General features: G+C 71.5%; 54 protein-coding genes and 1 tRNA gene (1 of these 55 only partly in view). 31 read left to right on the forward strand and 24 right to left on the reverse strand.

Annotated features, from left to right (window positions below):
- Window positions 1–475 precede the first annotated feature (475 nt).
- The 5 genes from LCN96_RS46570 (at window position 476) to LCN96_RS46590 (ending at window position 7,207) form a co-directional block, all read left to right on the forward strand.
- Window positions 476–3,025, forward strand: coding sequence for a hypothetical protein (locus tag LCN96_RS46570; protein ID WP_225268810.1), 2,550 nt, complete (start codon window positions 476–478; stop codon window positions 3,023–3,025).
- A 42-nt stretch (window positions 3,026–3,067) separates the two neighbouring features.
- Entirely contained in the window at window positions 3,068–4,270 is a 1,203-nt protein-coding gene (locus LCN96_RS46575) for a DUF418 domain-containing protein (RefSeq protein ID WP_225268811.1), read from the forward strand.
- Window positions 4,271–4,315: 45 nt separating this feature from the next.
- Window positions 4,316–4,954 carry a GNAT family N-acetyltransferase gene (locus LCN96_RS46580; protein ID WP_225268812.1) on the forward strand — a complete coding sequence of 213 codons (639 nt, stop codon included), beginning with the start codon at window positions 4,316–4,318 and terminating at the stop codon, window positions 4,952–4,954.
- A gap of 74 nt (window positions 4,955–5,028) precedes the next feature.
- Window positions 5,029–5,940 carry an alpha/beta hydrolase gene (locus LCN96_RS46585; protein WP_225268813.1) on the forward strand — a complete coding sequence of 304 codons (912 nt, stop codon included), beginning with the start codon at window positions 5,029–5,031 and terminating at the stop codon, window positions 5,938–5,940.
- Window positions 5,933–7,207 carry an acyltransferase family protein gene (locus tag LCN96_RS46590; RefSeq protein ID WP_225268814.1) on the forward strand — a complete coding sequence of 425 codons (1,275 nt, stop codon included), beginning with the start codon at window positions 5,933–5,935 and terminating at the stop codon, window positions 7,205–7,207. Before LCN96_RS46585 ends, LCN96_RS46590 begins: the two co-directional genes overlap by 8 nt.
- Here LCN96_RS46590 and LCN96_RS46595 read toward each other — a convergent pair.
- From LCN96_RS46595 to LCN96_RS46605, 3 genes are all read right to left on the reverse strand, one after another.
- Window positions 7,179–8,489, reverse strand: a complete 1,311-nt coding sequence (locus LCN96_RS46595) for a GH39 family glycosyl hydrolase (protein WP_225268815.1) — start codon at window positions 8,487–8,489, stop codon at window positions 7,179–7,181. The two genes, LCN96_RS46590 and LCN96_RS46595, sit on opposite strands and share 29 nt — an antisense overlap.
- Before the next feature lie 211 nt (window positions 8,490–8,700).
- On the reverse strand, window positions 8,701–9,453 hold the full coding sequence (locus tag LCN96_RS46600) for an SDR family oxidoreductase (RefSeq protein WP_225268816.1): 753 nt from the start codon (window positions 9,451–9,453) through the stop codon (window positions 8,701–8,703).
- 43 nt (window positions 9,454–9,496) lie between these two features.
- A complete protein-coding gene (locus tag LCN96_RS46605) occupies window positions 9,497–10,522 on the reverse strand; it encodes a phosphotransferase family protein (protein WP_225268817.1) in 1,026 nt (341 codons plus the stop codon).
- A 155-nt stretch (window positions 10,523–10,677) separates the two neighbouring features.
- Between LCN96_RS46605 and LCN96_RS46610 the strand changes: the two genes are divergently transcribed.
- The gene (locus LCN96_RS46610; protein ID WP_225268818.1) at window positions 10,678–11,760 is read left to right on the forward strand and encodes a GNAT family N-acetyltransferase; all 1,083 of its coding nucleotides are present in this window, start codon (window positions 10,678–10,680) and stop codon (window positions 11,758–11,760) included.
- Window positions 11,757–12,881: a DegT/DnrJ/EryC1/StrS family aminotransferase gene (locus LCN96_RS46615; protein ID WP_225268819.1), complete on the forward strand. Its 1,125-nt coding sequence runs from the start codon at window positions 11,757–11,759 to the stop codon at window positions 12,879–12,881. The genes LCN96_RS46610 and LCN96_RS46615 overlap by 4 nt, the downstream gene beginning before the upstream one ends.
- Here LCN96_RS46615 and pdxR read toward each other — a convergent pair.
- Entirely contained in the window at window positions 12,817–14,247 is a 1,431-nt protein-coding gene (gene pdxR / locus LCN96_RS46620; RefSeq protein ID WP_225268820.1) for a MocR-like pyridoxine biosynthesis transcription factor PdxR, read from the reverse strand. The genes LCN96_RS46615 and pdxR overlap by 65 nt on opposite strands.
- 71 nt (window positions 14,248–14,318) lie before the next feature.
- On the opposite strand from pdxR, the gene LCN96_RS46625 reads away from it, so the two are divergent.
- The 8 genes from LCN96_RS46625 (at window position 14,319) to LCN96_RS46660 (ending at window position 23,151) form a co-directional block, all read left to right on the forward strand.
- Window positions 14,319–14,957 (forward strand): pyridoxamine 5'-phosphate oxidase family protein, encoded by a 639-nt coding sequence (locus LCN96_RS46625; RefSeq protein ID WP_225268821.1) that lies wholly within the window; start codon window positions 14,319–14,321, stop codon window positions 14,955–14,957.
- Between the two features lie 86 nt (window positions 14,958–15,043).
- A complete protein-coding gene (locus LCN96_RS46630; protein WP_225268822.1) occupies window positions 15,044–17,635 on the forward strand; it encodes a serine/threonine-protein kinase in 2,592 nt (863 codons plus the stop codon).
- 107 nt (window positions 17,636–17,742) lie between these two features.
- Window positions 17,743–19,374, forward strand: a complete 1,632-nt coding sequence (locus tag LCN96_RS46635) for a serine/threonine-protein kinase (RefSeq protein WP_225268823.1) — start codon at window positions 17,743–17,745, stop codon at window positions 19,372–19,374.
- 22 nt (window positions 19,375–19,396) lie between these two features.
- A complete protein-coding gene (locus tag LCN96_RS46640; RefSeq protein ID WP_225268824.1) occupies window positions 19,397–20,803 on the forward strand; it encodes a protein kinase family protein in 1,407 nt (468 codons plus the stop codon).
- Window positions 20,804–20,853: 50 nt separating this feature from the next.
- Window positions 20,854–21,963 carry a DUF2510 domain-containing protein gene (locus LCN96_RS46645; protein ID WP_225268825.1) on the forward strand — a complete coding sequence of 370 codons (1,110 nt, stop codon included), beginning with the start codon at window positions 20,854–20,856 and terminating at the stop codon, window positions 21,961–21,963.
- A gap of 68 nt (window positions 21,964–22,031) precedes the next feature.
- On the forward strand, window positions 22,032–22,625 hold the full coding sequence (gene orn / locus LCN96_RS46650) for an oligoribonuclease (RefSeq protein WP_225268826.1): 594 nt from the start codon (window positions 22,032–22,034) through the stop codon (window positions 22,623–22,625).
- 68 nt (window positions 22,626–22,693) lie between these two features.
- Window positions 22,694–22,769, forward strand: a tRNA-His gene (locus LCN96_RS46655).
- A gap of 157 nt (window positions 22,770–22,926) precedes the next feature.
- On the forward strand, window positions 22,927–23,151 hold the full coding sequence (locus tag LCN96_RS46660) for a helix-turn-helix domain-containing protein (protein ID WP_080045733.1): 225 nt from the start codon (window positions 22,927–22,929) through the stop codon (window positions 23,149–23,151).
- A gap of 200 nt (window positions 23,152–23,351) precedes the next feature.
- Here the strand turns inward: LCN96_RS46660 and LCN96_RS46665 are convergent, their stop codons facing one another.
- Window positions 23,352–24,014 (reverse strand): helix-turn-helix domain-containing protein, encoded by a 663-nt coding sequence (locus LCN96_RS46665; RefSeq protein WP_225268827.1) that lies wholly within the window; start codon window positions 24,012–24,014, stop codon window positions 23,352–23,354.
- Window positions 24,015–24,164: 150 nt separating this feature from the next.
- On the opposite strand from LCN96_RS46665, the gene LCN96_RS46670 reads away from it, so the two are divergent.
- Window positions 24,165–25,385 carry an NAD(P)/FAD-dependent oxidoreductase gene (locus tag LCN96_RS46670; RefSeq protein WP_225268828.1) on the forward strand — a complete coding sequence of 407 codons (1,221 nt, stop codon included), beginning with the start codon at window positions 24,165–24,167 and terminating at the stop codon, window positions 25,383–25,385.
- A 10-nt stretch (window positions 25,386–25,395) separates the two neighbouring features.
- Here the strand turns inward: LCN96_RS46670 and lat are convergent, their stop codons facing one another.
- The 3 genes from lat to LCN96_RS46685 form a co-directional block, all read right to left on the reverse strand.
- Window positions 25,396–26,664: an L-lysine 6-transaminase gene (lat, locus tag LCN96_RS46675; RefSeq protein WP_225268829.1), complete on the reverse strand. Its 1,269-nt coding sequence runs from the start codon at window positions 26,662–26,664 to the stop codon at window positions 25,396–25,398.
- A gap of 64 nt (window positions 26,665–26,728) precedes the next feature.
- Window positions 26,729–27,271, reverse strand: a complete 543-nt coding sequence (locus tag LCN96_RS46680) for an HdeD family acid-resistance protein (protein ID WP_225268830.1) — start codon at window positions 27,269–27,271, stop codon at window positions 26,729–26,731.
- A gap of 87 nt (window positions 27,272–27,358) precedes the next feature.
- Window positions 27,359–28,708, reverse strand: a complete 1,350-nt coding sequence (locus LCN96_RS46685; protein ID WP_225268831.1) for a serine hydrolase — start codon at window positions 28,706–28,708, stop codon at window positions 27,359–27,361.
- 179 nt (window positions 28,709–28,887) lie between these two features.
- On the opposite strand from LCN96_RS46685, the gene LCN96_RS46690 reads away from it, so the two are divergent.
- Both LCN96_RS46690 and LCN96_RS46695 read left to right on the forward strand, forming a co-directional pair.
- Window positions 28,888–30,621 (forward strand): sensor histidine kinase, encoded by a 1,734-nt coding sequence (locus LCN96_RS46690; RefSeq protein ID WP_225268832.1) that lies wholly within the window; start codon window positions 28,888–28,890, stop codon window positions 30,619–30,621.
- Window positions 30,614–31,297, forward strand: coding sequence for a response regulator transcription factor (locus tag LCN96_RS46695; protein WP_225268833.1), 684 nt, complete (start codon window positions 30,614–30,616; stop codon window positions 31,295–31,297). Before LCN96_RS46690 ends, LCN96_RS46695 begins: the two co-directional genes overlap by 8 nt.
- Here the strand turns inward: LCN96_RS46695 and LCN96_RS46700 are convergent.
- From LCN96_RS46700 to LCN96_RS46715, 4 genes are read right to left on the reverse strand one after another with little or no spacing between them, the layout of a single operon-like run.
- Entirely contained in the window at window positions 31,288–32,445 is a 1,158-nt protein-coding gene (locus LCN96_RS46700; protein ID WP_225268834.1) for a DUF418 domain-containing protein, read from the reverse strand. The genes LCN96_RS46695 and LCN96_RS46700 overlap by 10 nt on opposite strands.
- A 26-nt stretch (window positions 32,446–32,471) precedes the next feature.
- The gene (locus tag LCN96_RS46705; RefSeq protein ID WP_225268835.1) at window positions 32,472–33,110 is read right to left on the reverse strand and encodes a GPP34 family phosphoprotein; all 639 of its coding nucleotides are present in this window, start codon (window positions 33,108–33,110) and stop codon (window positions 32,472–32,474) included.
- Window positions 33,097–33,354 carry a hypothetical protein gene (locus LCN96_RS46710; RefSeq protein WP_225276210.1) on the reverse strand — a complete coding sequence of 86 codons (258 nt, stop codon included), beginning with the start codon at window positions 33,352–33,354 and terminating at the stop codon, window positions 33,097–33,099. Before LCN96_RS46710 ends, LCN96_RS46705 begins: the two co-directional genes overlap by 14 nt.
- Window positions 33,354–34,289, reverse strand: a complete 936-nt coding sequence (locus LCN96_RS46715) for an SPFH domain-containing protein (RefSeq protein ID WP_225268836.1) — start codon at window positions 34,287–34,289, stop codon at window positions 33,354–33,356. Before LCN96_RS46715 ends, LCN96_RS46710 begins: the two co-directional genes overlap by 1 nt.
- Before the next feature lie 169 nt (window positions 34,290–34,458).
- Between LCN96_RS46715 and LCN96_RS46720 the strand changes: the two genes are divergently transcribed.
- On the forward strand, window positions 34,459–35,154 hold the full coding sequence (locus LCN96_RS46720) for a DUF4097 family beta strand repeat-containing protein (protein ID WP_225268837.1): 696 nt from the start codon (window positions 34,459–34,461) through the stop codon (window positions 35,152–35,154).
- Between the two features lie 18 nt (window positions 35,155–35,172).
- Here the strand turns inward: LCN96_RS46720 and trhA are convergent, their stop codons facing one another.
- Entirely contained in the window at window positions 35,173–35,820 is a 648-nt protein-coding gene (gene trhA / locus LCN96_RS46725) for a PAQR family membrane homeostasis protein TrhA (RefSeq protein ID WP_225268838.1), read from the reverse strand.
- A 20-nt stretch (window positions 35,821–35,840) separates the two neighbouring features.
- Window positions 35,841–37,352, reverse strand: coding sequence for a penicillin-binding transpeptidase domain-containing protein (locus tag LCN96_RS46730; RefSeq protein ID WP_225268839.1), 1,512 nt, complete (start codon window positions 37,350–37,352; stop codon window positions 35,841–35,843).
- Between the two features lie 72 nt (window positions 37,353–37,424).
- On the opposite strand from LCN96_RS46730, the gene LCN96_RS46735 reads away from it, so the two are divergent.
- The 3 genes from LCN96_RS46735 to LCN96_RS46745 all read left to right on the forward strand — a co-directional run bounded on the left by LCN96_RS46735 (window position 37,425) and on the right by LCN96_RS46745 (window position 39,471).
- Window positions 37,425–38,246, forward strand: a complete 822-nt coding sequence (locus tag LCN96_RS46735; protein ID WP_225268840.1) for a spermidine synthase — start codon at window positions 37,425–37,427, stop codon at window positions 38,244–38,246.
- Window positions 38,247–38,316: 70 nt separating this feature from the next.
- Complete coding sequence (locus tag LCN96_RS46740) at window positions 38,317–39,285, forward strand: pirin family protein (protein WP_225268841.1); 969 nt, start codon at window positions 38,317–38,319, stop codon at window positions 39,283–39,285.
- Between the two features lie 45 nt (window positions 39,286–39,330).
- A complete protein-coding gene (locus LCN96_RS46745) occupies window positions 39,331–39,471 on the forward strand; it encodes a hypothetical protein (RefSeq protein WP_225268842.1) in 141 nt (46 codons plus the stop codon).
- Between the two features lie 26 nt (window positions 39,472–39,497).
- Here the strand turns inward: LCN96_RS46745 and LCN96_RS46750 are convergent, their stop codons facing one another.
- From LCN96_RS46750 to ngcE, 5 genes are all read right to left on the reverse strand, one after another.
- Window positions 39,498–40,055, reverse strand: coding sequence for a superoxide dismutase family protein (locus LCN96_RS46750; protein WP_225268843.1), 558 nt, complete (start codon window positions 40,053–40,055; stop codon window positions 39,498–39,500).
- An 86-nt stretch (window positions 40,056–40,141) separates the two neighbouring features.
- Window positions 40,142–40,426: a 4a-hydroxytetrahydrobiopterin dehydratase gene (locus LCN96_RS46755; RefSeq protein WP_225268844.1), complete on the reverse strand. Its 285-nt coding sequence runs from the start codon at window positions 40,424–40,426 to the stop codon at window positions 40,142–40,144.
- A gap of 10 nt (window positions 40,427–40,436) precedes the next feature.
- Window positions 40,437–41,285: a carbohydrate ABC transporter permease gene (locus tag LCN96_RS46760; protein WP_225268845.1), complete on the reverse strand. Its 849-nt coding sequence runs from the start codon at window positions 41,283–41,285 to the stop codon at window positions 40,437–40,439.
- Window positions 41,286–41,287: 2 nt separating this feature from the next.
- Window positions 41,288–42,202 carry a carbohydrate ABC transporter permease gene (locus LCN96_RS46765; protein WP_225268846.1) on the reverse strand — a complete coding sequence of 305 codons (915 nt, stop codon included), beginning with the start codon at window positions 42,200–42,202 and terminating at the stop codon, window positions 41,288–41,290.
- A 3-nt stretch (window positions 42,203–42,205) separates the two neighbouring features.
- Window positions 42,206–43,648: an N-acetylglucosamine/diacetylchitobiose ABC transporter substrate-binding protein gene (ngcE, locus tag LCN96_RS46770; protein WP_225268847.1), complete on the reverse strand. Its 1,443-nt coding sequence runs from the start codon at window positions 43,646–43,648 to the stop codon at window positions 42,206–42,208.
- 147 nt (window positions 43,649–43,795) lie between these two features.
- On the opposite strand from ngcE, the gene LCN96_RS46775 reads away from it, so the two are divergent.
- On the forward strand, window positions 43,796–45,028 hold the full coding sequence (locus LCN96_RS46775; protein WP_225268848.1) for an alkyl sulfatase dimerization domain-containing protein: 1,233 nt from the start codon (window positions 43,796–43,798) through the stop codon (window positions 45,026–45,028).
- A 19-nt stretch (window positions 45,029–45,047) separates the two neighbouring features.
- On the opposite strand, the gene LCN96_RS46780 is transcribed toward LCN96_RS46775, so the two are convergent.
- Together LCN96_RS46780 and LCN96_RS46785 are read right to left on the reverse strand one after the other, a co-directional pair.
- Window positions 45,048–46,265: an aminotransferase class III-fold pyridoxal phosphate-dependent enzyme gene (locus tag LCN96_RS46780; protein ID WP_225268849.1), complete on the reverse strand. Its 1,218-nt coding sequence runs from the start codon at window positions 46,263–46,265 to the stop codon at window positions 45,048–45,050.
- Window positions 46,266–46,276: 11 nt separating this feature from the next.
- Window positions 46,277–47,194: a carbohydrate kinase family protein gene (locus LCN96_RS46785; protein ID WP_225268850.1), complete on the reverse strand. Its 918-nt coding sequence runs from the start codon at window positions 47,192–47,194 to the stop codon at window positions 46,277–46,279.
- 46 nt (window positions 47,195–47,240) lie between these two features.
- On the opposite strand from LCN96_RS46785, the gene LCN96_RS46790 reads away from it, so the two are divergent.
- Both LCN96_RS46790 and LCN96_RS46795 read left to right on the forward strand, forming a co-directional pair.
- Entirely contained in the window at window positions 47,241–47,825 is a 585-nt protein-coding gene (locus LCN96_RS46790) for a TetR/AcrR family transcriptional regulator (protein ID WP_225268851.1), read from the forward strand.
- A gap of 34 nt (window positions 47,826–47,859) precedes the next feature.
- Window positions 47,860–48,486: a class II aldolase/adducin family protein gene (locus LCN96_RS46795; RefSeq protein ID WP_225268852.1), complete on the forward strand. Its 627-nt coding sequence runs from the start codon at window positions 47,860–47,862 to the stop codon at window positions 48,484–48,486.
- Between the two features lie 36 nt (window positions 48,487–48,522).
- Here the strand turns inward: LCN96_RS46795 and LCN96_RS46800 are convergent, their stop codons facing one another.
- Window positions 48,523–50,091, reverse strand: a complete 1,569-nt coding sequence (locus LCN96_RS46800) for a DUF885 domain-containing protein (protein ID WP_225268853.1) — start codon at window positions 50,089–50,091, stop codon at window positions 48,523–48,525.
- A gap of 22 nt (window positions 50,092–50,113) precedes the next feature.
- Here LCN96_RS46800 and LCN96_RS46805 point away from each other — a divergent pair, with 22 nt between their 5' ends.
- A complete protein-coding gene (locus LCN96_RS46805) occupies window positions 50,114–51,322 on the forward strand; it encodes a DUF4032 domain-containing protein (RefSeq protein ID WP_225268854.1) in 1,209 nt (402 codons plus the stop codon).
- Here LCN96_RS46805 and LCN96_RS46810 read toward each other — a convergent pair.
- A complete protein-coding gene (locus tag LCN96_RS46810; RefSeq protein WP_225268855.1) occupies window positions 51,316–51,918 on the reverse strand; it encodes an NAD(P)-dependent oxidoreductase in 603 nt (200 codons plus the stop codon). The two genes, LCN96_RS46805 and LCN96_RS46810, sit on opposite strands and share 7 nt — an antisense overlap.
- Before the next feature lie 54 nt (window positions 51,919–51,972).
- Between LCN96_RS46810 and LCN96_RS46815 the strand changes: the two genes are divergently transcribed.
- The 5 genes from LCN96_RS46815 (at window position 51,973) to LCN96_RS46835 (ending at window position 54,411) form a co-directional block, all read left to right on the forward strand.
- Window positions 51,973–52,323, forward strand: a complete 351-nt coding sequence (locus tag LCN96_RS46815; protein WP_080045699.1) for a winged helix-turn-helix transcriptional regulator — start codon at window positions 51,973–51,975, stop codon at window positions 52,321–52,323.
- Between the two features lie 137 nt (window positions 52,324–52,460).
- Window positions 52,461–52,835, forward strand: coding sequence for a roadblock/LC7 domain-containing protein (locus LCN96_RS46820; RefSeq protein WP_225268856.1), 375 nt, complete (start codon window positions 52,461–52,463; stop codon window positions 52,833–52,835).
- Between the two features lie 3 nt (window positions 52,836–52,838).
- On the forward strand, window positions 52,839–53,624 hold the full coding sequence (locus tag LCN96_RS46825; protein WP_225268857.1) for a hypothetical protein: 786 nt from the start codon (window positions 52,839–52,841) through the stop codon (window positions 53,622–53,624).
- A 29-nt stretch (window positions 53,625–53,653) separates the two neighbouring features.
- Complete coding sequence (locus LCN96_RS46830) at window positions 53,654–54,028, forward strand: roadblock/LC7 domain-containing protein (protein WP_225268858.1); 375 nt, start codon at window positions 53,654–53,656, stop codon at window positions 54,026–54,028.
- Window positions 54,029–54,039: 11 nt separating this feature from the next.
- Window positions 54,040–54,411 carry a hypothetical protein gene (locus tag LCN96_RS46835; RefSeq protein ID WP_225268859.1) on the forward strand — a complete coding sequence of 124 codons (372 nt, stop codon included), beginning with the start codon at window positions 54,040–54,042 and terminating at the stop codon, window positions 54,409–54,411.
- A 62-nt stretch (window positions 54,412–54,473) separates the two neighbouring features.
- Here LCN96_RS46835 and LCN96_RS46840 read toward each other — a convergent pair whose 3' ends face one another.
- On the reverse strand, window positions 54,474–54,807 hold the end of the coding sequence (locus tag LCN96_RS46840; protein ID WP_225268860.1) for an alpha/beta fold hydrolase. 512 nt of this gene lie beyond the right edge of the window; only the last 334 of its 846 coding nucleotides appear in the window; its start codon lies off the right edge, out of view — the gene reads right to left on this strand; the stop codon is at window positions 54,474–54,476.

Here is a 54,807-nt window from a genome sequence, read left to right on the forward strand (position 1 = left end):
CGTGCACATCGGGCAGCCGCCCACGGCCGAGGAGGCTGCTGATCTGTCGGCGGCCGGGACGGTGTCCATGCCTGTGCAGCCCGCTTCGGGCGCGCAGCCGTCCTCAGGTGCGCAGCCTGCGAGCGGGCCGCGGCCCGTCAGCGGGCGTCAGCCTGCCGACGGGCCGCAGCCGGTCGGCGGGCAGGGCACTGCCGGCGGTAAGGCGGGGACGGGCGGTGCGACGCCGAGTGCCGCATCCGCCAAGCCTGGTGCGCCTGCCCAGCCAGGTGCCGTGCCCGCGAAGCCGGAGCCCGGTCCCACGGGCGCGAAACCGGAGCCAGGTGCCACGGGCGCGAAGCCGGAGCCCGGTGCCACGGGCGCGAGGCCGGCCGCGGGTGGCCAGCCCGGTAGTGGCCCGCAGCCCGCCGCAGGGCGCCCGGCCTCCGCCGCGCCTGCCAAGGGCACGCCTGCGCAGGCCAGCGCCGGGACGCAGCCCATGAGCACGCATCCCACTGGAGCACCCGCCACCGGCACGCCCGCTTCCGGCACGCCCACCACCGGCGCGCCCACCGTCGGCGCGCCTGGTGCCGGAGGGCCCGGTGCCGGGGCGCGGCCGGTGGCAGGCTCGAAGGGGCTGGCGAATCTCGTGCAGCCGCCTTCGCCCGCCTCCCCCGCGCCGGGCATGCCGCCGCAGGGCCCGTCCGGCCCGCAGGCCGCGCCCGAGCAGCCCCAGCAGGCCGCCTTCCATCAGGCCGCACCTCAGCAGGCACAACAGCAGGCGCCCCAGCAAGCACCGCAGCAGGCGCCGTCCCAGCAGGCGCCGTCCCAGCAGGCACCGCAGCAAGCGCCCCAGCAGGCGCAGCCCGGCCCGGTGCCGCAGCGGGCCCCCGCCAAGCCGCGTACCGGCCGGATCGCCTCGCTGGTGGCCAGCGCCCCCACGTGGCTCCCCGCGCTGCTCGTGGTCGAGGGCCTGATCATGTACGTCCTCGCCCTCAAGGTCCCCCCGGGCCCGCTGCGCGGCGTGAACCCGGCCGACATCGACGGCCTGGGCCTGATCTCGGCGCTGCCGACCACGGCGTTCATCGCCATCCTGATCATGATCGTGTCGTTCTTCATCACGGTCACCCAGAGCACCGACCGCAAGTTCCTGCTGCTGTTCCAGATCGCCGCCATCACGTTCGCGCTGCACGGCGCCGGCGCGCTGGTGGCGGAGGAGCCGCGGTTCCCCACGGCGTACATCCACGCGGGGTTCGTGGAGTTCATCGGCAGGACCGGCGAGACGGCGATCAACATCGACGCCCGCATGGGCTGGCCGGGCTTCTTCGCGTTGTTCGCGTTCGTGACGAAGGCCGCCGGGATCACCGACCTGACGCCGATCCTGCAGTGGACGCCGCTGCTGTCGAACCTGCTCTACCTGCTCCCGTTCGTGCTGATCCTGCGCCAGGTGGTGGCGACCACGCGGGCGCGCTGGTTCGCGGCGCTGCTGTTCGTGCTGGTGCAGTGGATCGGGCAGGACTACTTCTCGCCGCAGGGCTTCACGTTCGCGCTGTATCTGGCGTTCGTGGCGATCCTGCTGAGATGGTTCGGACGGGTGGAGCCGCGCACGAAGCCGATCCCGCCCAAGGGGCTGCGCAAGCTGATCGGCAAGCTGGACGCGATGACGCCGGGCGAGCTGGCCAACACCGGCACGTTCAGGGCCGACAAGCTGCTCATGCTGATGATGATGGTGGCGCTGTTCGTGGCGTCGGTGGCCTCGCACCAGATCACGCCGTTCATGATGCTCGGCGTGGTGACGGCGTTCCTGATCTTCAAGCGGACCACGCTCACCTGGGCGCTGCCGTTCTTCCTCGGCCTGATCGTGCTGGCCTGGATCAGCTACATGACGGTCGGCTTCTGGGCCAGCCAGATCGACACGATCTTCGGCGGTCTGGGCAACATCCTGCAGAACCTGCAGAGCAACACCGGCGACCGCATCGAGGGCGCCGATCCCGCGCACGCGATGGTGCTGCAGGCCCGCCTGGGCATCCTCGCGGTGATCCTGGCCTGCGCGGCGGTGGGCATCTTCCGGCGGTTGCGCCGCGGGGTGTTCGACCGCTCGGCGCTGATCCTGCTGTGCGTGCCGGTGCTGGCGCTGGGGCTGCAGAGCTACGGCGGCGAGATCGGGCTGCGGATCTACATGTTCGCGCTGCCCGGCGCCTGCCTGCTGGCCGCGTACGCGTTCTTCCCGAACCTGCCGTCCGACAGCGCGGACGTGCGCGAGGAGACCGTGCCGCTGCGCAAGCGGAACGTGCGCTTCAACCCCGAGCTGACCAAGCGGATCTCGATCGTGCTGGCGGCGTGCTTCGCGGTCATGTTCGCGTTCGCGTTCCTGCTGGCCAGGTACGGCAACGAGAAGTTCGAGCGGGTCACCACCGGCGAGGTCGCCGCCCTGCACTACATCTACGACCACGACAAGCCCAGCGCCCGGGTGCTCTACCTGGTGCCCAAGCTGGGGCCGGAGGTCACGCCGACGCTGCCGTGGGGCGAGCGGGACGTGGAGAAGGTCAGCTTCAACCTCCAGGCGCTGGTGCACAAGGATCCGGCGAAGGTCACCGACGCCGTGCAGGCGCTGAAGGAGGCGTCGCGGAACTCGTACCTGATGGTGAGCCGCGGCCAGGTCAGCTACCTGCAGCTGAACGAGGGCTATCCGGCCGACTGGGGCGAGAGGTTCCGGGCGGCGCTGGACAAGTCGCCCGACCTGAAGCGGGTCTTCTCCAACGACGACGCGGCGCTCTACACCTGGAAGACGTTCGTCCGGGGCACCGAGATCCCCGAACCGAACCCCTACAAGGGCCGCGGTGACCCCACCTCGCCGTGGACGCCGGTGGGCATCGGCGCGCTCGGTGTGACGTGGGTCGCGCTCTTCGGGTACGAGATCATCCGGCTGAACGGCCCGAACCGGGCGCCGAAGGCCCGCAGACGCCTGTTGTTCCTGGCCATCCCGGCCTTCGCGGTGGCGCTGGCAGTGATCATCGAGCGATTCATCTATATCGCGCAAAATAACTGAATTCACAGGAAACACTCAGCTTGTGCGGGATGATGTCCTCCGATGAGGGCACAGGAGACACATCCCGCCAGGCCGGACGTACGCCTCGCCGCAGCGAGGATCGCCTCCGTGGACGCCTTACGGGGTTTCTCGCTGCTGGGCATCCTCGTCGTGAACATCGCCTTCCTGGCCTCCGGCTACCGGATGGCCGGGCTGGCGGAGCCAGCGTTCGACTCGTCCCTCGACTGGGGCGTGCGGTGGTTCGTGACGCTGTTCCTGGAGAACAAGTTCTACCTGCTGTTCTCGTTCCTGTTCGGCTACAGCTTCACGCTGCAGGTGGACTCGGCCACGCGGCAGGGGCGGCCGTTCGTGCCGATGTTCCTGCGGCGGCTGGCGGGGCTGTTGCTGCTCGGGCTGGCGCACGCGGTGCTGCTGTTCCCCGGCGACATCCTGACCACGTACGCGGCCGTCGGGCTGGCCCTGCTGATCTTCCGCCGGGTCCGGCCGAGGACGGCGGTCGCGCTGGCCGTCGTGCTGACGCTGCTGCTGGCGCTGGCGTTCGTGCTGCTGGCGCTGCTGGCGACCGCGGGCCTGGACCTGTCGGGCCGGGTCGCCGACGGCCAGGCGCAGGCCGCCGCCTCGAACTCGGCGCTCGGCGGGATGTTCTGGCAGATCGTCTCCGAGCACCTCAGGAAGCTGTCGCTGATCATCGTCGCGCGGGTCTTCTTCCAGGGCCCCGCGGTGCTGGCGGCGTGCCTGATCGGGCTGGCGGTGGGCAAGCTGGGCGTGCTGCGCGACCTGCCGGCCCACACGGCGACGCTGCGCCGGCTGCAGTGGATCGGGTTCACGGTCGGGCTGGGCGGCGCGCTCTTCTACACGGTGGCGGCCTGGGCCGGGTCGGTGCACAAGTTCTGGGGCGAGGCGGTCGACCTGGTGACGGCGCCGCTGCTGGCGGCGGCGTACGCGGCCACGTTCCTGCGGGTGCTGCCGCACGTGCCGCGGCTGGCCCGGGCGCTGGCGGCGCCCGGCAGGATGGCGCTGTCCAACTACCTGGCGCAGTCGCTGATCTGCTCGCTCATCTTCACCGGGTACGGCCTGGCGCTCGTCGATCGGGTCAGCCCGCCGCTGGAGGTGCTGATCGCGATCGGCATCTTCGCCTTCCAGGTCGCCTACAGCCGCTGGTGGCTCAAGGGGCACCGGTACGGGCCGGTGGAGTGGCTGCTGCGGTTCATGACGTACTGGCGAAGGCCCTCCGTGAGACGGTGAAAACCCACGTGAGGCGGGCGGCGCGGCTCGGAACAATGGGCAGGTATGCGTAACTGGCCGGTACATGAGCTGAGACTGACCACGCCCCGCCTCACGCTGCGGATGCCCACCCTGGACGACCTCGACGAGCTGGCCGACCGGGCCGTGGAGGGGGTGCACGACCCCGGCCGGATGCCGTTCGGCGTGCCGTGGACCGACGCGCCCGCCGCCGAATTGCCGTCCGCCGTCGTGCTCTACCACCTCGGGGTCATGTCCCGGTGGCGGCCGGAGGCGTGGGCCTGCAACTTCGTCGTCGTCCACGAGGGCCGGGTGGTCGGCGTCCAGGAGCTCAAGGGGGTGGACTTCGCGGTCACCCGCGAGGCGCACACCGGCTCGTGGCTGGGCCGCGCCCACCAGGGCGAGGGGCTCGGCACGGAGATGCGCGCCGCCGTCCTGCACCTGGCCTTCGCCGGGCTGGGCGCCCTGTCGGCCGTCTCCAGCGCCTTCCTGGACAACCCGGCCTCGCTCGCGGTCTCGCGCAAGCTCGGCTACCGGGACGACGGGCTGCTCGTCCAGTCGATCCGGGGGCGCCGGGCCACGCAGCAGCGGGTGCGGCTCGGCCGCGAGGACTTCGTCTGCCCCGTGCCGGTGAAGATCCACGGGCTGGAGGCGTGCCTGCCGCACTTCGGGCTGGAGTCCCCGTAGTACTCCAGAGCTACCTCACAGATCCACTCCCGGGTGGGACGCGGACGACGGGGCGTGATCCATAGGTTCGCCGCATGTTCACCCGTCTGCACCGAACCGTCCCCGTCCGCCTGCGCCGCAAGGTGTTCACCGCCGTGCTCGCCGCAGCCGTGGTGGTGCCGCTGTCCGGCTCTGAGGTCCCGGCTCCCGCGCCGATCCGGCCGTCCGGGGGTCCGGCTGAGGCCCGGTACGCCGCCGTCCGACAGGGCATCCTGGCGGCCGGGCGGATGGCCGCCGAGCGCGGCCAGGCGCGCCGGGCCGCGGCGCTGCGGGCGATGGCGGAGCCGGGGCGGCGGTTCCTGTTCTTCGACGGGCGTGACGGCGGGCGGGCCGCGGAGGTCTTCGGCGACCTGGCCGGGGCCGAGCGGGTCGCGGTGCTGGTGCCCGGCTCCGACACCGGCCTCGACACGTACGGGCGGCTGCGGGCCGGCGCGCTCGCCCTGCACCGGGAGCTGGGCGGCCGGGCCGCGGTCGTCGCCTGGCTCGGGTACCGCACCCCGGGCACCCTCGGCGCCGCCGTGCTCACCACCGGGCGCGCCGACGAGGCCGTCCCCGGGCTGCGGGCGTTCGTGCGCGAGCTGGGCGCCGCCCGGGTGTCCCTGCTGTGCCACTCCTACGGCGCCGTCGTGTGCGGGCGGGCCGCGGCCGGGCTGGGGGACGTGGCGAACATCGTCCTGTACGGCGCGCCCGGCACCGGCACGAGCGGGCCGCTGCGCACGTCCGCGCCCGTGTGGGCCGCCCGTGCGGCCGGGGACTGGATCGCGCACGTGCCCCATGTGCGGCTGCCGTTCCTCGGGCTGGGGCTCGGGGTGGATCCCGTCTCGCCGTCGTCCGGGGCGCGCGTCCTCGCGGCCGGAGACGGAGGGCACAGCGACTACCTGCGGCCGGGGTCCCCGTTCCTGCGCGCCGTCGCCGCCGTCGTGTCGGGGGTGGATCCCGGTGCGTGAGCTGGTCGCACGGGTGGAGGCGGCGACGCCGGCGGGGCGTGATCGCGGGGTGGACGGGCTGCGGGCGGTGGCCATCCTCGGGGTGGTGGCGGGGCACTGGCTGGTGACGGCGCTGGTGGTGGACAGCGGCGCCGTGCGGGCCGCGAGCCCGTTGCGGTCCATGCCGGAGCTGGCGCCCGTGTCCTGGCTGTTCCAGACGCTGGCGGTGTTCTTCCTGGTGGGCGGGATGGTGGCGGCCCGGAGCCGTGCGGGTGCCCGGCTCGCCTACCGGGTGTGGCTCGGGCGGCGGATGGCGCGGCTGTTCCGGCCGGTCGCCGCCGTGGTGCTGGTGTGGGTGGTGATCGCGGTCGCGATGCTGGCCGCCGGGGTCCGGACGGAGACCGTGGGCGCGCTGGCCAGGCTGGTGTGGTCGCCGCTGTGGTTCCTGCTGGTCTTCGCCGTGCTGACGGCGGCGACCCCGCTGGCCGCCAGGCTGCACCCGGCCTGGCCGCTCGCCGTCGTCGCGCTGGTGGATCTCGTCCGGTACGGGCTGGACGGGCCCGCCTGGCTCGGCTGGGTGAACGTGGTGGCGGGCTGGCTGGTGCCCTACAGCCTGGGTGCGTCATGGGGACGCGGGGGCGGTCTCCCTGGCCGGAGCGAGGAGGGCGGGCCGCCGGGCAGGGCCGGAGGGGGCGGGCCGCCGGGCCGGGGCGGGGAGGGCGGCCTGCCGGGACGCCGGGCCGGGTGGGCGCTGCTGCTCGGGGGCGGGGCCGCCACCGCCGGGCTCGTCCTGTGGGCGGGTTATCCGGCGGCCATGGTGGGCGTGCCGGGCGCGGAGGTCTCGAACCTCGACCCGCCCACCCTCGCCGCCGTCACCTTCGGCCTGGCCCAGTGCGGAGCGGCCGTGCTCCTGCTCGGCCCCCTGCGCCGGGCGCTGCGCCGGCCGCTCGCCTGGGCCGCCGTCGCGCCGGCGAATCTCTCCGCGATCACGATCTTCCTCTGGCACCAGACCGCCATGATCGCCGTCACCGCCCTCGGCCTGTTCGCCGGCCAGGCCCTGCCCGGCCTGCACACCGTCCCCGACTCGGCCGGCTGGGTGACGGCCAGGCTGGCCTGGTTGCCCCTGTTCTGCGTCGCGCTCGCCGCCTGCTGCGCGGCCTTCCGCGGCTACGAGCGCCCGGACCGCGCCGACGCGCGCCTGGCCGCGGCCCCCGACGACGGAGCCGCGGCCCCGGACGCCGGAGCCGCGGCTCACGACCTCACGTGCCCCCGCGCCCCGACCACTTGATCTCGTAGGGCCGCAGCGTGACCTGCCGCCCGTCGACGGTCGCGCTGACCTCCTCGTCGGAGGTGTTCACCATCACGACCTGGCTGGCCTGCCCCAGCACCTTCACCTTCGGATCGGAGGTCTGCACCTCCTGCACCTGCACCCCGGCGGGGAACCACTTGGTGAACCCGGACAGCAACCCCGCCATGGGCAGCTCGCCGCCCACCTTGGGCGACCACAGGCACCCGGCGCAATCGCCCTCCTGCTTCAACTGCGGGTTCCAGTAGAGGGCGGTGGTGACCCCGCTCCTGGCGAACTCCATGAGCGCCGCCGCCTGCACGGCCGTGCGCTTCTCCTCGCTCCACTGCGAGTTCTCGGGCTCGACGTACCACTCGGCCCACCACACCGGCAGGTCGTCGCTCTCCTCACGCAACCACGTGGTGATCGCGCTGAACTTGCTCAGGGCGGTGAAGTCGTCGGGAACGTTCCCCTTGTCGTTGGTCATCGAGGCGCCGTCCACGACGACGAAGTCGGCGCCCTTCTTGTGCTCGATCCAGTACTTGACCGCGTCCAGCGCCCGCTGGTCGACCGTGCCCCACGGGCCGCTCAGCTCGGAGGGCGGGCCCTGGTTGCGCATGTTGCTGCCGATCGACACGTACGGGCCGCCGACCTGGATCTCCTTGTCGACCTTCTTCAACGCCGTGTAGACCTTGTTGTACATCTCGGTGTACGCCTCGGCGTCCCACCGGTTGGTGGCCGGGTCCCAGAAGCCCTTGAACTCGTTCCACACCATGTAGTGCTTGACCGTCGGGTACTGCTTGGCCACCCGCGCCGCCAGCTTGGCGAAGTCGTCGAAGTGCTCCCGCTCGGGGGCGACCGTGTGGTTCTTGCTCCAGTCCGTACGCCCGGCCTGCCCGCCCTTCATCCAGTCGGGCGCGCAGCACAGCGTGATCACCGGCACGCCCCGCGAGGAGGAGATGAAGGTCAGCCGCCGGTCGAGGTCGACGAAGTTGAACTGCCCCGGGCTGGGCTCGGGGTTGCCGACGCCCCAGCCCATGATGTGCTGGTTCTGCAGCATGGGGACCCGGCCGAGCACGCCTCTGGCCTGCTCCACCACGTCCTGCGGCTCGTTGTCGGCGCTGTACTGGGTGTGGGTGACGCCCCAGCGCGGCCAGTTCTGCAGCGCGGGCGGCTCGGAGAGCTGAGGCGCGGGCTCGGTGGGCACCTTCGTGGCCACCTCGCTGCCCACGAACACGCTCCGTTCCTTCGTCCGCATCGCGGCGTACACCATGATGCCCGCCACCAGTACGACCGCGAGAATGCCTGCTCCAAGTGCGATCGGCCATGGCGATCGTCGGCGCGCGTGCCGGCCGTCGGTCGGAATCACTGAACGCTCCTCATCCTCGCGAGACGTTAGGGGGCTCCACGAACCTACAAGGTCCGCGAACGTACAAGGGCTGGACAGCAGTCCAGCCCTTATTACGCTAATCGTCCCGCTTGCAAGCCACTTGCGGTCAATCTTGACGCGGTGGCCGCTGCCCTCCCGCCGGGCCGGGGACCCCGGCGTAGCGATAGGGGACGGGCTGCCGGCCCGGCTGCACGATGAGGAGCGTGCCGGGGGTCTCGGCGTAGAAGGCGGACTCGACGGCGGCGGCCACGTCCTCGGCCGTCAGCAGGGGGAAGCCCGCGTTGACGAACATCTCCCGCGCGTCGGCCACCAGCGGCGTGTCGGTGAAGCCGGGGCAGACCGCGCCGATGCGCACGTTCTGCGCGGCCAGCGGCTCGGCCAGCGCCCTGACCAGGCCCACGACGGCGTGCTTGGTCATCGTGTAGACGGGGTCTCCGGAGAAGGCGGCGAGCCCGGCCAGCGAGGAGGTGACGACGATCGCGCCGCCGCCCGAGCGCAGGAGCAGCGGCATGGTGGCCCGTACGCCGAAGACGACGCCGTCCATGTTGACCCCGACGACCTTGCGGTAGCGGGCGAGGTCGAAGTCGGCCAGGTCCACCCGGCCGGAGATGCCGGCGTTGAGATGGACCAGGTCGAGCCGGCCGTACCGCTGCTCGGCCAGCGCGACGGCCTCCAGCGACGCCTCCTCGGTGCTGACGTCGGCGGCCAGCCACACGCCGTCCAGCTCCTTGGCCAGCCGCTCGACCCCCTCGCCGTCCATGTCGACGAGGACGCACTTGACGCCGCCCGTCGACAGGCGCCGGGCCACGGCGGCGCCGATGCCGCTCGCGGCTCCGGTGATCAGTGCAACAGTGCTCATGACGCTCCTTGCGGGGGATGGAGGGGCAGCGAGGTCGAGGTACTCAGTGCTGGTCGAGCATCCGGTGCGCGCGGGAGATCAGGGTGGGCACGGCCGCGCCGATGCGGTCGAAGCCCTCCCCCACGGTCTTACCCTGACGGAAGCGGGCGTGGATACCCTCCACGATGACGGCCAGCTTGAAGTTGCCGAAGGCCACGTAGAACCCGAGGTCGGCGATGTGCCTGCCGGACACCTTGCTGTAGTGGGCGGCGAACTCGGCGGCGTCCATGAACCCGGGCGCCACCGTCACGTCTCCGGCCACCGGGATCCTGGCCCGCTCCTCGTCCCCGCGGTCGTGCCAGTACGTCAGCGTCAGCCCCAGGTCGGCCAGCGGATCGCCGAGCGTGGACATCTCCCAGTCCACCACGGCCGCGATCTCCAGGTCGCCGGTCCGCAGCAGCGTGTTGTCCAGCCGGTAGTCCCCGTGCACCAGCGTGCCGGCCGCCTCGGCGGGCAGCCGCTCCCGCAGCCGCGCCACGAGCCGGTCGTACTCGGGCAGGTCGGCCGTCTTCGACCGCTCCCACTGCTGGCACCACCGGTCGAGCTGCCTGGCCAGGTATCCCTCCGGCCGCCCGAAGTCGCCCAGCCCCACCTCGCGGTAGTCCACCGCGTGGATGCCGGCCAGCACCTCGGCCAGCCGCTCCGACAGCCGCCGCGTCTGCTCGGGCGTCCGGTCGCCGAGCTGCTCGCGGCTGCGTACGGCCTCCCCCTCGACGTACCCCATGAGGTAGAACGGCGCCCCGATCACGTCCTCGTCGTCACAGAACGCGACGGGCTCGGGCACCGGCACGGGCGTCGGCGCGAGCGCCGAGATGACCCGCCACTCGCGCCGCATGTCGTGGGCGGTGGGCAGGACATGGCCCAGGGGCGGCCTGCGCAGCACCAGCCGGCGCTCCCCGGCCTCGACCAGATAGGTCAGGTTCGACCGGCCGCCGGAGATCAGCGAGACGGACAGGGGCTCGCCGGCGTCGGGCACGTTCCGGCCCATCCAGGCGACCAGCTGGGGGTGGTCGATGCCAGGTACGGTCATGGGGACACATTAGAACGTCACTCGGTCCTGAAGACATACTGGGAGTTCTGTAACGTTCCGGACCTGCGGCTTTGGCATCCGGCGAGATCCTTTAATCTGGCAGTACACCCTGGCCCTCAGCTTGCCCAGAGAGTGTGTGCTGACAGTAGGAGCCCATGCACGTCACCCTTGCCCAGCCCCGCGACCTGGGCGAATCCGAAGTGAGCCGCTGGCGTGACCTGCAAGAAGCGGACACCGCCTTCGACAATCCCTTCCTGTCGCCAGAATTCACCCTTACGGTGGGCGAACTCCGAGATGTCGTACGTGTCGCCGTCATCCATGACGGTCCGGAGATCGTGGGGTTCTTCCCGTTCGAGCGACATCCTCTCGGCATCGGCAAACCTGTCGCCGCCGGGCTGACCGACGCGCAGGGGCTCGTGCACGTCAAGGACGCCCGAATCGACCCGCTGTGGCTGCTGAAGGCGTGCGGGCTGGCGGTGTACGAGTTCGACCACCTCGTCTCCGGGCAGCCGCTGCTCGCCGCCCGCCACGAGCGGCACCCGTCACCGATCATCGACCTTCGTGCCGGCTGGGACAACTACACGGAGTCACTTCGCAAGCACTCTGGCAAGACGTACAAGACCACCCTGGCCAAGTCGCGCAAGCTGCAGCGCGAGGCAGGCCCGCTGCGGCACGACTACGCCACCACCGGCCTGGAGCCCCTGCGCACGCTGCTGAGCTGGAAGACCGACCAGTACCGCCGCACCGGCCGCGCCGACCGGTTCGCGCACCCGTGGATCGTGGAGCTGGTGGAGCGGCTGCTGGCCACCCAGTCCGACAGCTTCGCCGGGGTGCTCGACATGGTGTACGTGGACAACCGGCCGATGGCCGGGCACTTCGGGCTGCGCACCCGCACCACGCTGGCCGGCTGGTTCCCCGCCTACGACACCCACTTCGCCAAGTACTCCCCCGGCCTCATCCACCACCTGGCGATGGCCGAGCGGGCCGCCGCGTCCGGCATCGAGGTCATCGACATGGGGCGCGGCCAGAAGGAGTACAAGGACAAGCTGAAGAACGGCGAGCTGGAGGTGGCCGAGGGCCGCGTGGCGCGGCTGGGCCCGGCGGCGGGCGTGCACTGGGTGATGCGGGTGCCGGTGCGCAAGACGCGCGCCACGGTCATGGGGCATCCGCTGCTGCTCAAAACGGCCGACAAAACCTTGAAAACGTACGGAAGACTGCGTACCGTCCTACAACGGTGAAACACATCGCAGAGCGAACGGGCCGTCACTGCCTGTCGCTACCGTCCAACCGGCTGGGGCTCTATCTCGCCTTGCGCCACTGGTGCCTGCCCGGGCAGCGGCTGCTGATGTCCCCCATCTCCGCCGACGAGATCCTCTTCCTCGTGCTCGCGGCCGGGCTGCACCCCGTGATCGCGCCGCTGTCACCGCGCGACGGCAACATCGACGTCTCCCGCGTGGACCTCGACACGGTGGACGCGGTGCTGACCACCAACCTGTACGGCCTGCCCGACGACGCCCCCGCCTTCGCCGGCAAGATCCTCATCGAGGACGTGGCGCACGCCATGGAGAGCGACCTCGACGGCCGGCCGCTCGGCACGTTCGGGCACGCGTCGGTCTTCAGCCTGTCCAAGCACCCGGGCGCGGGCTCAGGCGGCGTGCTCGCCGTCGAGGACGAGTCGGACCTGCGCGCCCTGACCCGCGCCCGCGACGAGCTGCTGACCCGCGGCTCCCTGCGCGCCGACGTGTGGAGCGTGGCCACCTCCATGGCCCGCCAGGCCGCGCTCAAGCTCGACCTCGTCCGCCCCGCGCTCCGGCTCATGCGCCGCCTGGGCATGGAGGAGCCCCGCGAGGGGTACCGCATCGCGGTGCACCCGGACGAGCTGGAGCTGGCGCTCAAGCAGGTGCCCGCGCTGCCGCCCTTCGACCCCTGGGTACGCGCCGACCTGCACCACTACCGCGCCCACCGAGGCCGGCTGGTCCGCTGGTACCAGGCGCGGCGGGTGGCCAGGGTGCCCCGCGACCGGGCGCGCCGGCTGGCCGGCGTGCAGCGTCTGGCCGAGCTGCCCACGGTCGCGCCCGCCGTGCTCGACGACCTGTCACGGCCGCTGTTCCGGGTGCCGCTGCTGGTCCGCGACAGGGACGCGGCCATCGAGGAGCTGGAGCGGCACGGGGTGTCCACCGGTTACCTGTACGACCCCGCCTACGACGACTACGCCCCCGGCTTCACCGAGCACTGCGCCGACCCGGCCCCGGCCCGCTGGTGGGCCGGGCACGTGCTGCCGGTGGACCCCATGTTCACCGCCCGCTCGCTGCCCGTGCTGCGCCGGCTGGAGCCCCCTGCCGCCGGGCCTCACGGATGAGCTCGGCCACGATCTCGCAGCCCCGGCGCACGTCGGGGAGCGAGGCGGAGCCGTACCCGATCACCAGGCCGTGCAGCCGGGTGCGGCCGTGGTGGTGGTGCTCGGTCGAGTCGAGCAGCACCCCGCGCCGTCTGGCCCGCTCGACCACGCCGGGCACCAGCGGCGCGGGCAGCTCGGCCAGGACGTGCAGCCCGGCCGTGTCGCCGCGCAGGCGGCAGGCGGGGCCGAGCAGCTCGACGACGGCGGCGCGGCGGCGCGCGTACTCCAGGCGCATCCTGCGCAGGTGCCGGTCGAGGTCGCCGCGCTCCAGCAGGGTGGCCACGGCCTGCTGGACGGGGCCGCTGGTGCGGTCGGCCAGCGCCCAGCGCAGGCCGGCGATCCTGCTGACCAGCTCCGGCTCGCCCACCAGCCAGCCCACGCCCACGTCGGGGGCCAGGATCTTGGACAGCGTGCCGAGCAGCACCACCCTGGACGGGTCGAGGCCGTAGAGCGCGGGCAGCGGGGCGACGTCGTAGCGGAACTCGGCGTCGTAGTCGTCCTCCACGATCGTCGCGCCCGTGCCGCGCGCCCAGGCCAGCAGCCGCTCCCTGCGCGGGATCGGCAGCCGGCCGCCCAGCGGGAACTGGTGGGCGGGCGTGGTGTAGAGCACACGCAGGCCGGCGGGCAGGTCGTCGACGATCACGCCGTCCTCGTCCACCGGGCACGGCACCACCTCGGCGCCCCTGGCCGCGAACACCGCGCGTGCCACCCGGTAGCCCGGGTCCTCCACCCCCGCCCTGGCCCCTGGGCCGAGCAGGGCCAGCGCGCACAGGTCGAGCCCGTTGCCGGTGCCTCGGGTGACCAGGATGTTCTCCGGGCCGACGGCCATGCCTCTGGCGCGCCTGAGGTGGTCGGCGAGCAGCTCGCGCAGGCGCGGCAGGCCGTACATGTCAGGGGCGTCGCCGGGCGGCAGGTCGGCGGCCCTGCGCCAGGCCCGCTTCCACGCGGCCTCGTCGTAGTCGCGTACCCAGGGGGCGCCGCTCGTGAGGTCGATCAGGCCGGTGGGGGGCGGCGGCGCGGGCACGTACGCGCTCTGCGCCGGTGGCCGCGGCGCGTGCTCCATGTGGGCCCCCATGTCGGCCACGAACGTGCCGGAGCCGTGCCGCCCGTCCAGCCAGCCCTCGGCGTAGAGCTGCTGGTACGCCTCCGTCACCACCGTCCTGCTCACCCCGAGCTGGGCGGCCAGGGCCCGCGTGGACGGCAGCCGCTCGCCGGAGGCCATCGTGCCGTCGAGCATGGCGCCGCGCAGCCACCCGACGAGCTGCGCGGTGAGAGGTTCAGCCGAGTCGCGCGAGAGGGAGACCGGCAGGTCAACATGGGAACGCATAAAAGTGGTCTCTTGAAAGGTGCTGGTAGTGGCCCTACAGGATAGGTCCACTTCGTCGTTACCGTCGAATCATGCTCTCCACCACACCACGCACCACCCTGGGCCGCTCCAAGGAACGCGGCAGCACCGACAGGGACGACCTGTACGAGGTGCTCGACACCGGCCTGATCTGCCATCTGGGCGTGGTCGTGAACGGCCACCCCATGGTCGTGCCCACCGGCTACGGGCGCCTCGGCGACACCCTCTACCTGCACGGCTCCACCGGCGCCCGCTCGCTGCGCACCGGCTCGGAGACCGACGTCTGCGTGACGGTCACGCACCTGGACGGCATCGTGCTGGCCCGCTCGATCTTCCACCACTCCGTCAACTACCGCTCGGCGATGATCTACGGCAGGGCCCGCCTGGTGACGGACGACGACGAGCGCGAGCAGGGGCTGCGCGCCCTGGCCGAGCAGCTCGCCCCCGGCCAGTGGGACTACGTGCGCCGGCCGTCGCGCAAGGAGCTGGCCGCCACGGCCGTGCTGGCGCTGTCGCTGGAGGAGGCGTCGGTCAAGATCAGGCGCGGCGGGCCGGTGGACGAGGAGGAGGACTACGACCTGCCGGTGTGGGCCGGGGTGCTGCCCCTGGTCACGTCGTGGGGCGCACCCGAACCCGATTCGGTGCTCCCAGAAGGTATCGAGGCACCGGTTCACATCCTCCATCGGGAGTAGTTCCATATTTCCGGAACCACCTGGAAAACCTGAGCTCATGATCGCACGTCTCATCAGGTGGGCCGGCTCCTGATGGGAGAGGCAAAATGGAGTGGAGCGCTCCCGGTTATACAGAGATCAAGCAGCTCGGGGCGGGCGCGAGCGGACGCGTCGTGCTCGCCGTGCACGACGAGACCGGCGTCAGGGTCGCGATCAAGTACCTGTCCCAGGAGCTGTTGCGGGATGCCTCCGCCCTGGCCAGGTTCCAGTCGGAGGCCAGGCTGCTGACCACGCTGCGCGACCCGCACATCGCCACGATGTGGGAGTACATCCAGGACGACGGCGGCGCCGCCATCGTGATGGAGCTGGTCAACGGCGTCTCCCTGCGCGCGCTGTTACGCGAGAGCGGCACGACCGAGCCCGAGGCCGCGCTCGTCGTGCTGAAGGGCTCACTGCTCGGCCTCGCCAGGGCGCACGCCATGGGCCTGGTGCACAAGGACTACAAGCCGGAGAACGTGCTCGTCCGCGACGACGGTGACAGCAAGCTCGTCGACTTCGGCATCGCGGTCCGCCAGGGCACCGCCGCCCAGCCCGAGGGCACGCCCGCGTACATGGCGCCGGAGCTGTGGGATGGCCGCCCCGCCTCGCCCGCCACCGACGTGTACGCGGCCACCGCCGTCTTCTTCGAATGCCTGACCGGGCACCGGCCGTACCGGTCCACCGAGCCCAGCGTCCTGGGCTACCAGCACGTGCATGCCCCGGTGCCGTTCCACGACGCGCCGGAGCCCGTACGGGACCTGGTGCGGCGCGGGCTGGCCAAGGAGCCGGAGCGGCGGCCCGACGGCGCGCTGACGTTCGTGGCCGAGCTGGAGGCCGTGGCGGTGGCGGCGTACGGCGAGGACTGGGAGGAGCGGGGCAGGCGGCGGCTGGCCGCGCTGGTCGCCCTGCTGGCCCTGTTGTGGCCGATGCCCGCGACGGCGCCGCCCGAGGCTGCCACGTCGCTGGCCAGGACCGTGTTCGACCGCCTGCGCGGCAGCACCGGGGAGAGCGCGCGGCGCATGGTGCAGGCGAACTCGCGGCGGCTGTGGATGGGCGGCGCGGTGAGCGCGGCGGCGGCCGTGGCGGTGGTGGTCGTCCTGGCCAACAGGCAACCGCCCGAGGAGCCGTTCGGGGCGGCGAGGGCCGTGCCGCCGAGCCGGATCGCGACCGCGCCCGTCGCCGGGACGCCCAGCTCGCAGCCGCCCGTCTCGCCGCCGGAGTCCTCGCCCCCGGAGTCGGAGCCCGTGCCCGACCTCACGCCGCAGGCCGTCCCGCAGACGTCGCCGGAGGCGGACCCGCCCGACGACGGCCCGCCCGACGACGGCCCGCCCGACTCACGGCCCGAGCCGCCGGACGCGACCACCCGGCCCGCGACGAACCAGCCGACCACCGGCGCGCCCACCACCCCACCGACGACCCCGCCGACCACTCCGCCGACGACCCCGACCACCACACCACCCACCACCCCGACCACCACACCACCCACGACTCCGCCCACCACCCCGCCGACGACGCCGCCGACCACGCCGCCCACCACCCCACCGACGACACCTCCCACCACGCCGCCCACCACCCCGCCGACGACGCCACCCACCACTCCGCCCACCACCCCACCGACGACGCCGACCACCGAGAAGCCGGCGCCGGTCACCTCGGTGCTCGCGGTGACCGTGGGCGACATCACGATCGGCGAGAACGGCGTGGCGGCCAGCACCATCGGCCTGCGCACCAGCGGCACCGGCGCCGTCACCGCCATCGCGACCTGGACGGCACCCGGCGAGGAGGGCCGCACCGAGCGCGTCCCGCTCAGCGGCGCGGGCACCTACACCGAGCGGCTGACCTGGTCGCTGGGCGAGCGCGCGTGCGGCAAGACGGTCACCCTGACCGTCACCACCTCCCCCGCGCCCGCCGGCGGCCCCCGCTCGGCCTCCAGGACCCTGCCGGCCTGCCCGACCGAGGTGACCGCGCTGAACGTCACGCTCAGCCTGCCCGCCGCCCCCGCCCGAGCCGCCACCGCGCGGGTCCGGCTCACGGCCGGCGGCACCGGCGAGATCCCGGTCAGCGCCCGGTTCGCCGTCGACGGCGACCCGGTGGCCACCCGATCCGCGACCTGGTCGGGGCGCACCTCGTACAACGACGTCTTCCGGCACGTCTTCCGGTCGCGGCCCTGCGGCTCGACACTGTCGGTGCAGGTGAGCGCGGGCGGCAGGACCGACAGCGCGCGTGTCTCCGTCCCCTGCCCGCCGCGCGTGCGGCAGGTCTCGATCGGCGAGGTCACCACCAAGGGCGGGCTCAGCGCGCCCGTCAGCGTCACCGCGGGCAACACCCAGCCCGTACGGCTGACGGTCAGGTTCAGAGCCGGCGAGTCCACGGACAGCCAGACGGTCACCCTGTCGGGCGACACCTCCTACCGCCGGGTCCTCGGCTACGAGACGCGGCTGCCCTGCGGCACGAGCTGGTCGGTGACGGCCTCCACGGTGCCGGCGGCGGCGAACGGCACCGCCACCCGCAGCGGCACCACGCCGAAGTGCCCCGAGGAAGAGCCCACCAAGGAACCCACGAAGGAGCCCACGAAGGAACCGACCAAGGAGCCGACCAAGGAGCCGACGCAAGAGGCGACCAAGGAGCCGGACCCCGAGTCCCCGGACACCGTTGAGTGATATTTATCCAGTTGTCGTATATCGGTAGCGGGAAAGCGGTTGACTCTGGTTAAGCTACGGACCGTTTGATGAGGGTGGGGGCCCACAGAACTCCAGAGGAGTCCGTTATGTACGGTGATGGGCCATGGGGGGTCCCCGGCTACACCGAGGTGCGTGAGCTAGGCTCCGGCGCGGCCGGCCGGGTGGTCCTGGCCACGCGCGACTACGACGGCGCGGAAGTCGCCATCAAGTACCTCAGCGACGAGCTGAGATCCGACGTCGGGTTCGTCGCCAGGTTCCGGCACGAGGCCCGCTTATTGGCCACGCTGCAGAGCCAGTACCACGCGAGACTGATCGACTACGTCGAGGCCGGGCAGGGCGCGGCCATCGTGATGGAGCTGGTCAACGGCGTCTCGCTGCGCGAGCTCCTCAGGTCCGAAGGGCCCACCGGGCCCGAGGCGGCGCTGACCGTGCTCAAGGGCTCGCTGCTCGGCCTGGCCTCCGCGCACGCGATCGGCGTCGTGCACCGCGACTTCAAGCCCGAGAACGTCATGGTGCGCGGTGACGGCACCAGCAAGCTCGTGGACTTCGGCATCGCCGTCCGGGTCGGCGAGGACGCCGGCGCCGCGGGCACGCCGCCGTACATGGCGCCCGAGCAGTGGTCGGGCGCGCCGGCCGGGCCCGCGACCGACGTGTACGCGGCCACCGTCGTGTTCTTCGAGTGCCTGACCGGCATGCGTCCCTTCCGCGCGCCCAACATGGCGGCGCTGGCCCGCCAGCACCAGAGCGCGCCGCCACCGGTCGAGGAGGTTCCCGGGCCGCTGCAGGGGCTGGTCGAGCGCGGCCTGGCCAAGGACGCGGCGGAGCGCCCGCCCTCGGCGGAGGCGTTCCTGACCGAGCTGGAGGCCGTGGCCGCCGAGGCGTACGGCCCGGACTGGGAGGAGCGCGGCCGGCGCCGCCTGGCCGCCCTGGCGGGCCTGCTGGTGCTGCTGTTCCCCAGCGTGCTGGACGAGCCGGCCGAGACGCGGACCTCGCTCGCCGAGACCCGCTTCACCGAGCCCACGCGGTTCCTGAGCAAGCTGCCCGCCAAGATCGCCATGGGCGCGGTGGGCGCCGGCGTGCTGGTCGCCGCGGTGGTGGTCATCCTGAGCTCCGGGTCGGCCGAGCCGGTGCTGCAGGCGCAGACCAGCACGGTCACGCCGGTCACCACCGAGGCCGCCACGCCCGAGCCCGTGGAGACGACGCCGGAGGAGACCGCCGAGCCCACCCCCGAGGAGACCACTCCCGAGGCCACCCCGGCGGACACGGACACCGCCGCGCCCCCGGTCGTCCAGCCGACCACCACCGTCAAGCCGACCAAGACGGCCACCCCCACGCCGGTGAAGACGCCGGCCAAGACCAGGAAGCCCACCCCCAGCCGCACTCCCACGCCGACCCCGAGCCCCGACCCGCCGATGAGCGGCGAGGCGGGTGACCCGGCGCCGTCCACCACGAGGCCGACCACCGCGAGCGCGACCCCCACCCCGGTCCCGGTCACCTCGACCCCGACGAACTCCTCGCCCCCGGTCACGACGACCCCGACGAACGACGACACCGGGGAGCCGGGCGGTGGCGGCCAGGAGCCCACGGTCACGCCGGAGGATCCGCGAAGGGGCGCCGCCGGCGCACTGCTCGCGCTCGGCCTGGTGACTACGGGCGCACTACCGGTCACACTTGCGGTGAGGCGCCGGATGGCGGGACGCCACAGAAGGAAGCGCTAGACGCGGCCGGGGGGCAACGGCGATGGACAACCCTGGAAACGGTATCGCCGGGTTCCGGCTCACGGAGCACACCTGGATGACCGAGCTCGGCAACTGGATCGACGCCATCTCACCCGACGGGCGCAGAGCCGGCGCCCTGCTGTTCGACCCCAAGCTCATCGGCCTGCCCGGCGTGCGCGAGCGCGTCGTCCAGGCGGTCATGACCGACCAGCGGCTCGTGCTGGCGGGGCTGACCGGGCTGATCCCCGTGGCCGACGTGGTCGCGGCCGGCGACCAGGTGTGGCTGCTGACCGCGCAGGCCGTCAGCCCCACGCTGGCCGACCTGCTCGCCGCCGGGCCCATCGATCCGAACGGGGCGGCGTCCCTGCTGGTGGAGACCGCCCAGACGCTCCTCGCGCTGCACGCCGCCGGAACCACGCACGGCTCTGTGCACCCGGGCACGGTGGTGATCACCGCGGAGGGCGTCTCGCTGCTGTCGGAGCGCGGGCTGTCCGACGCCATCCGCGCCCAGGTCTCGCAGCGCGAGCGGGACGCGGCGGGCTGGGCCTCGCTGGCCCGCGGCCTGGCCGCCTCCTTCGGGCGCGACGTGCCCGAGTCGGCCGAGCTGTTCGAACGCGTCGCGGCCACCGCCCAGACCCTGGGCCTGGGCACCGCGCGCGACCTGCTGGTCAACGAGCGCGGGCGGCTGCCGGGCGGCAGGATCAGCAGGGACGGCCTGGCGCGGGCGGCACGCGGGCGGTCGGCGTTCGCGCAGGCTCCGTCGTACGCCCGGCCGCCCGTCCCGACGCCGCAGGACGAGGGCGACATCGTCACGCTCCTGCGCGTGCCGGGGCCGTCCGCGGGGCCCGTCCGCTCCGGGATCGGCACGCAGCCTCAGGAGCCCCCTGCGGGGCCCGTCCAGTTCGGGCCGGGGGTGAGCACGCAGCCGCAGCAGGCCGAGACGCCGGCCCAGCGGATCTGGCGGGAGGGGCGCGGCGAGGCGGCCACCGTGCACCGCGGCGGCGGGCAGGCGGCCAGGGCGTCGCGGGCGCGGCGGCGGCGCACGATCCTGTCCGCGGCCGTGTTCGCGGTGATCATGGCGGGGGCGATCCTGGCCTGGTTCAGGCTGGGGAACGCGCCGGAGCTGGCGGTGAAGTCGATCAACGTGGTGGCGCCGAAGAAGACGCAGGGCTGCGGCAGCGCCGTCATGGTCACCGCGACCGTCGTGACGAACGGGGCGCCCGGCGAGATCACCTATGAATGGCGTAAGAACCTCGACAAGGAGATCGTCAAGGGAACGCTGCGCACCAAGGCCGACCAGACCTCCTACACCGTGCCCCTGAGGTGGACCTTGCAGGGCAGGAGCAGCGTCAAGGCCACCGCCACGCTGCGCGTCCTCGCCCCGGGGCCGGTGCTCACCGACAAAGCGAGCTTCACGTACAAGTGTTGATCGCTCGCCCGCCAATGCATCTCAAAGCGGTTCTTACTAATCTGGCGCACATGACCACGCAGACCCCCGCGGGCTGGTACCCGGATCCCTATGGAGAGCCCCGGCTCCGCTGGTGGGACGGCAACCAGTGGACGGACGCCACCCATGCGCAGGAGCAGGGCCCGGCGCAGCCCCAGCAGCCGTCCTCCAGGCCCCAGCCCTCGCCCCAGCCCTCGACGCAGCAGTCGCCCCAGCAGCAGTCCGGCCCCGGCTGGTCCGTGACGCCGGCCAACCCCACGGCCCAGTTCGGCCAGCCGACGTACGGGCAGGGCGCCTACGGCGCGCCCACGGCGCCCACCCAGCAACAGCAGCAGCCGCAGTGGGGCGGCGCGCCGCTGCCCGGCCCCGGCTACGGGCCGCCGCCCAAGCAGGGCAACCCGCTGCCCTGGGTGTTCGGCGGGCTGGCGGCACTGCTCGTGATCGCGTTGATCGTGGTCGCCGGGATCTTCTTCATCAACAGCGGCGACTCGGGCAACACGGCGCAGCCGAGGCGGAGCGACACGTTCGAGCCGCAGCAGCCGCCCACGAACGAGCCCCCGTCGCAGCAGCCCCGGCCCAGCCAGGGCGGCGAGTTCCCGCAGCCGGTCGACGGGGTCGTCACCGACCCGCGGGCCGGGGTCTCCTTCCAGGTGCCGGAGGGCTGGGACGTCGCCGTCCCCTCCGACGTCAACAGCGGCAACCCCACCGACCAGCAGTTCAGCGCCGGGGTGAAGGAGGTCTCGCACGAGAACTACCAGGGCGACGGCGACTGGATCGGCAACGTCTACACCGGCGTGCTGAACGAGCTCTACCCCTACACCGGCGTCGCGGGCATGGGCGACACGGTCAAGGCCGTCTTCGTGCACTTCTCCACGGAGTACTACCAGCTCGCGCACGAGAGCAAGGTCGTGGCCGACAAGGCCATGAAGATCGGCGATCGGGACGCGTACGTGCTGCAGTTCGAGCTGGACTTCACCAAGATCTCGGAGGAGAACGGCTACAAGTGGAAGAAGGAGAACGGGGCGATCGTGCTGATGGACCGCGGCCAGGGTCAGAGCCCGGCGATCATCTACGTGTCCGTTCCCGACAATCTCGGCACGGACGTGGTCAGCGAGGTCATCGGCTCGCTCAAGCCCGCCTGACCGGTGGCACTAGGCTGGTGGTGTAACAAGCGGGCGGATCGCTCCGAGCCGCTGGGCGAGGAGATCGTATGAGTGACTTGCTGGTCTGGATCGACTGCGAGATGACCGGGCTCGACCTGAGCCGCGACGCGCTCGTCGAGGTGGCGTGCGTCATCACCGACAGCGAGCTCAATCAGCTGGACGAGGGTGTCGACGTGGTCATCAAGCCGCCACCGGAGTCGCTGGAGCAGATGTCGCAGGTCGTACGCGAGATGCACACCGCCTCGGGGCTGCTGCCCGAGCTGGCGGGCGGCGTGACGCTGTCCGAGGCGGAGTCGCTGGTGCTCGACTACATCCGCCGCCACGTGCCCGAGCCGAAGAAGGCCCCGCTCTGCGGCAACTCGATCGGCACGGACCGCACGTTCATCGCGCGCGACATGCCCGGGGTGGATGCGTATTTGCACTACCGGATGATCGACGTCTCGTCGATCAAGGAGCTGGTACGCCGCTGGTATCCACGGGTCTACTTCGCGGCCCCGGAAAAGCAGGGCGGACACCGTGCTCTGGCGGACATCACGGAGAGCATCAGGGAGCTGCGCTACTACCGCGCGGCCATCTTCGTGGGCCAGCCCGGCCCCGATTCGACCACGGCCAGAGCCCTGGCTGAGCGCGTCAGCGGTTAATCGAGTGGCGTAAAGACTCCCGAATCCCGCTACACTTTTCCTGTGCCGCCTCACCGCGGGTGGCCATGGTGGGTGTAGCTCAGTTGGCAGAGCGCCAGGTTGTGGTCCTGGATGTCGAGGGTTCAAGTCCCTTCACTCACCCCACGGCGAACGGCCGGTCCTTCTGGACCGGCCGTTCGCGTTTTCTTCCGGGTAACCCCCCAAATCATGACAATGCGGGTTATGCTCGCTGTCTAACGCTAACGCCGGCAGCACGGGGGCCATCGGCGATCTTGACCGTCTGCGCGCCCCCGGAGGCCGGATGAGAGTCGACGACGCAGCTTTCGATAGCGTGTTCACGTCCTTGAGCAAGCGTGAAGCCGAGGTCATGGACCTGATCGCCACTGGTCAGTCCAACGGGCAGATCGCGCAGCGACTGTTTCTCAGCGAGAAGACGGTCAAGAATCACGTCAACCGGATCTATGCCAAGTTGGGGGTGGATTCCAGGGTGACGGCGATCGGGTTGTGGCGGTCGCGGCGGCAGTAGCGATCGGCGACTGCTTTCACCGGTGCCCGGGGTGGTCGCGGTGCGCCGCGTTCCTCCGGGCGCGTTGCCCCGCGTCCTCGCCGTGCGCGTCGCGCCGGGCTCCGCCGCACACCGTCGTGCCGGGCTCCGCCGCACACCGTCGCGCCGACGCGGCGCCCGACCGGCCGTGCACGCCGGCCCCGGCGCGCAGACAGGCACTGTCAGCCGGGTTTGATGCGGCGGCCCGTGAGCCGGGTAGGGATGATCTTGAGGTACTGCTGCCGCTCCCCACCCACCCAAGGCTCCACCCCGGTGGCAGCAGCCGCAGCCCGCTCCTCCTCCCGGACATGATGCAACGACCCCTGCGCCAGCACACTCCACCCACCCCGAGTCAACTCCTCGATCCGATCCACCTCGAAGGCGACCTTGTACTCCACATCCCGCATCCCCGTACGCAGATCCTGCTCGGTGCTCCCACCCGGCTCCGTCCGGAAGATGATCGCCCCGTCGCTCAGCCGATAATTCACCGGCAGCACCGTAGGCCCGAAGCGGCCCTCGAAGGCGATGCGGCCGACGCCGCCCGGCTCCAGGAGGCGCAGGCACTCGGGCTCCGACAGGGCGACCAGCGTGGGGTGGGGTGAGGCGGGGCCGGTGCCGGCCGGCGTTTCGGTGACTTCGCCGAGGAGTTCCTCCACGGTGGTCCGCAGGGCGATGGCGAGCTGGCCGAGCGCCTCGCGGATGGAGGGGCCGTCCTCCAGGTAGGCGAGGTAGCCCGCCTCGATGCCCGTACGCCGGGCGAGGTCCTCACGCGTCAGGCCCAGTTCGGCGCGCCGCTGGGCGATGCGGCGGCCGAGGCGTTCGATGGTGGTCACTTGCTGAGACATGCGGCGATCTCCTCCTTCCGGGTCACGGTAACCGCGTCTCGCCGCCGCGAACGGGACCGGACGTTCTGGGCGCTTCCGGCTGCGGCGGGTTTAAGAGAAGCTGGCGGTGCCATTGACATCCATGAGCCCGTTGAGGGGGAAGGAGAGATCATGGTGCAGAGAGCGCGGGTCGTCGTCGTGGGTGCGGGTTTCGCCGGCTTGGCCGCGGCTCGGGAGCTGGCCAGGAGCGGAGCGCTGGTGACGCTGGTCGACCGCAACCCGTACGCGACCTTTCAACCTCTTCTCTACCAGGTGGCCACGGCCGGGATGGGCACGGCGGACGTGTCCTATCCGATCAGGACGTACGCGGCGAAGTGGCCGAACGTGCGGGCGCGCCGGGCGGCGTTGAGCAGGATCCTGCCGGAGAAGCGGCGGGTGGAGCTCGACGACGGCGGCGCGCTCGACTACGACTACCTCGTGCTCGCCACGGGCGTCACCACGAACTGGCTGAACGTGCCGGGCGCCCCGGAGAACGCGTTGCCGATCTACTCGCTGGGCGACGCGGCGGGCCTGCGGCGGCGGCTGCAGCACTACCTGGAGGACACCGCGACGGGGCGGCGCGAGAGCACGCACGTCGTGGTGGTCGGAGCGGGCGCGACCGGGGTGGAGATGGCGGGCACGCTGGCCGAGCTGCGCCGTAACACGCTGCCGCTGACGCATCCCGAGGTGCGGCCGGACCAGACGAGCGTGACGCTGGTGGAGCGCTTCGACTACGTGCTGGCGCCGTACAAGCCGAAGCTGCGCGACTCCGCGGCGCAGGCGCTGCGCAAGCGCGGCGTGCGCCTGCGGCTGGGCGCCACCGTCGCCGGCGTGGAGCCGGACGCGGTGCTGCTGGAGGACGGCACGCGGCTGGACAGCGACGTGACGGTGTGGGCGCTGGGCGTCACCGCGCCGCCCGAGGTGGCATCGTGGGGGCTGGAGCAGGGCAAGGGCGGCCGCATCACGGTCACCGAGGCGCTGAACGTGCCGGGGCACCCCGAGATCTTCGTGGCCGGTGACCTGGCCGGGGCGCCGCACGCGCTGCCGCAGCTCGCGCAGCCGGCGATCCAGATGGGCAAGCACGTGGGCAAGCAGATCGCCGCGATGGTCAAGGGCGGGCAGCCGCGGCCGTTCTCCTACCGCGACCCGGGGATCATGGCGACGGTCGGGAAGGCCGAGGCGGTGCTGCAGCTCGAGAACGGGCTGACGATGCGCGGCCTGCCCGCCTGGCTGGTGTGGATCTTCATCCACGTGGCGTACCTGCTGGGCGGCCGCAACCGCCTCAGCGTGCTGCTCAACTTCTTCTGGCGGTACGCCGGCCCGCACCGGAGCCGGGCCAGCGTCACCCAGTAGCCTCCAGCAGCTACAGAGCCGCCGACAGGGCGGCCAGGCCGTGGTCGAGGTCGGCCTCGGGGATGTTCAGCGCGGGGCGCAGGCGCACGGATCTGGGGCCGCAGGGCAGCACCAGCACCCCGTGCTCCTCGCGCAGCCGCGTCACCAGGGCGTCGCGGGCCGCCGCGTCGGGCAGGTCGAAGGCGCACATCATGCCGCGGCCCCGCACGTTCGACAGCTCCTGCGGGTGCTCGGCCTCCAGCTTCGACAGGCGTTCGAGCAGCACGTTGCCCACGGTGGCGGCGCGGGTGATCAGGTCGTCGCGCTCCATGATCTCCAGGATGCCGCGGCTGCGCACCATGTCCACCAGGCCGCCGCCCCACGTGGAGTTGATCCGGCCGCTCTGCTGGAACACGTTGCCGGGCACCTCGTCCACCCTGCGGCCCGCCATGATCCCGCCGACCTGCACCTTCTTCGCGAACGCCACCACGTCGGGCTCCAGGCCGAGCTGCTGGTACGCCCACGGCGTGCCGGTCGTGCCGCCGCCGGTCTGCACCTCGTCCAGGATGAACAGCGCGTCGTACTGGTGGCACAGGTGCTGCATGGCCTGAAGGAACTCGGGCCGCATGTGGTTGTCGCCGCCCTCCCCCTGGATGGGCTCGGCGATGAAGCACGCGATGTCGTACGGGTGCCGCTCGAACGCCTCGCGCGCCTGCGCCAGCGCCCGCTCCTCGGCGGCCTCGACGTCGCCGAAGTGGATGGCGGGCACGTCGATCCGGGGCCAGTCGAAGGTGGGGAACCGGTCGGTCTTGCCCGGCTCGGTGTTGGTGAGGCTGAGCGTGTAGCCGCTGCGGCCGTGGAAGGCCTTGGTCAGGTGCATGACCTTGGTGCCCAGGTCGCGGGAGCGGCCGGCGGCCTCGTTGCGGCGGCTCTTCCAGTCGAAGGCGGTCTTGAGCGCGTTCTCCACGGCCAGGGCGCCGCCCTCGACGAAGAACAGGTGCGGCAGGCCGGGGTCGCCGAGCACGCGCACGAAGGTGTCGACGAAGTCCGCCAGGTGCTCGGTGTAGATGTCGGGGTTGGCCGGCTTGTTGCGGGCCACCTGCCCGAGCAGCCGGACGTGGTCGGGGTCGAAGGGCGGGTTCACGCCGAGGGGGGCCGAGGCGAAGAAGGTGTAGAAGTCCAGGTAGCGGCGGCCGTCACGGGCGTCGACCAGCCAGGAGCCGTGGCTGAGCTCCAGGTCGAGCACGAGGCGGTAACCGTCGACGAGCAGGTGGCGGGCAAGGCGGGTGTGTACGTCCATGGCACCTCCACAGTGGGCGGGAGCCTGGCATTCCTCTTGAGGAACACGGCTATATATACAAAATTTACGGCACGTCTGCCCTTGGCGTGAAGTTCTTCACGCGCATGGACAATGCGATCATGGCGATGCCGTACAGGATCGCGAAGACGCCGACCAGCCAGACGAGGCTGACCAGGCCCGCTCCCGGCCAGATGAGCAGCAGCACCCCGAAGATCACCGACAGCGCGCCGCCGACGATGAACATCCACTCGTCGTCGATGAGCTTGCGCAGGTGGATCCCGGCCGCGATCTCGGAGACGCCCGAGAAGATCGCCCAGAAGGCGACGACGTAGAGCAGGGCCAGGGAGGTGATCCCCGGCCAGACGAACGCCACGATGCCGGCGAGGATGCCGATGATGCCGGAGACGATGAGCCAGGTCCGCGACCTGGCGCCGTGCCGGAACCCGGCGAACAGCGCGAACAGGCCGCTGACGAGGGCGTACGCACCGAAGAAGATCACCAGGACGAGCAGTGTGATGCCCGGCCAGATGAGCGCCAGGACGCCGAAGAGGACTGCTGCCAGTCCCCTGACGAGCAGCAGCCACCACGATCGAGAGATTTCCCCCATACTGATCTGCTTTCCGGCCTCTGCCCGGAAACAGACCAGCAGCGGGTCAAATGTCGGTGATCCGTGCCGCGCTGGATGACAACGCGATCAGGACGCCTTGGCCAGCGCGAAGGCGCCACGGCTCAGCGCCGTCTGCTCCAGCCAGACGTGCGCGCCGATCGGCGCCTTCGGGTCGATCGCCATCGTGGTCACGACGTACGTCCTGCCCTGCTTCGTGCGGGCCAGGAAGCCGGCGTCGGAGACCCCCGGCTCCGACCCGCCCTTGAACCACACGGTCGGCCACTGGGCCCTGTCCAGGCCGAGGCCGCCGTCGCTGATCGACATGACCTCGCCGACGCGCCGGTCGCCCAGCTTCACCAGGCCCGCGTACGCCCGGCAGATCTGCGCCGGCGAGGCGTACCACTCCAGGGTGTCCAGCTCGCGCGGCGCGCTCCACATCGCGAACTTCGACAGCGGCGTCTTGGCCACCACCTTCTCCAGGTAGGCCCGCTGCCCCGCGTCGTTCAGCGACAGGTACCGCTTGGCGTGGCGCGGGTAGTCCACGCCCTTGAGCACGAACAGGTCCCGCGTCGTCAGGAACGGCACGTTGCGCTGGTCGTTGACGCCCCAGGCGCGCATCGTGCGCTCGACCGCCTTGCGGCCCACCTTGTGGATCAGCAGGTCCGTGGCCGTGTTGTCGCTGATGGAGATCATCAGCTTGGCGGCCTCCAGCACGGTGACCTGGCTGCCGTCGGGGCGGTCCTGCAGCTCGCCCGACGGCAGGCTCTTGAGCTCCGGCGTGATCGTGAGCTTGGTGTCCCAGCCGAACGCGCCGCTCCTGATGCGCTCGGCGACCGCGCCCAGCACGTACAGCTTGAGCATGGAGCCGAGCGGCCGCCGCTCGCCGGCGGCGACGCCGTGCAGGGGCCGGCACCTGCCGTCCGGGGTCAGCTCGGCGGCCAGGAAGCCGGTGCGCGGGGAGAGCGTGCGGAGCCTCTCGTCCACCTCGGCCCAGGTGGTCGGGTCGGGCGCCATGAACCGCAGGCCGCTCATCAGGCCGTCGGCGTCCACGCTGATCACGACGTTGACCGCCGACGCGCCCGCCAGGACCCTGGCCAGCAGCTCCCGCTCGTGCGACTGCTCCACCCGCTCCAGCTTCAGGTTCTCGAAACCGGCCAGCGCCTGGTTGAGCTGCGCGGGCGGGATGTTCTTGAGGAAGTCGGCGGTGAAGTGGCCGGCGAGCTCGTCGTCGGTGATCGGCAGGCGGGTGGAGGCGTCGAGCAGCCAGGCGAGCTGCCGGCCCGCCGGGGTGGCGGGCACCTCGGGGGCGGCGGAGACCGGCGCGGTGACACCCGCGCTCGTGGCCTCGGCGGGGACGGGCCGCCCGGCGCAGGCCGTCATGGCGATCGCCGCCGTGGCCGCCGCGAGGATCCGGACGGGCTTCGACGGAGTGTGCATGAGAAGGGCTCCTTCGCGAAGATCGGCAGCCGAGATCGGCTTCGTCGCCTCAGCACATCGCGGCGCGCGGGCTTGCCACCACCGGGTGAGCCACCGTCCCTGCCGGTGCGGCTGGCCGCCGGAAATATGCGGATAACCTCATAGACGTCCCCCCTGACCGTTCAGCACGATGGGGCCCTATGAGTTCCAGGGTGGTGGCCGGGTCACTGGCCCTGATCGCCGCCGGCGGGCTGGTGGCCGGTCCCCTGCTGGAGAGCGGCCTGCCCGCGCCGCCGCAGCAGTGGGCCTTCATCGTGCTCGCCCTGCCGCTGCCCGTGCTGGGCCGGCTGCTGGCCGTCCGGCGGCCCGAGCTGCGTTACGGCTGGCTGCTGCTGGCGGCCTCCCTCGCACTCGGGCTCAGCGTGCTCGGCATCGGCCTGTCGGCACGTACGGGCGGCCACGCGCTCTACACCGCCCTCGGCTCGCTGAGCCCCGTCTTCTACGGGCTCACCTGGATCTTCGTGCCCCTGCTGTTCCCGGACGGGCGGCTGCCCTCCCCCCGGTGGCGCCCCGTCGCGTGGATCTCCGGTGGCGCGATCGCCCTGCACACCGCGGGGAACCTGGCCTACGGCCACGACCCGTACCATCCGCCCAGCGGCCCGCTGTCGGCCACGCAGTGGGCCGGCGTGTGGGCCTCGGCGGCCGGGCAGCTCACCACGTGGGTCATGGCGGTGGTCGTCATCTGCGGCCTGGTGCTCCGGTGGCGGCGCAGCGCTCGGGCGGAGCGCGGCCAGTACGCCTGGATGGTCGGCGGCATGGCGGCGACCGCCGCGGGCGCGGTGCTGGTGTCGTCGTTCCACTTCGGCGGGTCCGCGTACGGCATCGCCGGGCTGATCGGGGTCCTGGCCGTGGTGGGCTCGTTGCCCGCCGCCATCGGGGTGGCGCTGGTGCGGCACCGGCTGCTCGACGTCCGGATCGGGCTGCGCGGCTCGCGCCTGCACCTGGTGTTCGACCTGCGGCCGACGGTGGACGAGGTGCTGTCCGACCTCGGCACGGCGCTGCAGGAGACGCCCGAGCCGGTGGAGCAGCTCGGCCGGCTGGCGGCGGCGGTGCGTACGGGGCTGGACCTGCGCTGGGCCGCCGTGACGCTGGCGGACGGCACCCGGATGGTCTCCGGCACGCAGGAGGGCGCGGCGACGCTGGAGCTGCCGGTACGCGGCGGCCGCATCGAGTGCGGCCCCCGGCAGGCGGGCCCCCTGACCCGGGTGGACAGGCGGCTCCTGGAGGCGCTGGCCGTGCCCGCCGGGCTGGCGATCCAGAGCGCCGGCCTGGTCACGCGGCTGGTGAACGCGCAGGAGGCCGAGCGCCGCCGCATCGAGCGCAACATCCACGACGGTGTGCAGCAGCAGCTCGTCGCCCTCATCGCCGGTCTGGAGCTGGCCAGGGCGACCGGCGCGGGCCCCGACATGCTGGCGAACCTGCGGGAGCAGGCCCGCCAGACCCTCGCCGACCTGCGCGAGCTGGCCGCCGGCATCCACCCGTCCGCGCTCAGCCAGGGCGGCCTGGTGGAGGCCGTGGAGGAGCGCTGCTCGCGCCTGCCCGTGCGGACCACGGTGACCTCCGCTCCGTCGCTGCGGGCCAGGCGCTTCGCCGACGAGGTCGAGGGCGCGATGTACTTCACGGTGAGCGAGGCCGTGGCGAACGCGCTCAAGCACGCGGGCGCGGCCACCATGGAGGTGCGCCTGACGCTGGAGGGCGGCCGGCTGCACGCCACCGTGAGCGACGACGGCAAGGGCTTCGACCCCGGCACGCGCGCCCGCCGGGGGCTGGCCACGCTGGAGGACCGGCTCGACGCGCTCGGTGGGAGCCTGACGGTGGACAGCGAGCAGGGGAAGGGGACACGGGTGCACGCGTGGGTGCCGGTCGATGGGTGAGCTGATCCGTACGGTGGTGGCGGACGACCACTACCTGGTGCGCGAGGGCACCAGGCAGCTGCTGGAGATGTCGGGCGAGGTGGCGGTCGTCGGCGCGGTGGGCGACGCCGACGAGCTGCTCGACGCCGTCCGCCGGCTCGGCCCGGACGTGGTGATCACCGACATCCGGATGCCCGGAGGCGCATGGCGGCAGGGCTTCGAGGGCATCGACGCCGCCCACCGCATCCGCTCCGCGCATCCGAAGGTGGGGGTGGTGGTGCTGTCGCAGTTCTCGGACGCGCTGTTCGCGTTCGAGCTGTTCAAGCACGGCACCGAGGGCTACGCGTACCTGCTCAAGGACCGGGTCGGCGACCTCGACGAGCTGCTCGGCGCGATCAGGGCGGTCGCCGCCGGCGGCTCGGTCATCGACCCCAAGGTGGTCGAGGGCCTGCTGGCCAGGCGCGACGTGCGCGGCCAGCAGGAGGCCCTGACCGCCCGCGAGCGGGACGTGCTGCGCGAGATGGCCCACGGCCGGACGAACTCCGCCATCGCCCGCGCCCTGCACCTGTCGATCTCCTCGGTGGAGAAGAACGTGAACGCCATCTTCACCAAGCTCGGCCTGGAGAACAGCGGCGACGTGCACCGGCGGGTGGCGGCGGTCCTGGCCTACCTGGGGCCGGAGCCGCCTCAGCGGTAGGCGAGCCTGCGCAGCAGGATCTCGGCCGGGCCCCGGTAGCCGACCCGGGCCATGAGGTCGGCCAGCAGCAGCGAGATCAGCCACGTGCCCGCCGCCACGAGCGTGGCCCCGGCCAGGCCGAGGTCGTCCTGGAGGCCCATCCCGTACGGGTAGAAGAGCACCACGTACGCGACGGACTGGAAGAGGTACAGGCTCATCGAGCGCCGGCCGAGCGCCTCGACCATCGTGGTGAGCCGGTTGCGCCGCCGCCCGGCGCGGATCGCGACGAGGGCGACCAGGGCCGCCATGCCGATGCCGCCCGCGTACCCGGTGACGGCCTGCGCCAGCACGGCCGCCCAGAGAGCCGCCGGCGACGGCCCGGTCCAGACGTCCGCCTGGACGAGGGCGGCGGGCAGGGAGCCGGCCACGGACAGGGCGGTGGTGATCACGGCGAAGCCGAGGAGGAGGCGGCGGTGCCGCGCGGGCTCCTCCAGGTAGCGGCGGCGCGCCGCCCACATGCCCAGCAGCACGCCGGGGATGACGAGCAGGGTGCCCACGGCCAGGCTGATCGGCCAGGCCGTGAGCCGCTCGGTGAGCAGGCTCCAAAAGCCCTGGCCGCCCGCGGAGACGCCGGCCTTGGTGTAGGTGGAGATGCCGTTCGACATGGGGAACCACATGCTGGCCGCGACGACGGCCGTGGCGGGGACGAACGTCAGCCCGGCCGTCCACAGCAGGGCCCGGTCACCGCGCCGCAACAGGCCGGCCAGCAGGACGGCGGCCAGGCCGTAGGGGGCGAGGATGTCGATCGGGACCAGCAGCACCACGTGCGTGAGCCCGATGGCCATCAGCCACCAGCCGCGCCGGCGCAGCAGCTTGCGGGCGCTCACCCAGTCGCCGCCCGGGCGGGCGAGCCGCCGGTCGAGCAGTTGCACCAGCGCGTAGCCGAACAGGAAGGCGAACATCGGCCGCGCGTGGTTGTTGACGAAGAGGAAGTGGAAGACATCGGTGATCGCGTTGAGCGCCGCGGGGCCGCGACGCACGTCGGTCACGAACAGCGGCGCGTGCGCGAAGGCGATGGCCAGCAGCATCGCGCCGCGTGCCAGGTCGGGGGCGAGGGCTCGCCCGGTGGTGGCGCGCGGTGGGGCCTGCGCCTCGATGGACGTGGTCATGCGTCACCTTCCTCACAACACCGATGTCAACCGGCGGCCGACGACGACTTGGCCGCCTCCACGCTCTTGCGCAGCGCGGTGGTGATGGGCTCGACGGGCAGGGAGAGCTGCTCGATCCGGCTCCGGCTCCGGCGCGCCTCGCCCCGTTCCAGAACCGCCTTGAGGCCGGCCGCCCCGGCCAGCGCCGCCAGGACGCGCACGTCCTGGTCGAGCCGCCCGACCGGCTGGCCCCCGCGGATGGCCCGCCCGACGCGCTCGGCGAGCCTGCGTGACAGGTACGCCTTGCGCGGGACGATCCGCTCCACCGGGATGAACAGCACCCGGCGCCGCTCCACCCGGATCAGCCGGTCGGCGGCCAGCTCGTCACGCACCACGCCGACCGCCTTGGCGTGGTCCTTGCCGATCCATCGCCGCCAAGACCGGGGCGGCGAGCCGGAGATCTGTTCCCAGACGATCGCCCGCAGCGAGCCCGGCCCGGCGTGCGCGGGCTGCGCGACGGCCCGCGCCTTGCCCGACTCGTCGGCCAGGCAGCCCTCCAGCAGCAGCTCGGCCAGGGCGGCGGCGCGCAGCAGGTAGCCCAGCTCGGTCCGCTGCGCCAGCCGTTGCCTGCGCAGGTCGAAGGCCAGCAGGAAGGCCGAGCGGGTCAGCGTCTCATGGTGCTTCACCGGCGTCTCCATCCGCGTGCTCCCCTTCGTCTTCCTCTTCTTCTCCCGCCGCGTCCCTGCGCGGGCGGCCACGCGGGCGCATCCGCCCGACCCCCTCGGGCAGCCGCCCCGCCTCTGACAGCGCCCTGCGCAGCAGGAACTCGATCTGGGAGTTCGTGCTGCGCAGCTCGTCGGACGCCCATCTGGCCAGCGCGTCGTGGACCACCGGGTCGAGCCGCAGCAGGAGCTTCTTTCGATCGACCATCACTGGTACAGCGTGCCCGTGTTGACCACGGGCTGGGTGTCGCGATCACCCACCAGCACCACGAGCAGGTTGCTGACCATGGCCGCCTTGCGCTCCTCGTCCAGCTCCACCACGTCGTGTTCGGCGAGCTTGGCCAGCGCCATCTCCACCATGCCGACGGCGCCCTCGACGATCCGCTGCCTGGCCGCCACCACCGCGCCGGCCTGCTGGCGGCGCAGCATCGCGTGGGCGATCTCCGGCGCGTACGCCAGGTGGATGATGCGCGACTCGATGACCTTGACGCCCGCGGAGGCGACCCTGGCCGAGATCTCCAGGGAGAGCTGGTCGTTGATCTCGTCGGCGTTGTCGCGCAGCGACAGCCGCGGCTCGCCGTGGGAGTCGTAGGGGTAGGTGCCCGCGATGTGCCGCACCGCCGTCTCGGCCTGGATGGCCACGAACTCCACGAAGTCGTCCACCTCGAACACCGCCTGCGCGGTGTCCTGCACCTGCCAGACCACCACGGTCGCGATCTGGATGGGGTTGCCGTCGGCGTCGTTGACCTTGGTGACGTCCGTCTCGTGGTTGCGGATCCTGGTGGAGACCCGGCGGCGCACGGTGATCGGGTTGACCCATTGGAAGCCGGGGGTGCGCAGGGTGCCGACGTAGCGGCCGAGCAGCTGCACCACCCTGGCCTCGCCCGGGGCGACCGCGGTGAGCCCGAACAACATGACGAACCCGGTGAGGAGCACCAGGATGCCCACGAGCAGCGACGCCAGCCCGGCCGAGGCGGAGCCCGTGGCCAGCAGGGCGATGCCCAGCACGATCAGCGCCAGGCCGGCCAGCCCGACCAGCGTCGCCACGCTCAGCATCACGAACCCGTTGGCGGCCCTGACCGGCCGCTCGTGGGTGCGGGGCTCGGGCATGTCGACCACGCCCGCGCTCGATGTGTCCACCATCACCTTGCCTCCCGACTCTTGTGTGACTTCACCTTGCTAGCAAAGTGATATCACTTTTTTGGCCGCGTGGGAAGGCCGGCCGGTGGGCGCTGTGGTAGGGCTGGCACTACCGGGCATCAGGGTGTCGGCGGCAATGTCGCGCCCGTCCTGAAGCCCTAGGGTTTGTGCCATGAGGAGAACGGCGTTGATCGCGGGCTCGCTGGGGCTCGCCGCGGTGCTGACCGGCTGTGGCCTCGGTGAGCACAACGCAGACACCGTGACGTACGACGTCACGGACAAGGTGGCGGCCCTGCGCGTCGAGGCCGACTCCGGCACCGTCGAGGTGGTCGAGTCCGACCGCGCCGGCATTCACGTGAGCGAGCGGCTGACCTGGCGCAAGGAGAAGCCCAAGACCAGCCACGAGGTGCGGGGCGACACACTGGAGCTGGCGTTCACCTGCCCTACCAGTTGGGGCCTCGGCGCCGCGGGAGTGTCCTGCGACGTGAGCTACCGGGTCGAGGTGCCCAAGGGGTTGCGCGTCACGGCGGGCACCGACTCGGGCGACCTCACGCTGAAGAACCTGTCGGGCGAGGTGGAGGCCAGCAGCGACTCCGGCGCCATCGAGGCCGCGGGGCTGACGGGCAAGCGGGTCGTCATGCGGACGGACTCGGGTGACGTGACGCTGACCTTCACCGGTCAGCCCGACAAGGTCACGACCTCCACGGACTCCGGGCGGATCGAGATCCACGTGCCGCAGGGGCCGTACAACGTCGTGACGCGGACGGACTCGGGCGGCAAGGAGATCACCGCCGCCAGCGACGCCTCGGCCCCGCGCTCGATCGAGGCGGTCAGCGACTCGGGCGACCTGGCGGTCATGACGCCCTGACCGCCGGCGCCGGGCGGCTCAGCCGTGGGAGTAGACCACGATCGACACCGCGATGTACTGCACCAGGTAGGCGGCGATCGTGAACGCGTGGAAGACCTCGTGGAAGCCGAACCAGCGGGGTGACGGATCGGGGCGGCGCAGGCCGTACACGACGGCGCCGGCCGAGTAGAACACGCCGCCCACCGCCACCAGCACGACGGCGGCCACCCCCGCGCCCTCCAGCAACTGCGGCATGACGAAGACCGCGGTCCAGCCCAGCGCCAGGTACAGGACCGTGTAGAGCCAGCGCGGCGCGTTCATCCACAACACCCGGAACAGCACCCCGGACAGCGCCCCGCCCCAGATCACCGACAGCACCGCCACGCGGGCCGCACCGTCGAGCGCCAGCAGGGCGAACGGGGTGTAGGTGCCCGCGATGATCAGGTAGATGTTCGCATGGTCGATCCGGCGCAGGAACTCGGCCAGCCGCGGGCCCAGCGTGCTGCGGTGATAGGTGGCGGAGATGCCGAACAACAGGGCCGAGGTGATGGCGTAGATCGACGAGGCCAGCCGGGCCTGCAAGGTGGGCCCCAGCGCCACGAGCACGAAGCCGGCGACCAAGGTGACAGGCAGCGCTCCGGTGTGCAACCAGCCTCGCAGCCGCGGCTTAACGGTGATGGTCGTCATGTAACCTACGGTACCGTAGGTTAGAGCCCATTAAAGAAACGGGCGGCAATGGGGACAGCGACCGACCTTCCGGACCCTCCGTTCCGCACGAAGACACAGAAGGCCAGGTCATCGCGGTATCCGATGAACCAGGCATGCGGCGTCTCGCCCTCCACCTCGGCCGTCCCCGTCTTGCCCGCGGCCCCCTCCGGCAGCCCCGACTCACTGGCCGTCCCGTAGTCGACGACGGCCGTCATCATCTCCCGCAGCGCCGCCACGACGCCCTCGTCCATCTGGACGTCCTCGTGCGGGGTGCCGTCGATGCGGCGCACCAGCTCCTCCGACAGCAGCCGCGGCGAGCGCCAGGTGCCGCTCTGCACGGCGGCGGCGAGCGCGGCCATGCACAGCGGGGTGGTGACGACCTCGCCCTGGCCGATCACGTCGGCGCCGAGCATGTCGAGGTCGTCGGTCTCGGGCACGGTGCCGCAGGTCCCGCCGATCCCGGTCGCGATCGGCCGGCCGAACCCCCACTCGTCGGCCGTCCTGCTCAGCTCCTCCCCCGTCAGCCTGGTGGTCGCCTGCTCGACGAACGTGGTGTTGCAGGAGTAGGCGAACGCGTCGGTGAACGTCACGACGCCGCGGTCCACCTCGCCGTCGTTGCTGAAGGGCCGGTGGAACGGGATCTGGTACGTGCCGGGGCACCCGACCTGGGCCGCCGGGTCGAGCCCGCCCTTGATCAGCGCCGCGGCGGTGATCGTCTTGAACACGGAGCCGGGCGGGAACACGTCACGCACGGCGCTGTAGCTCTCCCCCAGGCGGTCGGCCAGCGCGAGCAGCTCGCCGGTGCTCGGCCGGATGACGATGATCGTGGAGTCCTCGGTGCCGTCCAGCGCCCGCGCGGCGGCCGCCTGCACGGATCGCGACAGGGTGGTGCGCTCGACGTTCGCCTCGGGCTCGCGGTGCAGCAGGGTCGTGTCCGGCCGGCCCGGCACCTTCGACACCAGCGACCAGCCGTAGTTGACGTGCTCGAACTCGCGCTTGAGCGGGTCCAGGTACGCCTCGGCGTAGCTGTCGTTCGGGATCTTGTCGCCCTCGCTGGTGACCAGCTCGGCCGCCGACGTCTCCACCTCCTCCAGCACCAGCGTGCCGCCGTCCTTGAGCAGCGGGTGCAGCGTCTCGGGGGCCCATAAGACCTTCCAGGTGCGCTCCCGCACGGCCAGCCGCAGCGTGCTGTCGAACGGCCAGTCGCCGAGGTCGGCCAGCCGGCGCACGCCCGAGAACGGCACCTCGGCCGCCTGCTCGCCCGTGGTCCGCAGCTGGCCGGGGGTGAGCTGCAGGGACTCCACGTGCAGCTGGTCGCTGAGCGTGCGGTGCCGTACGGAGAAGTCGGCCGGCGGCTGGAACACCAGCCGCTCCATCGCCGAGACGTTCCCGCGCCGCCAGGCGTCGAAGTACGCGGCGGCCGTCTGGGCGGGGCTGCCCTTGACCCGGTTCGACGCCGCGATGGCGAAAGCACCCGCCCCGGCTATCGCGACAAGCGCGATAACGAGCACAATCAGCCTTCGCCGTGCCATACGGTACTCCCAGGGAGGGGATCAGACGTGGCCCGTGGACAGCGTGAACCGATGCCTGGCCTGTACCCGGTGACGTTCGGCGAGGTCGAGTTGCTCCGGGATCTGGACAGACAGGACGGCTGGGTGCTGTCCAAGGATGGCGTACCTCAGTCGTACATAGATCTTCAAGACCCGACATTTCTGGAATTCGAGTATGTACGACTCATGGCGGATGTGATCGACCTTTTGTCAGAAGGGCCGTTGAGCTGCGTCCACGTGGGCGGCGGCGCCTGCACGATCCCCCGCTACGTCTCCGCCACCCGCGCCGGCTCCAGGCACATCGTCATCGAGCCCGACGGCCTGCTGGTCAACCTGGTACGCGAGCAGCTCGACCTGCGCTCGGTGCCCCGGCTGAAGGTCATCGTGGCCGGCGGCAGGGAGGGCACGGCCAAGGTCTGGGACGAGACGGCCGACCTGGTGGTCCTCGACGCGTTCACCGGCGCGACGATGCCGGTGGAGCTGGCCACGGCCGAGTACATGGGCGACATCGCCAGGATCCTGCGCCCCGACGGCACCCTCCTGATCAACCTGGCCGACGGCAAGGGCCTGGCCTTCGCCAGGCGCCTGCTGGCCACGGTGACAAGCACGTTCGGGCACGTGGCCCTGCTGGCCGAGCCGGGCATCATGCGGGGCCGCCGCTTCGGCAACCTCATCGTGGCCGCCTCGCGGGCCGAGCTGCCGGTCGAGCTGCTGACCAGGAAGGCGGCGGGCGGCCTGACGCAGGCCCGCTGCGTGCACGGGGAGGCGCTGACCCACTTCATCGCCGGCGCGGCGCCCATCAGGGACGGTGACGCGGTCATCGCGCCCGTCCCGCCTCCCGCCGTCTTCGGCTGACCACGGCGCCCCGGAATAGTTGAATTCTAAACTTGGTTGAGCCGGGCAGACCCGCTGGAAGGAGCGCGACATGCCCGCCGTGACCGTAGAGAACCCGCTCACCCTCCCCCGCCTGCCCGAGCCACAGGCCGGTGAGCCCGGGCGCAAGGTGCTCGCCGTCGAGACCGCGCCCAGCGGGTTCGAGGGTGAGGGCTTCCCCGTCCGCCGCGCGCTGGCGGCGATCAAGCCCGAGTACCTGGACCCCTTCGTGATGATGGACCAGATGGGCGAGGTCGACTACGCGGCCGGCGAGCCCAAGGGCACCCCCTGGCATCCGCACCGGGGCTTCGAGACCGTCACGTACATGATCGACGGCGTGATGGAGCACCTCGACTCCAACGGCGGCGGCGGCACGATCACCAACGGCGACACCCAGTGGATGACCGCGGGGGCCGGGATCCTGCACAAGGAGGCGCCGCCGGAGTGGCTGGTGCAGCAGGGCGGGCTCTTCCACGGCATCCAGCTCTGGGTGAACCTGCCGGGGGCCAAGAAGATGATCGCACCCCAGTACCAGGACATCGGCGGCGCCAGCGTCGCACTGCTGAGCAGCCACGACGGCGGGGCGCTGGTGCGGCTCATCGCCGGGGACCTGGCCGGGCACGTCGGGCCCGGCAGCACGCAGACGCCGATCACGCTGCTGCACGCCACCGTCTCGCCGGGGGCGCGGCTGGTCCTGCCGTGGCGCAAGGACTTCAACGCGCTGGCGTACGTGCTGTCCGGGCGCGGGACCGCAGGCGCTGAGCGACGGCCGCTGAGCGGCGGGCAGCTCGCCGTGTTCGAGGGGTTCGGGAACCGGCCGGGGCTGGCGACGCAGGCCGGGAGCATCACGATCGCGGCGGCCAAGGAGGCGATGGAGGTGATCGTGCTCGGTGGTGAGCCCATCGGGGAGCCGGTGGCGCACTACGGGCCGTTCGTCATGAACACCAAGGCCGAGCTGGTGCAGGCGTTCGAGGACTTCAAGGCGGGGCGGCTCGGGAGCATCCCCGCCCAGCACGCCTGATCACCACCAATCAGTGAGCTGTACGGGGAGTCGGAGGCCACGCTCGTGTACGACGTTCACACGGCGATGCCCGCCGGCGTCCAGCGCACGGCCGAGCACTTCCGGCTGCGCGACGGGCGGATCAGCACGATCATGCTGATCTTCGACGCCGCCCCGTGGCAGCCGATGGCCGCCGCGATCACGTGAGCGGCGCGTGATCGCGGGCCGATCGCCTAGTTCAGGCTCAGGCAGGCGACCCGATCGCCGGCCTGGCCGACCTTGGGCCCGGAGGTGACGGTCGGCTGGTCGTGGATGACCAGGGAGCCGGGCAGCTTGGCACGTTCCAGCGGCCAGTCGTTGCGGGCGCTGGACCGGCCCGCGCCCTCGGCGTCGGTGGTGAAGTCGAGCCAGACCTCGCTGACGCGGTCGATCCGGCCGGGGTGGTGCTGGTAGTGCGGGCCGGCCTCCTCGGGCTGCCGGCCGCACGGCTTGACGTGCAGATGGGCGCCGTAGCGGCGCTCGGGCAGCAGGCCCTCGACGACCAGCGAGGTGCGCGTCCGGCCGCCGCCGGACTCGATGGTGACGCTGGCCTGGGCGCCCTCGGGGGCCAGCTTGCGGTCGTAGGCGATGGCGCCGGGGTCGTCGGTGCCGAACTCGCCGGCGGCGTTGAGGTTGACCGTCTCGTCCGGCGCGGTCTTGGCGTTCTGGACCGGGGCGGGCGGGCCCGCGCAGGCCCCGGCCAGCGCGGTCGTCGCGGTCATGAGGGCGAGCAGGAACGCGGGCACGCGCATGGGACCTCCCACAGGTGGCGCCCCTCCGGCATCGGGGGCTCCGAGAGGGCACCCACTCTAACGAGTGATTGGCCCGCTACGTACGGTCATTCGCCCTGCGCGCCATGTTTTGCCGCGATCTCGTCGATCGTGGCGGCCAGCGTGAAGTCGAGGTCGGTGAGGCCGCCCTGGTCGTGGGTGGTCAGCGTCAGGTGCAGGCTGCGCCACCGGATGTCGATGTCGGGATGGTGGTTGAGCTCCTCGGCCTTGACCGCGATCTCGTCCACCATGCGGATGGCCGCGGGGAAGTCGGGCGCGGTGACCGTGCGCTTGATCGCCTCGCCCTCGCGCCGCCATCGGGGCAGGTCGTTGAGCTTGCTCTCGACGTCCATACCCCGCACGTTACTTCAAAGCGCCCGAGCCGAGCCCCGACTGGATCTGCCGCTGGAAGAGGATGTACACGATCATGACCGGGAGGATGGTGATGGACAGGGCGGCGAACAGCCCCGGCCAGTCGGCCTCGTAGCCGGCCAGCGTGGAGATGCGGGCGATGCCCTGGGTGAGCACCCACTTGTCCGGCGCGCCGGCGAGCAGGACGAGGGGCAGCAGGTACTGGTTCCACTGGCCGAGCACGTTGAAGATAGTGATGCTGATCAGGCCCGGCCTGGCCATGGGCACCATGATCTGGAAGAACGTGCGGGTGTGGGAGGCGCCGTCGATCAGCGCCGCCTCGGCGACCGCCTCGGGCAGCGTGCGGAAGAACGCCGCCAGGAAGAAGACCGTGAACGGCAGCGAGTAGGCGATGTAGACCAGCACCAGGCCGACATGGCTGTTGAGCAGCCCGACCTGCTTGACCACGAAGAACAGCGGCCCGAGAGCCAGGAAGACCGGGAAGGCCAGCCCGGCCACGAAGTAGTAGTAGATCACCCTGCTGCCGGCGAAGCGGTAACGCGCCAGCACGTACGCCGCCATCGAGCCGAACACCATGGTGCCCGCCGTGCCGAACACCACGACGACCACGGTGTTCAGCATGTACTGCCCGATGTGCGCCTTGTCCCAGGCCCGGCCCCACGCGTCGAGCCGCAGCGCGCCGGGCAGTTGCAGCGGGTCGCCGAAGATCTCGGTGTTGCTCTTGAACGAGGCCAGGAACGTCCACAGCAGCGGCGCGATGATCAGCAGGGCCCAGACGGCCAGCGCCACATGGGACAGCGCGCTCAGCACGCCCGGCCCCTTCTCCCTACGCGAGGCCATCCCTACAGCTCAACCCTCTCACGTCTGGTCGTACGCAAGGTCAGCACCGCGAACGTCACGGTGAGGAAGAACAGCGCCACGCCCATCGCGGACGCGTACCCGACCTTCTGGTAGGAGAAGGCGGTGTTGTAGATGGTGATCGGCAGGATGGTGGTGGCCCCGTCGGGCTCGCCCTTGTCGCCCGCCAGCACCTGGATGAGCGCGAACCCGTCGAAGGCCGCGATGCCCAGGTAGATCCAGCCGACCTGCACGGTGTCGCGCAGCAGCGGCAGCGTGATGGAGAAGAACAGCCGCAGGCGGCCCGCCCCGTCGAGCGCCGCCGCCTCGAAGTAGTCCTTGGGGATGGCGGCCATGCCGGCGGAGAACAGCACCACGTAGAAGCCGACCGCCTGCCAGACCATCACCGCGATGATGGACCACAGGGCCAGGTCCGGCTCGATGAGCCAGCCGACCGGTTCCAGGCCGAACCTGGCCAGCACGCCGTTGACGACGCCGTCCTCGTCGGGCCGGTAGACGGCCTGGAACAACACGCCGACCACGGCGACGGCCAGGACCTGGGGGAAGAAGAACACCACGCGGTAGAACTTCGACCCCCAGACCCCTCTCATGCCGGCGCCGCGCGGGCCGCCGCCGAGGTTGAGCAGGAAGGCGAACAGCAGCGCGATGACGATGGTCGCCAGCGGCAAGACCAGCAGCAGGATCCCGTGGTTGCGCAGGGCCCGCCAGAACACCTCGTCCGCCAGCAGCCGGCCGAAGTTGTCCAGCCCCACGTAGCGGACGATCGAGCTGTAGCCGTTCCAGCTCGTCAGCGAGAGCTGGAACGCCTGCACGTAGGGGCTGATGACGAAGACGGTGTAGAGCGTGAGGGGGACGGCCAGGAAGCCGGCGACGAAGCCGTACCTGCGCAACCGCTCCATCGGTCACTGGCTCCGCGTCTGCTTGGTGACCGACTCGTCCCGCTTGACGGCGTCGGCCTTCTTCTGCATGTTGGCGCAGAACTCCTCGGGGGTGATGCGGCCGGCCATGACCACGTTGATCTGCTCGGTGCCGTAGTCGAAGAGCTCCTTGTACCAGCCCTCGAAGCGGGCCTCGGTGATGATGTTCTGGCCGGCCTTGTCCTGGGCGCGGGCGGCGCTCATCAGGCCGGCGGGCAGGTCCACGCCCTCGGCGGCGCCGTTCACCACCGTGACGTTCTTGGTCAGCTCGGTGAAGGAGCGGGCGCCCTCCTTGGAGAGCATGATGCGCAGGTACTCCAGGCCGCCCTGCGGGTTCTTGCCCTTGGCGGCGACCACGAAGTTCTCCCCCACGCCGACCTGGATGGCGCCGTACGGCATCTGGTCGGAGCCGGTGACCTCGGGGATGGGGGCGATGGCGTACTCGAAGTCCTTCGGCTTGTCCTTGGCCATCTCGTTCTCGATCCAGGAGCCGACCGGGTAGAACAGCACCTTGTTCTGGAGCTGCTTGATCTGGGTCTGCGTGTGGTCGAGGCCGAAGTACGCCTTGTCGCCGTATTTCGTCTGAACGTCCACCCAGACGGTGACCGCCCGCTTCATCGGCTCGGCGTTCCAGGCGTTGTCGACGAGGTTGTCGATGTCGAGGATGACCTGATTACCGCCGATCTTGGCGGCGGTGTAGAGGACGTTCCAGAGCTGGTAGTACGGCCCCTTCTGCCCCGGGTAGGCGAACAGCAGGATGCCCTCGCCCTTGGCGGTCTCCCCCAGCGCCGTGAACTCCTCCCAGGTCGTCGGCACCGTCCAGCCCTTGTCCGCGAACAGTTTGGCGTTGTACCAGAGCGCGCGGTGCGACACGGTGTAGTTGAGCACCAGGTCCTTGCCGGTGACGTTGGCGTTGGTGAGCACGGCGGGCGTGACGGTGTCGCGCACCTTCTTGGCCGGGTCGTCGATCGAGGGGGCGTCGAAGAGCGGGGCCAGGTCGGCCAGGTGCCCCTCGGCGGCCAGCGCGGCCAGGTCCATCGACTTGGGGCCGGAGTTGTTGATCACGTCGGGCGGGTCGCCGGCGACCAGGCGGGGGCGGAGCTGGGTGCCGATCTCCTGGGTGGCCGTGTGGGTGATCGCAGCCTCGGGGAACGTCTGCTTGTAGAGCTTCTCGTGCAGGTCCTTGGCGTAGGCGTCGCCGTACGCGCCGCTGAAGATGGCCACTTCGAGCGGCTTCTTGGCATCCACGCCGAAGGGGTTCTTCGGGTTCGCGGAGGCCGGGAGCGAGGTGGCGGGGGCGGGCTCGCCCCCTCCCGTGCCGGCGGTGGCGCAGGCGCCGAGCAGGCCCGCGCCGGGACCGGCGACGAGTGCGGTCATGCCGATCCGGCGTATCAGCTGGCGCCTGGTGATCTCGCCCGGGTGGGTCATGGGGGCTCCCTGAATTAGGAAAGTTTCCTAAACGATTGCCCGCAACGTACGAACGGGCTCCGACGCCCGTCAAGGGGGTGCGATCGAGACGTGACCTTGCCGTGATTGCCTTGCCTAGAACGGCGTTCTAGAAGCAGAGTGGTTCGCATGATTGTGGAGTACGCCGACCAGGTGTGGCGGGGCGAGGCCGACGACAGCATCGTGGACAGCGGGATGACCGGCAAAGGCGTCCTGACCATCGCCGACGGGGTCGGCTGGTGGTCGGGGTTCGGCAACGTCGTCGCCTTCGAGACGGAAGGCGAGCTGGTGCTGTTCGACACCAGCAGCCCGTTCTCGGCGGCGAAACTGCACGAGGACGTACGGAACTGGACGCGGGCCCCGCTGACCACCGCCGTCTACTCCCACGGCCACATCGATCATGTCTTCGGCACGGCCCCCTTCGAGGAAGAGGGACCGCGAGCCACCGTTTATGCCCATAGAGCGGTAGTTGACCGCTTCGAGCGCTATGTGCTGACCAACGGCTACAACGCGGTGATCAACCAGCGGCAGTTCCAGGCGCCGAACCTGCGCTGGCCCGACTCCTACCGGCACCCCGACGTCACCTACACCGACACGCTGACCGTGCGGCGCGGCGGCCTGACGTTCGACCTGGTGCACGCCAAGGGCGAGACCGATGACGCGACGATCGGCTACGTGCCCGAGCACCGGCTGCTGCTCCCCGGCGACTTGTTCATCTGGGTGACGCCCAATTGCGGTAACCCGCAGAAAGTGCAGCGCTATCCCCGCGAATGGGTGCACGCCTTGCGCCTGATGGCCGCCATGGACGCCGAAATCATGCTGCCCAGCCACGGCGCCCCGATATTCGGCCGCGACCGCATCAGGCAGGCGCTGCTGGAAACCGCACAATGGCTGGACTCGCTCGTCACGCAGACCCTCGAACTGCTCAATGCGGGGGCCAGGCTGGATGAGATCGTGCATTCCGTACGACCGCCGGACCACCTCGCCGACCGGCCCTATCTCCGGGCAAGGTACGACGAGCCGGAATTCGTGGTACGCAATCTGTGGCGGCTCTACGGCGGCTGGTACGACGGAAATCCGGCCCAGCTGAAACCCGCGCCGGAAGCCGTCCTGGCGAAATCCGTGGCCGAACTCGCGGGCGGCCCGAAAGCGCTCGCCGACGCCGCGCTCCGGGCCCTTTCCGACGGTGACGAACGATTGGCGGGACATCTCGCGGAAATGGCCGCCCTGGCGGCTCCGGACGACGCGGGCGTGCACCGCGTGCGCGCGGAGGTCTTCGCCACCAGGGCGGCCGGCGAGCTGTCGCTCATGGCGAAGGGCGTCTTCACCTGGGCGGCGGAGGAGTCGAAGCGGCGCTCGTAGGTCCCTTCTGGCGCAGATGTCAGCCGAAGTGTGCGCGGGTCTCGGCGAAGGCCTGGTCGGTGCCCTCCAGGGCCGCCGCCACGTCGGCCTCCGTGTGGGCCGCCGACAGGAACCAGTTGTGCCACGGGTGGACGTAGACCCCGTGCCGCAGGCAGGCGTCGCTCCAGTGCATGGCCACCGACAGGTCGGCGTCGCCGTCGAAGCTCAGCCACGGGATCGTCACCGGGCCCGTCTGGTTCACCACGAAGCCGTGCGCCTTGGCCTGGGCGTACAGGCCCTCACGCAGTTGCGTGCCCGCGCGTTCCATGGCGCCGATGCCGTCCTCGTCGCGCAGCGTCTCGATGGTGGCCTTGGCCGCCGCCATGGCCACGGCGGAGAACCAGAACGAGCCGGTCGAGTACAGCGTCTGGGCGGGGCCGCGCAGGGCGTCGGTGCCCGTGACGGCGGCGATCGGGTAGCCGTTGGCCATCGCCTTGGACCAGGCCGTCAGGTCGGGGCGCACGCCGTACGGCTCCCAGGAGCCGCGCAGGTCGATGCGGAAGCCCGCCCGCACGTCGTCGATCACCAGCGCCGCGCCCAGGCAGTCCGCCAGCGCGCGGGCGCCGCGGGCGAAGGCGGGCTCCACCAGCTCCTGGTCCTCGAACGAGTCGTGCTTGAAGGGGGTGACGATGATCGCCGCCACGTCGCCCTCGACGGTCGCCGCCGCGGCCTCCAGCGACTCCAGCGAGTTGTACGCGAACTCCACCAGGTCGGCCCGCTCGTTCGGGGTGGTCCCCGACAGGGACGGCGTGCACCACGGGTCCGCCCCGTGGTAGGCCCCGTGCGCCATCAGCACCTTGGTGCGGCCCGTCGCGGCCCTGGCGACCATGAGGGCCTGCGTGGTGGCGTCCGTGCCGTTCTTGGAGAACATCGCCCAGTCGGCGCTGGGAATGGTGTCCACCAGCAGCTCGGCCAGCTCCACCATGATCGGGCCGGGCCCGTTGAGGCAGTCGCCGAGCGCGGCCTGGCGGGCGGCGGCCTCCTCGACGCGCGGGTGCCGATGGCCGAGCACGACCGGGCCCCAGCTGCACATGAAGTCGAGGTAGGAGCGGCCGTTCACGTCCCACTGCCGGCAGCCCTCGCCGCGTTCGAAGAACTGGGGGTAGCCGGGGGCGAACAGGGCCGCGTTGAGGTGGCCGTACATGCCGCCGGGGACGACTTTGGCGGCACGCTGGCGGAGGTCGGCGTCTGTGGTCATGAAGAGGAGTCCTAAGCGAGAAGGTCGAGGGTGGAGGACAGGTCGGTGAGCCCGGCGTCGGAGCCGAGCCCGGTGGCGACGCGGGCGGCGGCGGCCGTGCCCCAGCGGGCGGCCGTCAGCACGTCCTGATCGTGCAGGAGGCCGGTGATGAAGCCCGCGCAGTACGCGTCGCCGCAGCCGGTGGTGTCGGAGACGTCCGCCTTCAGCGCCGGTACGCGCTGCGTCCCCGCTTCGGTGACGACCAGGCTGCCCTCGGCGCCGAGCGTGACCAGCACGCCGCGCGGCCCGTCGGCGAGCAGCGTGCGGGCGGCGCTCTCCACGTCGCCCGCGCCGGTCATGAGCAGGGCCTGCGACTCGTTCGGCAGCACGTAGTCCACGTGCGGCAGGAACGCGCGGGCCATGCCCAGCAGGTCGGGCATCTCCGAGAGCAGGTCCATGGTCACGACGGTGCCGGCCGCCCGCAGCGCGTCCAGCAGGGCGAGGAAGGCCGGGTCGCCGAGGCCGAAGGTGACGTCCACGCCGCCCAGGTGGACGGCGCGGGCGGCGCGGAGCAGGTCCGGGTCGAGGTCGGCGGGGGTCACGCTGAGGTTCGCGCCGGGGACGTGGAAGCTGGGGCGCCCGCCGTCGGGCCTGATCGGCAGGATCGAGGCCGCCGTCTGCTCGCCGGCCCTGCGGACCAGGCGGGAGGTGTCGACGCCGCGCTTGGCCAGGATCATCAGCAGGAAGTCGCCCAGCTCGTCGTCGCCGATGGCCCCCATGGTGACCACCTCGTTGCCCAGCTTGACCAGGTCCACCGCCGTGCCGGCGGCGGCGCCCGCCGCGGTGAGGCGGATCTGGTCCACCAGCACCGTGTCCTGGCCCTGGGGGATGTGCTCGACGGGTCTGGCGAGAATGTCGACGATGTGCACGCCGACTGTGACGACGGTCATGGTCTTAAATAGACAGACGTCCGAATAAAACGTCAAGAGGGGTGCGATGCCGAAGATCGTGGACCACGACGAGCGCAGGCGTGAGGTGCTGTCGGCGGCCAGCCGGGTGATCGTCAGGGACGGCATCGACGCCGCCACCACCCGGGCCATCGCCAAGGAGGCCGGCTACTCCAACGGCGTGCTCGCGCACTACTTCGCCGACAAGGACGAGATCCTGCTGTCGGCGTTGCGGCACTCGCACCGGCGCATCAGGGAGCGCCTGACCGGCAAGGTCGCGGGGATGACGGGGCTGGCGGCGCTGCGCGAGGTGCTGCTGGACAACCTGCCGCTGGACGACGAGCGGGCCGCGGAGACGCGGCTGGAGGTGAGCTTCTGGAGCCGGAGTCTGGCCGCCGGGCGGCTGGCCGAGGTGCAGCGAGCGGAGGCGGGCGAGCTGCGGGCCGCCGTGCGCGAGCTGCTCGGGCAGGCGCGGGAGGCCGGGGAGCTGACGGTGGACGACGACCTGGACGAGGTGGCGGAGCGGCTGCTCGCCCTGATGGACGGGCTCAGCCTGCGGCTGCTGCTCTATCCGGATCGGCTCAGCAGGGACGACGTGGAGCGGCTGATGCTCCGGACTCTGGAGCGGCTGTAGCGACCGGCCGACCCGCCTACTACTGTCCAGTCACATGAGCCTTCGCGAGCAATTGTGCGAGTACGGCCGGCGTGCCGTGGACCTCGGCCTGGTCATCGGCACCTCCGGCAACCTCAGCGTGCGCGAGGGCGACCTGGTGACGGTCACGCCGTCGGGCGTCGCGCTGGACCGGCTGACGCCCGAGCTGTGCCCCGTGGTGGACCTGACGACCGGCCGCCGGGTGGCGGGCGAGCTGCGGCCGTCCAGTGAGACACCCATGCACCTGGCCATCTACCAGGCCACCGACGCGCAGGCGATCGTGCACACGCACTCCGTGTTCGGGACGGTGGTGGCCACGACGATGACCGAGCTGCCGCCCGTGCACTACAACGCGCTGCTGCTCGGCGGGGTGGTGAAGGTGGCCGAGTACGCCACGTACGGCACCCCCGAGCTGGCCGCGAACGTGCGCGCGGCGCTGGAGGGCAAGCGTGCCGCGCTGATGGCCAACCACGGCGGGGTGACCATCGGGGCGACGCTGGAGGAGGCGTTCGAGGGCACCCGCCTGCTGGAGTGGCTCTGCGAGGTGTACGTGCGGGGGCTGGGCGTCGGCAAGCCGACGATCCTGACGGACGAGCAGCTCGCGGCCGTGGTCGAGCGGACGCTCAACCCCCCGCCGTTGTGACGGCTCGCAGGGGCGAGCGCCCGCCCGATCCCGCCGCTAGGCCAGCGCGGCCTGCTCGGCCAGCCCGAGCGGGAGCCCGCCCGAGCCGGCGATCCGGTCGTGGAAGTCCTTGAGCGAGCCCTGGAACGACTCCCTGATGCGGTCGATCTCGATCGCGCCCGTGAGGTAGGAGGGCGCCTGCGTGGGCCAGGCGCAGTAGCGGTTCACCTCGCCCTGCGCGGTGCCGGGCGACAGCGACGCCTTGGTGGCCATGTGCGTCTCGGCCTCCTCGATCGTCATGTCCTCGCAGTGCAGGGCGGTGTCCACGACGATGCGGGCGGCGCGGAAGATGCGGCAGTCCAGGTGGGCCAGCTCGGTGGCCGGGGTGTCGAAGTAGCCCTGCTCGTGCAGCAGCTTCTCGACGTACAGGGCCCAGCCCTCGGTGAAGTACGGCGTCCTGAAGACCTTCCTGACCGTCCTGGGGTTGCCCGCCATGTACGACAGGTGCCAGTGGTGCCCGGGGTAGGCCTCGTGCACGGCGATCGAGGGCATCTGGGCCCGCGAGTTCGTGCGCAGGCGCTGGCGTACCTGCTCGGGGGTGAAGTCGTCCGGCGTGTAGGGCACGAAGAAGACGCCCGTCCGCGAGGCGCTGAGCGGCGGCGGCGCCAGGTAGTGCGCCACGGACAGGACCGGGCGGGTGTACTCGGCGGACGGCAGCACCTGGCACTCCTCGCCGTCGGCGAACGTCACCAGGTCCCGCTGCCGGACGAACTCGCGGGCCCGCAGGGTCTCGGCCTCGTACTCGGCCCGCATGTCGGCCAGGGTCGGTGGGTGGTCGTCCATGAGCTGCTCCATGGCGGCCCGCCAGTCGTGGGTGCCGTTGACCTGGAGCGCCACCTCACGCATGCGGGCGTCCAGCTCCGCCCAGGCGGCCTTGCCCTTCTCGTGCAGCTCGGCGGCGCCGTAGCCGAGCAGCTCGCGCTCGCGCAGCAGCGTGGAGTAGAGCCGCTCCCCCATCCGCCAGGTGCCGCCGCACTCGAAGCCGTCGAGGAAGGTGACCAGCTCGTCGAACGCCCGGGCGGCCGGCTCGGCGGCCTCGGCGAGGCGGGCGCGCAGGGCCTCGTCCTCGACCATGGCCGGGATCGTGCGGGTCAGGAAGTTGCGGCCGGTCCGCGCCTGGCCGAGCCCGCGCTCCACCAGCAGCGGGGCGGCCAGGTCCGGGTCCAGGTTGGCGCGGCAGGCGGCCAGCACGCCGGGCACCTCGGCCAGGCGGAGCAGCGCCGAGGCGACCAGCTCGGGCTCGGGCTTGAGCCGGCGCTGGAACGGCGTGTACAGGGAGGTGAAGATCGCGCCGAGGTAGACGCTCGGGTCGCGCCGCCACTCCGGCCAGGAGGCGAGCGCGATGGAGCCTCGGAGCTGCGACAGGACGAGATCTCTGTCGATCGCGTCGTCCAAGGTGGGCGCCTCGGCGGCCGACAGGCGGTCGAGCCAGAGCACCTGCTCGCGCTCGCGGGCCTGCCACGCGGAGGCGGTGAAGTCGCCGAGGGTGTGATCGTAGCCGTCGGCCCCGAGGGAGGCTGCGACAACCGGACGGTCGGAAAAGTACCACTTGAGAAACTCGTCCACCGGTGCACCATATCCTGAGCAAATGCCCCTGCAGATCACTGGCGCGCTAGGCGACCCTGACCTGATCCGCCTCCCCTGGGAGACCCCTCTCGAAGACTGGCCGCAACACCATCTGGTCGATCTGCCGCGCGGCATCTCGCGGCACGTGGTGCGCTTCGCCCGGCTGTCGGGCAAGGTGTACGCGATCAAGGAGATCAGCGAGCGCTACGCCAAGCGGGAGTACCAGCTTCTGTGGGACCTGGCCAGGCTGGACGCCCCCGCCGTGGAGCCGGTCGCGTACGTCACCGGGCGCGAGGAGGGCCTGGACGCGGCGCTGATCACCCGCCACCTGCAGTTCTCGCTGCCCTACCGCGCGGTCATGTCGGGCACCCTGCGCCCCGACACGCTCACCCGCCTGCTGGACGCGCTCGCCGTGCTGCTGGTGCGGCTGCACCTGAACGGCTTCTACTGGGGCGACTGCTCCCTGTCGAACACGCTGTTCCGGCGCGACGCGGGGGCGTTCGCGGCCTACCTGGTGGACGCCGAGACCGGCGAGATGCACCCGATGATCAGCGAGGGGCAGCGGCTGACCGACATCGACAACGCGCACACCAACATCTTCGGCGAGATGCTCGACCTGGAGGCCGGCGGGCTGCTGCACCCGTCGATCGACCCCATGGAGACCGCCGAGGACGTCGTGGCCCGCTACCACCGCCTGTGGAACGAGATCAACGAGAGCGAGATCATCGAGGAGGTCGACTGGCACCGCGTCGAGCAGCGCATCAGGCGGCTGAACCTGCTGGGCTTCGACGTGGCCGAGATGATGGTGCGGCGCAAGGTCGGCACCGGCCGCCTGATCGTCCGCCCCAAGGTCGTGGACGCCGGCCACCACCAGCGCCGTCTGCTCCGCCTGACCGGGCTCGACGTCGAGGAGAACCAGGCGCGGCGGCTGCTCAACGACCTCGACGGTTTCCGGGTGGCCAAGGGGCTGCGGCACGAGGACGAGGCGATCGTGGCGCACCGGTGGCTGGCCGAGGTGTTCCAGCCCACGGTGGAGGCCATCCCCGCCGAGCTGCGCGGGAAGCTGGAGCCCGCGCAGCTCTTCCACGAGATCCTCGACCACCGCTGGTTCCTGTCGGAGCAGGACGGCTCCGACGTCGGGCTGGCCGCGGCGGTGAAGTCGTACGTGGACAACGTGCTCGTGCACAAGCCCGACGAGCGGGCGCTGCTCCCGGACGAGCCCGATCAATAGGCCACGCTGATGCGCTGACGCGGATGGGCCTGGTCGTCCACCTCGTCGGCGATCGCGACGGCGAAGTCCTCGGCGGTGATGAAGCTGCGGCCCTCGGAGTCGGTCAGCAGCAGGTCGCCGCCGAGCCGGTAGATCCCGGTGCGCTCCCCCGGGGCGATCTGCGCCGCCGGGGAGACGAACGTCCAGTCGAGGTCCTCGACCTCCCGGTACAGGCGCAGCAGCGCGCGGCCGGCCAGCGCCTCCTTCTTGTAGACGTCGGGAAAGTCGGGCGTGTCGACCAGGTCCTGCCCGGGGGCCACCTGGAGGCTGCCGGCGCCGCCCACGACGATCACCCGCCGCACCCCTGACGTCCGCGCGCCGTCGATGAGCGCCCGGTTGGCCGCCAGGAAGGGCGGCTCGGGCTCGCTGCCGTCGCGCGGCGGGGCGATCGCGGAGACGATCACGTCGTGCCCCTCGGCCAGCTTCGCGGTGTCGTGGACGTCGCCCTTGACGGGGCCGGTGCGGCTGAGACCGGTCACCTCGTGGCCGCGTTCGCGCAGCTCGGCGGCGATGCGCTGCCCGACCATGCCGGTCGCGCCGAAAAGAAGGATCTTCATGTCCGCCAGAGTATCCATCGGATACTGGTTACTTCATCGTGCTATAAGTACCTTATGGATACCGGCGATGTCTTCGACCCCAATTGTCCGACCAGGGTGGTTCTGGACCGGATCGGCGATAAGTGGTCGGCGCTGGTGCTGCTCTGCCTGGACGGCGGGCCCATGCGCTTCACCCAGCTCAGGACGCGGATCGGCGGCGTCACGCCCAAGGTGCTCACCCAGACCTTGCGGGCCATGGAGCAGGACGGGCTGGTGACGCGGGAGGTGTTCGCGGAGGTGCCGCCGCGCGTGGAGTACGCGCTGACGGAGCTGGGGCGCTCACTGCACGGGCCGATCTCCGTGGTGGCCGACTGGGCCGAGCGCAACGTCGCGGAGATCATGCGCTGCCGCGAGAAATTCTCATAAATCGTACGTTTTTCCGTAGTAGTTGGGTTTTTGTACTTCGCAGCCGTATAAAACCCCCACGCCCGACAGCCGCCGCCACCTGCGCGTGCTTCCTTCGCCCTACGCTGACGGGGTTCCACCATGGTGAGGGAGGTCACGTGCTGGGAATCGACGGCTGCCTGGCGGAAGTCATGTCCATACCGGGCGCGCTGGACGCCATGCTGGTGGACCACACGAGCGGCATGGCGGTGGCCTTCAGCACGGCTGTCGGGGTGGACGCCGACCGGTCGGCCGCCGCGCTGACCGAGGCCCTGCGCGCCACCACCGACGGCCTGGCCCGCACCTGCCCGGGTGACGTGCTGCGCATCGACGACATGCTCGTCACCACCGACAAGGGTCACCATCTGCTGCGGCTGATGGAGACCGTCTTCGAGGGACCGCTGGTCATCTATGTACGCCTTGACCTGGAACGATCCAACCTCGCCCTGGCCAGGCACCGCCTGCGCACCATCTCCAGCCGGCTCGCGACGTGACCCATGACCAAGCTCGACACACTCCTGGCCGGGCTCGCCCGCGAGCATTCCACCGGCGCGCTCCAGGTCGGCAGGAGCGGCACGATCTTCCTCTCCGACGGGCGCGTGACGTACATGGAGTGCGCCCAGACCTCCAGCGTGGAGCGGCTGCTCGCGGCCAGAGGCTTGATGAGCGAGGCGGCGCTGCGGCGGCTGCAGACCGACGGCGGCTGCGAGCGGCTGCTCGCCGAGGCACCGCTCACCCAGGGCGAGCTGCAGTACGCGGTGCTCGGCGGCGTCCTGGACGCGGCCTTCTTCCTGCTGCCGGTCAGCGGGGCGCGGCCCAAGTTCCGGCCAGGGGAGCAGCACTGGCTGGGCGGGCAGTGGTTCTTCGACGTGCCGGGCCTGGTGCGGGAGTGCGCGCGGCGCAGGGCGCAGCTCGCCCAGATCTGGCCCTCCGCCGAGGTGGACAGCCTGCCGGTGCGACCGCTGCCGCGGCTGCCCGGCCACGCGGTGACGCTGAGCCGCATCCAGTGGGAGGTCCTCGTCAGGGCCGACGAGAAGGCGACCCCGCTGGAGCTGGCCAAGCAGCTGGGCCGGTCGGCGTACCCGGTGCTGGTCGCGGTGCGGCGGCTGGCCGCCTCGGGGCTGCTCGCGGCCCCCGACCTGCCCCAGCGGCGGACGCCGCGCGAGCGTCCGCCGCACGACCCGGCGGCGCGGGCCCAGCCGCTGGGCCCGCCCGTGACGGGCGATCCGACCGATCTGGCGCTGCTGATGCGGCTGAAGAAGGCGCTCGAGGAGCTGTCGTGAGGTTCCCCTCACTCAGGAGGAGGCCACCCGTGGAGCTGGGACAAGAGGTTCTGGAGGAGATGGCGCTCCTGCGCGAGCGCACCCCGGACGTCCAGGGGAGCGTCGCGTGCACCGTCGACGGCCTGCAACTGGCCTGCGACCTGCCCGGGAAGGCCGGCGAGCAGGCGGCGGCGCTGTCGGCGGCGCTGCTCGCGATGAGCCGGCGCATGCTCGTCATCTCCGGCCAGGGGGCACTGGAGGAGACGCTCATCTCCGGCACGGCCGGGTTCACGGCGTTCTACGCCGCCGGCCCCACCATCGTCCTCACAGTCCTGGCCGGGCCCGGCGCGAACGTCGGGCTGCTGCGGCTGGAGGGCAGGAAGACGGCTGCCAGCGTGGCCGCCGTCGCAGCTCGTCAACGATGAGAGGAGAGAACATGGCCGGCATGGACGTGTCGCTCAAGGAGATGATGACCATCGACGGCTCCATCGGGGCCGCCATCGTCGACCACGGCAGCGGCATGGCGCTCGGCGCGCTCGGCGGCTCCAAGGACCTGGACCTCCAGGTCGCCGCGGCCGGCAACACGGAGGTGGTCAAGGCCAAGCTGCGCACGATGGACTCGCTGGGGCTCAAGGACGCCATCGAGGACATCCTCATCACGCTCAGCGGCCAGTACCACATCATCCGGCCGATCACCGGGCGCAGCGGCAAGGGGCTGTTCCTGTACCTGGCGCTCGACCGCAACCGCGGCAACCTGGCCCTGGCCCGCCATCAGCTCCGAGGCATCGAGGAGAAGCTGGAGGTCTGACGCCCGTTCCGGTGGCCCGCCCTTGGGGGGCCGGGCCACCGGCGGCGTCGGCCTCGTCGCCGTCAGGCCGAGGTCAGCTTGGTGATCTCGGCGACGAAGCTCGGCCACAGCTCGCGCGGCAGGTCGTGCCCCATCCCCGGATACGTCACCAGCCGCGCCCCCGGGATCGCCGCGGCCGTGGCCCGGCCGCCCACCACCGGGACGAGCGGATCCGCCTCCCCGTGCAGCACCAGCGTGGGCACCGCGACCTGGGCGAGCAGCTCCGTACGGTCGCCCGACGCCATGATCGCGGCGAGCTGCCTGGCCGTGCCCGCCGGGTCGAAGCAGCGGTCGTAGGCCAGCCCGGCCATCGCCCTGATCCGTTCCTGGTCCAGCTCGTAGCCCGGCGACCCGATC

This window comes from Nonomuraea gerenzanensis (genome assembly GCF_020215645.1).
GTDB classification, from domain to species: domain Bacteria; phylum Actinomycetota; class Actinomycetes; order Streptosporangiales; family Streptosporangiaceae; genus Nonomuraea; species Nonomuraea gerenzanensis.

Coding starts and splice junctions, on each gene's coding strand:
- LCN96_RS46570 (WP_225268810.1), top strand. CDS start 476: ATGAGCACGCATCCCACTGGAGCACCCGCCACCGGCACGCCCGCTTCC.
- LCN96_RS46575 (WP_225268811.1), top strand. CDS start 3,068: ATGAGGGCACAGGAGACACATCCCGCCAGGCCGGACGTACGCCTCGCC.
- LCN96_RS46580 (WP_225268812.1), top strand. CDS start 4,316: ATGCGTAACTGGCCGGTACATGAGCTGAGACTGACCACGCCCCGCCTC.
- LCN96_RS46585 (WP_225268813.1), top strand. CDS start 5,029: ATGTTCACCCGTCTGCACCGAACCGTCCCCGTCCGCCTGCGCCGCAAG.
- LCN96_RS46600 (WP_225268816.1), bottom strand. CDS start 9,453: ATGAGCACTGTTGCACTGATCACCGGAGCCGCGAGCGGCATCGGCGCC.
- LCN96_RS46605 (WP_225268817.1), bottom strand. CDS start 10,522: ATGACCGTACCTGGCATCGACCACCCCCAGCTGGTCGCCTGGATGGGC.
- LCN96_RS46610 (WP_225268818.1), top strand. CDS start 10,678: ATGCACGTCACCCTTGCCCAGCCCCGCGACCTGGGCGAATCCGAAGTG.
- pdxR (WP_225268820.1), bottom strand. CDS start 14,247: ATGCGTTCCCATGTTGACCTGCCGGTCTCCCTCTCGCGCGACTCGGCT.
- LCN96_RS46625 (WP_225268821.1), top strand. CDS start 14,319: ATGCTCTCCACCACACCACGCACCACCCTGGGCCGCTCCAAGGAACGC.
- LCN96_RS46630 (WP_225268822.1), top strand. CDS start 15,044: ATGGAGTGGAGCGCTCCCGGTTATACAGAGATCAAGCAGCTCGGGGCG.
- LCN96_RS46635 (WP_225268823.1), top strand. CDS start 17,743: ATGTACGGTGATGGGCCATGGGGGGTCCCCGGCTACACCGAGGTGCGT.
- LCN96_RS46640 (WP_225268824.1), top strand. CDS start 19,397: ATGGACAACCCTGGAAACGGTATCGCCGGGTTCCGGCTCACGGAGCAC.
- LCN96_RS46645 (WP_225268825.1), top strand. CDS start 20,854: ATGACCACGCAGACCCCCGCGGGCTGGTACCCGGATCCCTATGGAGAG.
- orn (WP_225268826.1), top strand. CDS start 22,032: ATGAGTGACTTGCTGGTCTGGATCGACTGCGAGATGACCGGGCTCGAC.
- LCN96_RS46660 (WP_080045733.1), top strand. CDS start 22,927: ATGAGAGTCGACGACGCAGCTTTCGATAGCGTGTTCACGTCCTTGAGC.
- LCN96_RS46665 (WP_225268827.1), bottom strand. CDS start 24,014: ATGTCTCAGCAAGTGACCACCATCGAACGCCTCGGCCGCCGCATCGCC.
- LCN96_RS46670 (WP_225268828.1), top strand. CDS start 24,165: ATGGTGCAGAGAGCGCGGGTCGTCGTCGTGGGTGCGGGTTTCGCCGGC.
- lat (WP_225268829.1), bottom strand. CDS start 26,664: ATGGACGTACACACCCGCCTTGCCCGCCACCTGCTCGTCGACGGTTAC.
- LCN96_RS46680 (WP_225268830.1), bottom strand. CDS start 27,271: ATGGGGGAAATCTCTCGATCGTGGTGGCTGCTGCTCGTCAGGGGACTG.
- LCN96_RS46685 (WP_225268831.1), bottom strand. CDS start 28,708: ATGCACACTCCGTCGAAGCCCGTCCGGATCCTCGCGGCGGCCACGGCG.
- LCN96_RS46690 (WP_225268832.1), top strand. CDS start 28,888: ATGAGTTCCAGGGTGGTGGCCGGGTCACTGGCCCTGATCGCCGCCGGC.
- LCN96_RS46695 (WP_225268833.1), top strand. CDS start 30,614: ATGGGTGAGCTGATCCGTACGGTGGTGGCGGACGACCACTACCTGGTG.
- LCN96_RS46700 (WP_225268834.1), bottom strand. CDS start 32,445: ATGACCACGTCCATCGAGGCGCAGGCCCCACCGCGCGCCACCACCGGG.
- LCN96_RS46710 (WP_225276210.1), bottom strand. CDS start 33,354: ATGGTCGATCGAAAGAAGCTCCTGCTGCGGCTCGACCCGGTGGTCCAC.
- LCN96_RS46715 (WP_225268836.1), bottom strand. CDS start 34,289: ATGGTGGACACATCGAGCGCGGGCGTGGTCGACATGCCCGAGCCCCGC.
- LCN96_RS46720 (WP_225268837.1), top strand. CDS start 34,459: ATGAGGAGAACGGCGTTGATCGCGGGCTCGCTGGGGCTCGCCGCGGTG.
- trhA (WP_225268838.1), bottom strand. CDS start 35,820: ATGACGACCATCACCGTTAAGCCGCGGCTGCGAGGCTGGTTGCACACC.
- LCN96_RS46735 (WP_225268840.1), top strand. CDS start 37,425: ATGCCTGGCCTGTACCCGGTGACGTTCGGCGAGGTCGAGTTGCTCCGG.
- LCN96_RS46740 (WP_225268841.1), top strand. CDS start 38,317: ATGCCCGCCGTGACCGTAGAGAACCCGCTCACCCTCCCCCGCCTGCCC.
- LCN96_RS46750 (WP_225268843.1), bottom strand. CDS start 40,055: ATGCGCGTGCCCGCGTTCCTGCTCGCCCTCATGACCGCGACGACCGCG.
- LCN96_RS46755 (WP_225268844.1), bottom strand. CDS start 40,426: ATGGACGTCGAGAGCAAGCTCAACGACCTGCCCCGATGGCGGCGCGAG.
- LCN96_RS46760 (WP_225268845.1), bottom strand. CDS start 41,285: ATGGCCTCGCGTAGGGAGAAGGGGCCGGGCGTGCTGAGCGCGCTGTCC.
- LCN96_RS46765 (WP_225268846.1), bottom strand. CDS start 42,202: ATGGAGCGGTTGCGCAGGTACGGCTTCGTCGCCGGCTTCCTGGCCGTC.
- ngcE (WP_225268847.1), bottom strand. CDS start 43,648: ATGACCCACCCGGGCGAGATCACCAGGCGCCAGCTGATACGCCGGATC.
- LCN96_RS46775 (WP_225268848.1), top strand. CDS start 43,796: ATGATTGTGGAGTACGCCGACCAGGTGTGGCGGGGCGAGGCCGACGAC.
- LCN96_RS46780 (WP_225268849.1), bottom strand. CDS start 46,265: ATGACCACAGACGCCGACCTCCGCCAGCGTGCCGCCAAAGTCGTCCCC.
- LCN96_RS46785 (WP_225268850.1), bottom strand. CDS start 47,194: ATGACCGTCGTCACAGTCGGCGTGCACATCGTCGACATTCTCGCCAGA.
- LCN96_RS46790 (WP_225268851.1), top strand. CDS start 47,241: ATGCCGAAGATCGTGGACCACGACGAGCGCAGGCGTGAGGTGCTGTCG.
- LCN96_RS46795 (WP_225268852.1), top strand. CDS start 47,860: ATGAGCCTTCGCGAGCAATTGTGCGAGTACGGCCGGCGTGCCGTGGAC.
- LCN96_RS46805 (WP_225268854.1), top strand. CDS start 50,114: ATGCCCCTGCAGATCACTGGCGCGCTAGGCGACCCTGACCTGATCCGC.
- LCN96_RS46810 (WP_225268855.1), bottom strand. CDS start 51,918: ATGAAGATCCTTCTTTTCGGCGCGACCGGCATGGTCGGGCAGCGCATC.
- LCN96_RS46815 (WP_080045699.1), top strand. CDS start 51,973: ATGGATACCGGCGATGTCTTCGACCCCAATTGTCCGACCAGGGTGGTT.
- LCN96_RS46825 (WP_225268857.1), top strand. CDS start 52,839: ATGACCAAGCTCGACACACTCCTGGCCGGGCTCGCCCGCGAGCATTCC.
- LCN96_RS46835 (WP_225268859.1), top strand. CDS start 54,040: ATGGCCGGCATGGACGTGTCGCTCAAGGAGATGATGACCATCGACGGC.